The sequence below is a fragment of the Paraburkholderia tropica genome, from assembly GCF_900109265.1.
Lineage (GTDB): Bacteria > Pseudomonadota > Gammaproteobacteria > Burkholderiales > Burkholderiaceae > Paraburkholderia > Paraburkholderia tropica.
Genome location: NZ_FNZM01000006.1, coordinates 1 through 56168 on the forward strand (window position 1 = coordinate 1; position 56168 = coordinate 56168).

The following is a 56168-nucleotide window of genomic DNA, read 5'->3' on the forward strand; positions in this document are numbered from 1 at the left end:
TTGCCGTTAATCATGCCGCCGAGTTGCGACTGCACCATCGTCGGCGAGTTGTTCAGGATCGCGCCGCGCTGCTGTACGTCGAACCGGTTGTAGGTGTTGACCGAGACGCCAGCGCCGGACGGACGGTTGATGTTGACCTGTTCAATACCGTTCGGCGTCTGGATGACGTTGGGTGCGTGTGCGCCGCCGCCCGCAATCTGTGCGCTGGACAGTGCCGGCATGGCCAGCGCGAGCGCCGCGAACGCAAGCTGCCTTAGCGTGAAAAGCACGCGAGACGAAGCGCTATGCGCGCGCGTCTGTCCACTTTTCTTGCCCGCCCCCGTGGCAGTTTCCTCGACGGCAACGAGCATCCCCCGCGTCCGGTTGAATACGAGTCGATAGCGTGTCTTGTTCACTTTTAGTTATTCGCCCAGCTAATTTGTGCGATCCGTAAATTAGCTGCGCACTCGCGCCGGTCGATGTCGCATCGCGCGAGAAACAACGGTTTTCGGCAAATCGAACTTTTCTGATTGCCCACCGTTTTGAGATCGGCTTAGCTCTCAGTCAGCGTCATTACGCGTCGCCGGATTGATGTCGCGAGCAGGCAAAAGACTGCGCGCGGCCTCCTCTCATCGAATCCCATCCGATTCCCCCGCATCACCCCATCCAACAAAGTAACCGCCTAAAAATAATTTGACAGGTTACACATCCTCGCCCACAATGAAACCGCCAATTCGACGTTTTACCGGTTTCACAACCTGACACCCACCGGAGCCCCGACATGTCCGCCACTGCATCGACCGCCGCATTGCCCACATATCCCGCCGTCGCACTGAAAACCGTCGAAGCCGACGGCGTACAGGTTTTCTATCGCGAAGCCGGTCCTGCCGAGGCGCCCGTGATCGTGCTGCTGCACGGCTATCCGTCGTCGTCGCATATGTTCCGGCACCTGATCCCGCGCCTCGCCGCGCGCTATCGCGTGATCGCGCCCGACCTGCCGGGTTTCGGCTTCACGCAGGTGCCAGAGGCCCGCGACTATCGCTATTCGTTCGACGCGCTCGCGGCCACCACGGCGGCTTTCGTCGATACGCTCGGCCTCGAACGCTACGCGCTCTACGTGTTCGATTACGGCGCGCCGGTCGGCCTGCGCCTTGCGCTGAAATATCCGGAGCGCGTGAGTGCGCTGGTTTCGCAAAACGGCAACGCCTACGAGGAAGGTCTCGGGGACGCCTGGGATCCGATCCGCCGCTACTGGGCCGATCCGAGCGCCGCGAACCGCCAGGTCGTCGCCGACGCCGTGCTGAATCTCGAAGGCACGCGCTGGCAATACGTGCACGGCGTGGCCGATCCGTCGACCGTCGAGCCGGAGGCGTATTACCTCGACGCCCTGCTGCTGGAGCGTCCGGGCAACAAGGTCATCCAGCTCGATCTGCTCCTCGATTACGCGTCGAACCTGAAGCTTTATCCGCGCTTTCAGGCGTTTTTCCGCGAATACACGCCGCCCACGCTCGCGATCTGGGGCAAGCACGATCCGTTCTTCATTCCGCCGGGCGCGCAGGCGTATCGCCGCGATAATCCGAACGCGGTCGTGACGATGCTCGACACCGGCCACTTCGCGCTCGAAACCCATGTGGACGAAATCGCGGCGGGCATCGGCGAGTTGATGGAGCGGGCGCGGGTGTAACCCGATAATTTAACTAAAAACGGTTACAATCCACACGAAGCGCACGAAGGAGGAAGCGGATATGGACGCAGCATCAGCGCACGGCAGCGACGCGCACGACCACGGCGAAGTCGATTTTCTCGGCGGCCATCCGGCGCTCGACGCGCTCAATACGGTGCAGCTCGTCGACGGCGAGTTGATCGACAACTGGCAAAGCGACGCCGACGTGGCCGCCTGGCTCGCGCGCCACGATCTCGCCGCCGCCGCGAAAAAACCGCGTCTCAAGGCGCATGCGCTGCTCGAAGCGGCGCGCGATCTGCGCGAAACGGCGCGCGCGCTGATCGACGCGCGGCGCGCGGGCGAGCCGCTCGATCCGCGCGCGCTCAACCGTTTCCTGGCGCACGCGCCGCGCACGCTGGAGCTGGTCGTCGACGAAAGCGGCGAACCGCGCCTTGTCGAGCGCCATGCGCACGGCACGCCCGAGCAGGTGCTCGCGCCTCTGAGCGCGGCGGTGGCGCAACTCGTCTGCGAGGCCGATTTCGCGCTCGTGAAGCAGTGCGAGAACCCCGAATGCGTGCTGCACTTTCTCGATCGCACGAAATCGCACCGGCGGCGCTGGTGCAGCATGGCGATGTGCGGCAACCGCGCGAAGGTTGCCGCGTTCCGCCGCCGCCAGCAATAACGCGGGCAGCGAGGCCGATCCGGCGCAAACGCGAATCGGCCGCGCCCAGCAGAGATCGACGTTTCGGGCTAACCTTGCGCCATTGCCGCGGCGTCGAGCCATCGTCTCATGCGCACGCCGCAGGCTGCCACTCGTTCATCTCGTCCATTTCCCGGAATCGCCATGACACAAGCGCTTCAAATCGACTTCATTTCCGACATCGCCTGCCCGTGGTGCGCGATCGGCCTCAGCTCGCTGCAACGCGCGCTCGCCAATCTCGGCGATTCCGTCGAGGCCCGCATGACCGTCCATCCGTTCGAACTGAACCCCGACATGGGGCCGGACGGCGAATCCATCGTCGAGTATCTCGGCAAGAAGTACGGCCGCACGCCCGAGCAGATCGCCGAGACTCAGGAAGCGATCCGCGAGCGCGGCGAGAGCGTCGGTTTCACGTTCGGTCCGCGCACGCGCATCTACAACACCTTCGACGCGCATCGCCTGCTCTACTGGGCGCGTCTGGAAGGCCGGCAGGTGTCGCTCAAGATGGCGCTGCTGCGCGCCTATCACGGCGAAGGCCAGGACATGAGCGATCACGCGGTGCTGGTGGCCGTCGCGCAATCGGTCGGGCTCGACGCCGGAAAGGCGCGCGAGGTGCTCGAAACCGGCGCGTATGCCGACGAAGTGCGCGGCGAGGAACAGCAGGTGCAGGCGATGGGCATCCAGTCGGTGCCGGCCATCGTGTTCAACGAGCAGTATCTGATCAGCGGCGGTCAGCCGGTGGAAACCTTCGAAAACGCGATCCGGCAGATCCTCGCCGAAGCGGCGAAAGAGGCTTGAGCCATCTGTCGATGCCCGTCTGATGGCCGCCTGAACCCGCTCCAGGCCCGGCGCCGCGAGATCCGCGCGCCGGGCCTGCGTCTTTTCCCGTCCCCGCCCGGTCCGGCGCGATCGCGGACCATTCCAGCCAATGCCAGCCGATTCCGCCCGTTTCAGCACGCCGGAACCGTCCACCCGCGCGCATCCGGTAAAATTGCGCGACGCGCGACTTTCCGTCGCCGCCTGATCCATCCTGCAGCGCGCCCGCCCGCGCCGCGCGCTGCCCACGCCTTAGGGCGCGAGACCCCGTATGACGAAATCACCCACCGCCACGCCCTTCAGCGAGCTTGCGCTCGCGCCCGCCACGCTCGAGAACCTCGCGCGCCTCGGCTACGTCGAGATGACGCCGATCCAGGCCGCCAGCCTGCCGCTCGCGCTCGCCGGCCACGACCTGATCGCCCAGGCGAAAACGGGCAGCGGCAAGACCGCCGCGTTCGCGCTCGCGCTGCTCGCCCGTCTCGACGTGCGCCGCCTCGACGTGCAAACCGCCGTGCTCTGCCCGACGCGCGAACTCGCCGACCAGGTGACGCAGGAAATCCGCCGCCTCGCGCGCGCGGAAGAAAACGTCAAGGTGCTCACGCTGTGCGGCGGCACGCCCATGCGTCCGCAAACCGCGAGCCTCGAACACGGCGCGCACATCGTCGTCGGCACGCCGGGCCGCATCATGGATCACCTCGAACGCGGCAGCCTCGACCTGAGCGCGCTCAACACGCTCGTGCTCGACGAAGCGGACCGCATGCTCGACATGGGTTTCTTCGACGACATCGCCAAGGTCGCGCGTCAGTGCCCGAAGGAGCGCCAGACGCTGCTGTTTTCGGCCACCTATCCGGAAGGCATCGCGAAGCTGAGCCAACAGTTCCTTCGTAATCCGAAGGAAGTCAAGCTCGAAGAACATCACGACGACAGCAAGATCCGCCAGCGCTTCTACGAAGTGACCGAAGACGAGCGTCTGCATGCCGTCGGGATGCTGCTCAACCACTTCCGCCCGGTCAGCACCATCGCGTTCTGCAACACCAAACAGCAATGCCGCGACCTGCTCGACGTGCTGCGCGCGCAGGGCTTTCACGCGCTCGCGCTGCATGGCGAACTCGACCAGCGCGATCGCGATCAGGTGCTGATCCAGTTCGCGAACCGTAGCTGCTCCGTGCTCGTGGCGACCGACGTGGCCGCGCGCGGTCTCGACATTGCCCAGCTCGAAGCGGTCATCAACGTCGACGTGACGCCCGATCCCGAGGTCTACGTGCACCGTATCGGCCGCACGGGCCGCGCCGATCAGGACGGCTGGGCGCTGAGCCTGTCGAGCATGAACGAAATGGGTCGCGTGGGCGGCATCGAGCAGGCGCTCAAGCGCGAAGTCGAATGGCATCCGCTCGCCGAACTCAAGCCCGCCAGCGACGCGCCGCTGCTGCCGCCGATGGAAACCGTGCAGATTCTGGGCGGCCGCAAGGAAAAGATCCGCCCCGGCGACGTGCTGGGCGCACTCACCGGCGAAGCGGGCTTCACGGGCGCGCAGATCGGCAAGATCAACGTGACCGATTTTTCGACCTATGTAGCCGTGGAGCGCAGCGTCGCGCGCGACGCCGTGCGCAAGCTCAACGCCGGCAAGGTGAAGGGCAAGAAGGTCCGCGCGCGTCTGATGGACGAGTGACGTAACAGCCCTGGCGGCGGCCCGCGTGCAACGCGCGGCGCCCCGCCTCGCGCGATCGCCGATGGTACGATGCGCAGCACTGTCTGCGAATCCGGAACTCACATGGCGCGCGAAAATTTCAGCGATCTCCTGGCCTTTCTCGCCGTTGCGCGCGAACGCAGTTTCACGCGTGCGGCCGCGCAACTGGGTGTGTCGCAATCGGCGCTGAGCCACACGATCCGCGCGCTCGAAACGCGGCTCGGCCTGCGCCTGCTCACGCGCACGACGCGCAGCGTCTCCACCACCGAAGCGGGCGAACGCCTGTTTCAATCGCTCTCGCCGCGCTTCGAACAGATCGACGCCGAACTCGCCGCGCTCGCCGACCTGCGCGACAAACCGGCCGGCACGATCCGCCTTACCGCGACCGATCATTGCGTCGATACGGTGATCTGGCCGAAGCTCAAGCAATTCCTGCCGCAGTATCCCGACATCAAACTCGAAATCAACGTGGATTACGGTCTGCGCGATATCGTGGCCGAACGCTACGACATCGGCGTGCGTGGCGGCGACCAGGTCGCGAAGGACATGATCGCCGTGCGTATCGCGCCCGATCTGAAGATGGCGATCGTCGGCTCGCCCGACTACCTCGCGAAACGCAAGGCGCCGAAGTCGCCGCAGGATCTGCTCAAACACGACTGCATCACGCTGCGCCTCACGAGCGCGGGCGGTCTCTATGCGTGGGAACTGGGCCGTGACGGCGAGGCGCTTTCCGTGCGTGTGGACGGCCAGCTCACCTTCAACACCGTGCCGCAGATGCTCAACGCGGCGCTCGCGGGCCTCGGCCTCGCGTTCATTCCGCAAGACGTGACGCTGCCGTACGTGCGCGCGGGCGCGCTCAAAAGCGTCCTCAAAGACTGGTGCCCGGAATTTCCGGGCTACCACGCGTTCTATCCGAGCCGCCGCCAGTCGTCGCGCGCGCTCGGTCTCGTGATCGATGCGCTGCGTTATCGCTGCTAAGCGGCGGGCACGGATGCGCATTCAGACGCGCATTCCGCAACGTATTCAGACGAGCTTGCGGCCTTCGACTGGATAACCCGGATCGGTATAACCCGGCGTCGAGGCGTGACCCGGCGGCACCAGGCTGTCGATGAAGCGTTCGTCGTCGGCGTCCAGTTTGAAATCGAGCGCCGCCCGATAGCTGTCCCAGTGCGCCTCCGTGCGCGGCCCCGCAATCGCCGAACTCACGCAGCGGTTGTTGAGCACCCACGCGAGCGCGAACGCGATGCTGTTCGTGCCGCGCTCGGCCGCATGCTTCGCGATCTGCTGCGCGATATGCAGCGACTCCGGCCGCCACTCGGTCTGCTGGATACGGCGATCGCCCCGGCCCACGCGGCTGTCGGCGGGCGGCGGCGTATCGACGGCATATTTGGCCGTCAGCACGCCGCGCGCGAGCGGGCTGTATGGCACCACGCCCAGGCCGTAATGCGCGGCGGCGGGCAACTGCTCGACCTCGGCCGCGCGATCGACGATGTTGTAAAGCGGCTCGCTCGCCACCGGACGATCGATACCGAGTTGATCGGCGAGACGCACGACTTCGGCAATGCGCCAGCCGCGGAAATTCGACAGCCCGAAATAGCGCACCTTGCCCTGGCGGATCAGATCGGCCACGGCGCGCACGCCTTCTTCGAGCGGCAGATCCGGCAGCGCGCGATGGAAATACAGCACGTCGATATAGTCGGTGCCGAGGCGCTTGAGGCTCGCCTCGACCGTTTGAAAGATCCACTTGCGCGATTGTCCCTGCTGATTCGGTCCCTGTGCCGGACCCGCCGGAAAACCGAACTTGGTGGCGACGACCCAGTCGTCGCGGCGCGCGGCAATGGCGCGACCAACGATCTCTTCCGAGCGGCCCGCGTGATACACGTCCGCCGTATCGATGAAATTGATGCCCTGATCGAAGGCTTTGTCGATGATGCGCACCGACGTCGCCTCGTCGGTTTCGCCACCGAACATCATGGCGCCCAGACACAACGGCGACACCTTCAATCCACTGCGGCCCAGATTTCGATAATCCATTCGCTTTTGCTCCAAGGTTGCTGCGCGTCCCGTCGACGGCGTAATCGCCTATTAGAAAGCGTGGCGGCGATGAAATAAATACCGACTCACGGCATGGCTTTATGAATGCGATTCATCAATAGACTGACGCGGACTTCGCGCGCCGCGAAACCAATCCGCCCGCGATTCATGAATGGTGTTCATAACGGCATGCGCCCGGACGGGCTCAATAAAAACGATCGGATCTGATAGAAATATCGCGTTTGCGCCCTCCCCAGCCCAGGATATCGATCATGCAGAAAACGCCCTCTCTCGCCGACATGCAAGCCGTCGCGCCCGCTTTCGCGCGCTACACGTCGGAGACCGTGCTCAACGGCTTGTGGAAGCGCCCGCAACTCACACCGCGCGAACGCAGCATCGTCACCTACGCGGCGCTCGTCGCGCGCAATCAGGTGATCGAACAGCCGCGCCATTTGCGGCTCGCGCTCGATAACGGCGTGACGCCCGCCGAAATCGCGGAGATCGTCACCCATCTCGCGTTCTATGCGGGCTGGGCGAACGCGAGCGCGGCCGTGGCCGCGGCGCTGCCCGTATTCGAGGAGCGCGGGATCGGCGCCAGCCATCTCGCCGACGCCGCGCGCGAACCGTTGCCGCTCGACGAAGCCGCCGAAGCGCAACGCGCCACGCTCGTCTCGCAACTGTTCGACGACGTCGCGCCCGGCGTCGTGCAATACACCACCGACGCGCTTTTTCGCGACCTCTGGCTGCGCCCCGGCCTCGTGCCGCGCGAGCGCAGCCTCGTCACCGTGACGGCGCTGGTGGCCAACGGTCAGGCCGCGCAGATCACCTACCATCTGAATCGCGCGATGGACAACGGTCTCACGAAAGCGCAAGCCTCGGAAACGCTGACGCAACTCGCGTTCTATTCGGGCTGGCCGAACGTGTTCTCGGCGATGCCTGTATTCAAGGAAGTGTTCGAACGACGCGGCTTGTAATTTATTCCGGCATCCTGATTAATTTTACGCAGCGAGTCATGCGTTCTGATTACGTCATGCGCGGCTCGCCATCGAAAAGCATTTTCGCTTCCTTCACAACGGACTTCCATTCCCTCTTCCCGCTGCCCGTCCAATAGCGCAGAATGGTCTGCAAACGCGTCACGGCGATTTCATGCCTGAAAACAAGGCATGAAATCGCGGCGCGTCCCACATTCTGGGCGAATCGCCTCCCTCGGCCCGCGCCGAACCGCCCAGGGCTCACGCAGACCACACAGGAGGAGACACGATGGACAACAAGGTGCTGACGCCCGCGAGCGCAGCCGCGGCCACCACGCGCGCGAATTTCCGCTGGCGCGTGCTCATCTGGCTGCTGATCGGCGGCATCATCAATTATCTCGACCGCGCCAATCTGGCCATCGCCGCGCCCGGCATGATTCACGATCTGGGCCTCACGCGCACGCAGATCGGTCTGCTCGGCACGGTGTTCGCGTGGACTTACGCGGTCATGCAATTGCCCGCGGGCTGGATCATCGACCGCTTCGGCGCGAAGCGCGCCTACGCGGTCGGCATGATCTGGTGGAGCGTGGCGACGTGGCTCACGGGCGTGGTCGGCTCCATCGCGGGGCTTGTGGTGATGCGCGTGCTGCTCGCCGTGGGCGAAGCGCCGTGCTGGCCCACGTCCGCGAAAATCACCGCCGCCTGGTTTCCCGCCAAGGAACGCGGCTTCGCGACCGGCATCTGGGACTCGTCGTCGAAATGGGGCCCGGCGCTTGCGCCCGCAGTGCTCGTCGCACTGATGATCGCGTTCGGCTGGCGCTCGCTCTTTCACGTGACCGGCGCGATCGGCATCGTGTTCGCCGGGCTGTTCCTGCTGCTCTATCGCAATCCGATGCAGAGCAAGCGGCTCTCGCGCGAAGAGTTCGCCTATATCGAAGCGGGCGGCGGCGGCCACGAGCAATCGCTCGCGAACGCGCCCATCAAATGGCGCTCGCTGTTCGCATCGCAAAGCGTTTGGGGCATGATACTCGGCTACTTCTGCGCGATCTGGCTGTGGAATCTCTTCCTCGTGTTCCTGCCGCTTTATCTGCTCGACCGCTTTCATATCACGCTGGTGCAACTCGGCCTTTACGCGAGCATTCCTTGGTTCGGCGGCGCGGTGGGCGAGATCGTGGCGGGCTTCGTCGCCAGCAGGCTCGTCGATGGCGGCCTCGCCACGCCGATCGTCGCCAAGCGTCTGATGATCGTCGTGACCTCGCTCGGCGCGGCCGTTTGCGCGGTGGCGTTGCCGTTCGTGGACAGCATCGGCGCCACCGTCACGCTGATGACGCTCGGCCTCGCCTGCATCGCGGCGACCATCGGCAACGCGTGGGCGCTCGCGGGCGACATCGCGCCGAATTCGATGATCGCCTCGGTCAGCGCAATCCAGAATTTCGGCGGCTATTTCGGCGGCGCGTTCTCGCCGGTCGTGGCGGGTTTCATCGTCGATCGCACGGGTTCGTATCTGCTGGCCTTCGTGATCGGCGGCGTGATCGCGGGCTGCGCCGCGCTGTTCTACTGGTTCATGGCGCGACGCGCGATCGTGGAGACGCGCGCCGTTTGAGGCCCGGAAACAAGGCACAAAACAGCATTCAAGGCGCGGCCGTCACCGCGCCTTCCTGCTCCAGCGCGGCAATCTGCGCCGCGTCGTAACCCAGCTCGCCGAGCACGTCGCGCGTGTGTTCGCCGTAGAGCGGCGCGGGCCGCGCGTGCGTGGTCGGCGACTGCGAAAAATGGATCGGCAAGCCGATGCCCGACATTTTCCCGGCCAGCGCATGCTCGGTCTCGACGATCATGCCGCGCGCCATCGCCTGCTCGTGCGCGGCGGCTTCCGGCACGCTGAGCACCGGCCCGCACGGCAAACCGATTTCATCGAAGGTCGCGAGCCACTGCGCGGTGCTGCGTTCGCGCAGGCGCGCGCTCAAGATCGCCACCAGATCGGCCCGATGAGCGAGACGGCCCGCGTTGGTGGCGAAGCGCGCGTCGTCGGCGAGACCGGGAATCGCCAGCACGGATACCAGGCGCTCGTAATTGCTCTGATTCGCCGCGCCGATGTTGATCCAGCCGTCGCGCGTTTCGAACGCCTGATACGGCGCGCTGGTCGGATTGGCCGAGCCCGCTTTCTGCAGCACCGTGCCGTCGGCGAAATAATTCGCGAACGCCCAGTACATCTGCTGCAAGCCCGCTTCGAACAGCGACGTGTCCACCATCTGCCCGAGGCCGGTCACCTGCCGCCCCGCATAGGCCGCGCAAATGCCCAGCGCCGCGAGTATGCCCGCGTTGATATCGGTGACGGGCGAGCCCGCCTTGATCGGCGCCTGCCCCGGCTCGCCGGTCATGCTCATGAGCCCGCTCATGCCCTGTGCGATGAGGTCGAAGCCGCCCTTGTCCGCATACGGGCCGCTGCGGCCATAACCCGAAATCGCGCAGTAAATCAGGCCAGGATTGTCGGCCTTGAGCGTGTCGTAGCCCATGCCGAGTTTCTCCATCGTGCCGCGACGATAGTTTTCGGTGACCACGTCGGCGTCCGCGAGCAGACGGCGCAGCACCGCGCGCCCGCCGTCGGTCTTGAGGTTGAGCGCGATACCCCGCTTGCCGCGATTGACCATCATGAACGACGCCGATTCGCCGCTCGCGAGGATCGGCGCGAAACGGCGGCAATCGTCGCCGCCCGGCATCTTCTCGACCTTGATGACTTCCGCACCCATGTCGGCGAGCATCATGCCGCACACCGGCCCCGACATGATGTGCGCGAGTTCGATCACCTTCATGCCCGCGAGCGGTCCTGCGCCCTGCTTCATCGGCGCTGCGTGCTCCTCAACGTTCATCTCAGCGTCCCTTGAATTGCGGCGTCGACTTTGCGAGAAACGCCTGGTAGCCAATGCGGAAGTCCTCGGTGCCGAAGCACGCAAAGCCTTCGTCGCGTTCCGCTTCGCTGAGCGGCGCCGGGTTGCGCGCGCGGCGCACGAACTGCTTGTGCCAGCGCGCGACCAATGGCGCGCCGCCCGCGATGCGCCGCGCGGTGTCGAGCGCGTGCGCGCTCACCTCGGCGTCGGGCACGACGCGCGTGACGAGGCCTTTGGCGAGCGCTTCGCGCGCGTCGAGAATGCGGCCTTCGAGCAGGATCTCCAGCGCGACGGCCTCGCCCGCGAGACGCAGCAGCGCGTTGAGTTCCGCATGCGCCATCACGAGACCGAGGTTCTTGATCGGCGCGCCGAAACGGCTCGATTCTCCGCAGATCCGCAGATCGCAGAGCGCGGCCAGTTCCAGCCCGCCGCCCACGCAGATGCCGTGAATCATCGCGACCACGGGCACGGGACACGCATCGATCAGATTCAGCGTGCGATGCATGAGCGCGCCGTATTCGCGCGCCTGTTCGACGTTCGAGCGGTCGGTGGCGAATTCGCCGATATCGTTGCCCGGCGAAAACGCTTTTTCGCCCGCGCCGCGCAGCACGATGCAGCGCAGCGACGCATCGGCGGACAGCGTCTCGAAGGTATCGCCCAGCGTGCGCCAGAGCGTGCGCGTCAGTGCGTTGAGCTTCGCGGGCCGGTCGATCGTGACGATGGCGATGGCGTCGTCGCGCTCGTCCCGATCGACGCGGATGCGGCCGTTCACCGCTTCATGAGTGGCTTCATCATTCATCATGACTCCTCCTGATTGCGCAGGCATCGCACCTTACGCCGCGGTATGCGCATGCGCGCCGTCGGCGGAACGCGAGGCGCTGTCGAGCGCGCGATCCGGACGCATCGTGAACGACAGCACGATGCCCGCCGCCATGATCGCCATCGACACCGTGAACGGCAGATTCCAGTTGCCCGTGCGGTCGATCAGCCAGCCGCCCACCACCGGGCTCACGATGGCCGCCGCCGCCGAGCCCGTGTTCATGATGCCGCTCGCGGTGCCCGCATGCTTCGGCGCGATGTCCATCGGCACGGCCCACATCGGCCCGATCGTCATTTCGTTGAAGAAGAAGCCGCCGCTCAGGCACAGCGCGGCGAGCGTGACCGTCACGTTCTGCACGAACAGGATCGGCGCGAGCGACAGCAGCGTGAGGAACATGCATACGCCCACCATCACGTTGCGCGCGAGACGCAGATTCTGGCTTTTCTTGAGGATGCGATCGGTCACCGACCCGCCGATCCAGTCGCCCAGCACGCCCGCGAAGAACACGCCCGAGGCGAACAGCGCCGACTTGCCGAGCTGCATGTGATAGTTGTGCAGGAAGTACTGCGGAATCCAGCCGAGAAACAGCCACAGCACCCAGCCATAGCAGAAGTACACGGCAGTGACCGGCGACATGCGCGCGGCCAGGCGACGCCACGGCACCGGTTCGCGTTCCTTCGCGCCCGTGTAGCGTTCGAGCCCGGCGCATTCGGCTTCGGTGATACGCGGATGCGCGCGCGGATCGTCGCGGAAATACCAGATCCACAGCAGCGCCCACAGGAAACTCACCACGCCCGTGACGATGAACGCGCCGCGCCAGCCCGACATCAGCATGAGCCAGACGATCAGCGGCGGCGCGACGGCGTTGCCGATGCGCGAGGCGGCGTGCGTCGTGCCCTGCGCGAAGCCGCGCCGGTCGGCGGGCATCCAGTTCGACATCGCGCGCGTGGCGGTCGGAAAGGTTGCGCCTTCGCCGAGACCGAGCAGAAGACGCGCGACGATCATCGACGCGAAGCCGCCCGCGAGACCCGTGAGCACGGTCGCGCCCGCCCAGATCAAGGCGCATACCGCGAGCGTGCGGCGCGGGCCGAAACGGTCGCCCACCCAGCCGCCGATGATCTGGAACAGCAGGTACGGATACGCGAACGCGGAGAATACGATGCCGACTTCGGTATGCGAGAGATGCAGTTCGGCCGCGAACTGGCTCGCTGCCGTGCTCACGTTGACGCGGTCGACGTAGGTGATGAGGTACATCGCGCACAGCAAGAGCAGCACGCGTGTGGTGGCTCGGCGGAACATCGTCGTCTCCTGTTTAGTCATGGCGCGTACGCGGGGATGCGGCGCGCGGGCTCACTGCTGTAGCGTGATGCGACTGCTTGTTCGACTACGTGTGGAAACTGCGTGTATCGACTACGTTTGCGCGGCGTACGGATGCAGCGCACGCTCTAGCATCTGCGCAACGTGCAGCGCGCGCGCCGCCGCGCCATCGGCGATCTGATGACGGCAACTCGTGCCATCGGCGACCACGAGCGCGTCGCCGGCCTGCTGGGCCGCGCGCACGGCGGGCAACAGCGAGAGTTCGGCCATCGCCATCGACGTCGCGTAATGCTCGCGTTCGTAGCCGAAGCTGCCCGCCATGCCGCAGCACGACGACTCGACCGCATCCACCTTCAGTTGCGGAATCCACCCGAGCACGGTTTGCACCGGCGTGAACGCGCCAAATGCTTTCTGATGACAATGACCATGCACGAGCGCGCGCGCTTTCGGCAGCGCGTGCAGCGTGAGATCGAGCCGCTGCGCCGCGTGCTCGCGCACGAGAAATTCTTCGAACAGGAACGCGTGGCGCGCAAGCTTCGCGGCGGCCTCGCCGAAACCGTAAGCGGTCCACTCGTCGCGCAAGGTCAGCAGGCACGACGGTTCGAGGCCGACCACTGCCACGCCGCGTTCGACGAACGGCAGCAAGGCGTCGAGCGAGCGGCGCGCTTCGGCTTTGGCTGCATCGACGAGACCGGCAGAGAGCATCGTGCGTCCGCAGCACAGCGGACGCTCGCCCGCGCGCTGATTCAGATGCACCGTATAGCCCGCCGCTTCGAGCACGTGCTGCGCGGCGCGCGCAACAGCGGGCTCGAGATAGTTGTTGAAGGTATCGACGAAGAGCAGGACTTCGCGCGTCGACGTTGTCGAGTCAGACTTGCTTTGATCGCGTTGACCGCTTCGCTCGCGCTGCTGTGCAAGATACGGACGCCCGATCTCGGGCAGCGCGCGCGCCTCGGCCAGACCGATGCGCCGCTTGAGCCACGCCGCCACGCGCGGCAGGCGTTCGAGCGCGGCCGGGCCGCCCGGCACGCGGCTCGCGAACGGCGCATAGCGCGGCAGATAGGCCACGAGCCGGTCGCGCCAGCGCAAGCCGTGCTCGCGCTGCCACGCCGCGCGCGCCTCGATTTTCAGGCGCGCCATGTCCACGCCGGTCGGGCAATCGCGCTTGCAGCCCTTGCACGACACGCACAGATCGAGCACGTCCTTCACCGCCTGGCTCGCTAGCCCGCCGACACCCGCGCCGCCCTCCGCGCCGTCGAGTTGCCCCGAGAGCGCGAGCCGCAGCGTATTGGCGCGGCCGCGCGTGACGTGCTGCTCGTCGCGCGTGACGCGATAGCTCGGACACATCGTGCCCGCGTCGAACTTGCGGCAATGGCCGTTGTTGTTGCACATCTCCACGGCTTTCGCGAGGCCCGCGCTCGCGTCGTGGCCCGAGCCCGGCGCGCCCTCCTCGCCCGTGAGCGGATCGCGCGTGACATTCCAGGCCGACCAGTCGAGCGCCGGTTCGAGCGCGCGCTCGCGATAACCCGGCGCGAAACGGAAATGTTCGGCGGCATCCATCTTCGGCGGATTGACGATGCGGTCCGGACTCAGGCGATTGGCCGGATCGAACAGCGCCTTGATCTGCGCGAATGCCTCGTTGATGCGCGGGCCGTATTGCCACGCGACCCATTCGCCACGGCACAAACCGTCGCCATGTTCGCCCGAAAACGCGCCTTTGTACTCGCGCACCATCGCGGCGGCCTCTTCGGCAATCGCGCGCATTTTCTGCGCGCCGTCGCGGCGCATATCGAGAATCGGCCGCACATGCAGCGTGCCCACGCTCGCATGGGCATACCACGTGCCTTCCGTGCCGTGTCGATGAAACACCTCGGTCAGGCGGCTCGTGTAGTCGGCGAGATGCTCGAGCGGCACCGCGCAATCTTCGATGAAGGAGACCGGCTTGCCGTCGCCCTTCATGCTCATCATGATGTTCAGGCCCGCCTTGCGCACGTCCCAGAGCGCTTTTTGCGCGGCGACGTCGGCCATTTCGACCACGCTGCCGGGCAGGCCGAGATCGCCCATCAATTCGACCAGCTGCGCGAGCCGCGCGGTCTGCGCCTCGCGGTTGTCGCCCGCGAACTCCACGAGCAGCACCGCTTGCGGCGAGCCGACCAGCGCACGCTCGATCACGGGCTTGAACGCGGGATTGCTCAACGCGAGATCGATCATCGTGCGATCGACCAGTTCGACCGCCGCCGGCCCGAGCTTGACGATGTGCTGCGTGAGATCCATCGCGCCGTAGAAGGTCGGAAAGTTCACCACGCCCAGCATCTTGTGACGCGGCAGCGGCGACAGCCTGAGCGTCAACTGGCGGCTGAACGCGAGCGTGCCTTCGGAACCGACGAGCAGATTCGCGAAATTGGGTTCGCCGTCCGCTTCGAAGGCGAGCGGATTCTGGCAATCGAACAGATCGAGGTTGTAGCCCGCCACGCGACGCAGCACTTTCGGCACGCGCTCGCGCAAGGCGTCGCGCTCGCGTTCGGCGATGCGGCGCACGCCGTCGACGAGCGCCTGCGTGCGCGGATCGCGCGCCATCGTCGAGAGCTTGCCGAAGCGGGTTTCGTGACCGTCGGCGAGCACGGCGTCGATGGCGGCCACGTTGTGCACCATGATGCCGTATTCGATCGAGCGCGAGCCGCACGAATTGTTGCCCGCCATGCCGCCGATCGTGCATTGCGCGCCCGTCGATACATCGACCGGAAACCACAGGCCATGCGGCTTGAGCCACGCATTCAGATGATCGAGCACGATGCCCGGCTCGACCGTCACCGTGCGCGCGTCCTTGTCGAAATCGACGATGCGGTTCAGCCATTTGCTCGTGTCGATCACGAGCGCTTCGCCCACCGTCTGCCCGCACTGGCTTGTGCCGGCGCCGCGCGCCAGCAGCGCCGTGCCCGTTTCGCGCGCGATATCGAGCACGAGGCGCAGATCGTCCTGATCGCGCGGCACCGCGACGCCGATCGGCATGATCTGGTAGATCGACGCGTCGGTGGCGTAGCGCCCGCGCGAGGCGCGGTCGAACAGCACGTCGCCGCGCAGCTCCTGCGCGAGGCGCGCGGCCAACGGCGTGAGCGCGGCGCGCGCGGAAGCGGGCATCAGGCGAATCGGCTGAACGAGCGGTTTGGGCGTGGACGTGAGCATCGCGTATCGATACGTCAGGAATCCGAACGTTATTGACGAGAGAGATCAGGCGCGCGTGCGTGACGTAGCGCGTCAACGCACGCGCCGCGCTGATTACGACATCAGGCGGCGTCTGGGTGCTTCTGGCTGCGTCAAGCGGCCGCTTTCAACGCCGGCCGCGCCGCGTGCTCGGTCAGATACTCCATCGCCGCGCCCACGCCCGTGCCTGCGAGCGGCACGCCCGCGAGCCGCAGGCCCATTTCGCAGCCGGTCAGCGCGGCCATCAGCGTGAGGTCGTTGCAGTCACCCAGATGACCGATGCGGAACATGCGTCCCTTGACCTTGCCGAGCCCGGTGCCCAGCGACAGATCGAAGCGTTCGTAGATGAGCTTGCGCACCGCGTCGGCGTCCACGCCGTCGGGCATCATCACGCCCGTGAGCACCGGCGAATAGACGGCGGGATCGGCGCACTGGATCTCCAGGCCCCACGCCTGCACGGCGGCGCGGCACGCGGCCGCAAGCCGTTGATGGCGTGCGAACACGTTATCGAGCCCTTCGCCGAGAATCATGTCGAGCGCTTCGGCGAGGCCATACAGCAGATTCGTGTTCGGCGTGTACGGCCAGTAGCCCTGCTGATTCATGTCGATGATCTCGGTCCAGCCCCAGAACGCGCGCGGCAGCTTCGCCTCGCGGCTCGCCGCGACGGCCTTCTGCGAGACCGCGTTGAAGCTGATGCCCGGCGGCAGCATCAAGCCTTTCTGCGAGCCGGACACGGTCACGTCCACGCCCCATTCGTCGTGCCGGTAATCGGCGGACGCGAGGCCCGAGATCGTATCGACCATCAAGAGCGCCGGATGCGCTGCCGCATCGATCGCGCGGCGCACGGCGGCGATATCGGACGTCACGCCCGTCGAAGTCTCGTTGTGCACCACGCAGACGGCCTTGATCGTGTGGCCCGCGTCCGCGCGAAGGCGCGCCTCGATCTGGTCGGCCTGCACGCCGCGCCGCCAGCCTTCGATGCCCGGCAAGCCGAGAAATTCAGGCTTGAGGCCGAGACTTTCGGCCATCTTCTTCCACAGGGTCGCGAAGTGGCCGGTCTCGTACATCAGCACCGTGTCGCCCGGCGAGAGCGTATTGGTGAGCGCCGCTTCCCAGGCGCCCGTGCCCGAGGCCGGATAGATCACCACGGGCTGCGCGGTCTTGAAGATCTTCTTGATGCCGTCGAGCACGGAGAGCCCGAGCGCGCCGAATTCAGGCCCGCGATGGTCGATGGTCGGGTAGCTCATGGCCCGCAGGATGCGGTCCGGCACAGGGCTCGGACCGGGAATCTGCAGGAAATGGCGGCCGGCGGGATGGAAGTCGAGTTTCAGCATGAAGGCGTCCCACGTTCAGGAAAGGTCGGAAGTCACACGCACTGCGTTCGAAGCCACCCGGCAGCTGCTCTTACGCCGAAATGGCATTTTGCATGCAAAATACTCTAGTCCACCCAGCCGCAGATGCAAGGCTCAATTGGCATGAAATGCCCCAGGGGAAACCCGCCGATGCAGTGCAGCGTGGGTTCTCGGGCGATCACGCTAGAATGGGGGCACGTCGGACGATCGGGGTTTCGTATGCAAAATGCAGACATTCCGGACGCGCAACTCGCGTCCGCGCAGCCTGAGGCGCACGAACTGGCGCTGCCCAAGCTCGCGCGCCAGCGCCTGCACGACACGGTGGTCGATCATCTGCGCGAGTTCATCGTCGAGGGGCAGCTCGCGCCGGGCGTGAAGCTCAACGAACGCAAGCTCTGCGAGGTGCTCGGCATTTCGCGCACGCCGTTGCGCGAGGCGCTCAAGGTGCTCGCCGCCGAAGGGCTGATCGAGATCTCGCCGAATCGCGGTGCGACCGTCGCGCAACTGAGCGAAGCCGAGATCCGCGACATGTTCGAGCTGATGAGCGGGCTCGAATCGTTCGCGGGCGAACTCGCGTGCGCGCGCATCAGCGAAGGCGAGCTTGCGCAGATCAAGGCGCTGCACGCGGCCATGCTCGTCTGCCGCGCGCAGAACGACCTGTCCGGCTATTACGCGCGCAATCACGCGATTCACGATCTCATCAACGCGGCGGCGCGCAACGTGGCGCTGCGCCAGACCTATGTGACGCTCAACCGCCGCTTGCAGGCGCTGCGTTTCCGCTCGAATTTCCAGACTGCGAAGTGGGACAGCGCGATTCGCGATCACGAAGCGATGATCGCCGCGCTCGAAGCGCGCAACGGCGCGGCGCTCTCCGCGATCCTGCGCTCGCACCTGCTGGCCAAGCGCGACGCCGTGCTCGCCGAGCACACGCTCTCCGTGGCGGGCATGCGCGCGCCGCGATAACGGCGCTATCGGCGTTCGAACGCTTTCTCTTTGGCAAGCCGTGATCTGTGCGCATGCACAGATTGCGCTCGTGCGCATGCGCACGCAGGCACCGGCGCGTGCATCCGCCGTCTGCCTTTATACTGCTGGCCCCGGAAACAACGACAGACAAGGACGGCGGCGCCGCGCGCGCCATCGTCGACAAGGAAGACCAGATGGGACCGTATGTAGACGCCGTGCCCTCGGCGGAAGTGCTGCCCGCGCGCGCCGACGTGGTGATCGTGGGCGGCGGCGTGATCGGCGTATCGGCGGCGTGGCACCTCGTTTCGCAGGGCTTGAGCGTGGTGCTCTGCGAGAAAGGCCATATCGCCGGCGAACAGTCGAGCCGCAACTGGGGCTGGTGCCGCCAGGCGGGCCGCGACATGCGCGAGATGCCGCTCATCACCGAAAGCATGCGCCACTGGCGCGGCATGGCCGAGGCCGTCGGCGCCGACGTGGGCTACCACGAATGCGGCGTGCTCTATATCGGCGCGAACGAGGAAGACGAAGCGGGCTTCCAGCAATGGTTCGACGACGCATCGGGCTACGACACGGGCGCACGCATGGTGCGCGGCGCGGAACTCGCGAAGCTGATGCCCGGTGCGTCGCGCGCGTATCGCGCCGGCCTTTTCGTGCCGACCGACGGCCGCGCGGAACCGCAGCGCGCCGTGCCCGCAATGGCCCGCGCTGCGCAGGCGCGCGGCGCGACGCTCATCGCGCACTGCTCGGTGCGCGCGCTCGAACGCTCGGCGGGCCGCGTCTCGGGCGTGGTCACGAGCCGCGGCCGCATCGCCTGCGACGCCGTGATTCTCGCGGGCGGCGCGTGGTCGAGCCTGTTCTGCGCGAACGAAGGCGTGCGTCTGCCGCAACTGAAAGTGCTCGGCACCGTGCTGCGCACCTCGCCCGTCGAGAACGGCCCGCCGACGTGCGGCTGGCTCGGCGACATCGGTTATCGCAAGCGCGCGGACGGCGGCTACACCATCGGCTATAGCGGACATCGCTACACGCCCGTGAGTCCCGAAGGCTTCAAATATCTGCGCGAATACACGCCGCTGCTCAAGCAGAACTGGCGCACGATCCGGCCGCGTTTCGATTCGGCGGCATGGCGCGAGTTTCGCGATCGTCCGGGCTGGAACGCCGAACAGACGAGCCCGTTCGAACGCACGCGCACGATGGACCCGCAGCCTTCGCAACGCGGCGTGCAAGCCGCGATGGACAGCATGCGTCGCCTCTATCCCGCGTTCAACGACGCACGCATCGTGCAGGAATGGGCCTGTTATATGGACGTGACGCCCGACATCATTCCGTATATCGGCCCCGCGGCGAGCGTGCCGGGACTCACGGTCGCGACGGGCTTCTCGGGTCACGGATTCGGCATTGGTCCCGCAGCGGGACGCGCTGCCGCCGACGTCGCAACAGGCCGCAATGCGGGCATCGACCTCGCACCGTTCTCGCTCGATCGCTTCGCGCCGGGCATGCCGATCGTGCCGGGCGGAGAGATCTGAAGTTACCCGCGCTTCACGGTGTTCGATCGACGGCGTCGCGATATGCGGCGCCGTTTTTTTGCATGCGACAAATTGCGCCACTTCGCGCCACCTTGCGCACGCAAGCGCCTTTCAACGAAACACGCCTGAAAACAGGATCAAAACGTAATTCGGAAAATCATCCCGACCATTTTATTTCGGCATCCCTATTAATTTACCGATGTGACACGTTGTGTCACTTTCATAGCCGTTTTGCAATCGAGCCTTTCACGTTATGTGCGGCCACTATGGTGGACGCATTTAATTTATTCCTCTATACTCGATTCGTCTTAATTACAAAACGCAACATCTCTTGCGATTCTCGCTGCAACGTCGTGCAAGTTTCACGCTCGCAGCCGGCTCGCACCATCAAGGGAACCTCCGGTTCCAGCGGCACGCAAATTGCTACCGCACTCTTGCCGTTGCAGGTTCGAACGGCGCCCATGTCTGGCACGCACAACGCGCAGCCGGACTGAACATGACAACCAGACGAACGCCATAGCGTTCATTCGACGGCCGGCCGCCCATTGATCGCGCGCCGGTACAGACTGTTTCCGTCAGTTCAATCGCGGCCATGCCGGGATCACGAACTTCCTTCGCGGCGCCATTGCCTGGCGCTCCCGCGGCGTGCCTGCGCGCGCCGTTTCGTCTACAAGGAGGCGTATCTTCATGACTCGACGCACTGTCCAACTCGTGGGCAGCCTGATAGCGATAGCCGTCATAGCGTGGGCGCTAGCCCGCGGTATCGGCGCCGACACGTTCCGCAGCCATGCGGGCGATCTCGCGTATTACACGGGTCAGCACATGCTGCTCGTGGGCTATTCGATGGCGCTTGCCATCCTCGTGGGCGTGCCTGCCGGCGTGATGCTCAGCCGCCCGCGCTTTCAGCGCCAGGCCGAACGCTTCATGCAGATCTTCAACATCGGCAACACGATTCCCTCGCTCGCCGTGCTGGCGATCGCGCTGGGCATCTTCGGTATCGGCGACATCCCCGCCATCGTCGCGCTGTTTCTGGCCTCGCTGCTGCCCATCACGCGCAACACCTATGAAGGCGTGAAGAACGTGCCCGCTTCGCTGCGCGAAGCCGCGAAAGGCATCGGCATGACGGGCTGGCAATCGCTCGTGCGCGTCGAACTGCCGAACGCGGTGCCCATCATGGTGGGCGGCGTGCGCACGGCGCTCGCCATCAACGTGGGCACGGCACCGCTCGCCTATCTGATCGGCGCGGACAGCCTCGGCTCGCTGATCTTCCCCGGCATCTATCTCGACAATCAGCCCTTGCTGCTGCTGGGCGCCGCCATCACGGCGATTCTGGCGCTCGTGCTCGACGGCATTGTCGCGACCGGCAGTCGTCAATGGATGCTCCGTCACGGAGGTCTCGCATGATGTTTCGCAGTACGATACGACGCCTCGCGAGCGCCTGCGTGATCGGTACGCTGTGTTTCGCGGCCAGCACCTCGGCGTTCGCCGCCAAAATCGTGCTCGGCGCGAAGAACTTCACCGAGCAATACGTGCTGGCCGAAGTCACGGCGCAATATCTGCGCTCGCGCGGCTACGACGTCGAAGTGCGCTCGGGCCTCGGCAGCACGCTCATGCGCAGCGCGCTGGAGAACGGCCAGTTCGACATGGTGTGGGATTACACGGGCACGGCGGCGCTGGTCTACGACAAGCTCACCGACAAGCTCGGCCCCGAAGCCATGTACCAGCGCGTGAAGGCGCTCGACGAACCGCGCGGGCTCATCTGGCTCAATGCCTCCACGCTCAACGACACCTACGCGATCGGCCTGCCCAGCGAATTCGCGCAGCAGACCGGCATCAAGACGGTCTCGCAGCTCGCGGATTATCTGAAGTCGAATCCCAAGGCGAAGCGTATGGTGTTCGGCATGGACGCCGAGTTCGCGAATCGTCCCGACGGCCTGAAGCCGCTGCTCGAAACCTACGGCATGCACTTCAAGCGTTCGCAGATGAAGCAGATGGACCCGGGCCTCGTCTACACGGCGCTGCACAACAACCAGTTGAAGATCGGCCTCGTCTACACGACCGATGGCCGCGTGAAGGGCTTCGGCATCGTGCCGCTCGAAGACGACAAGCATTTCTTCCCGCCGTACAACGCCGTGCCGGTCGTGCGCAAAGAGACGCTCGAGCACAATCCGAAGCTCGCGGCGCAGCTCAACGCGCTCTCGGCGGCGCTCAACAACGACGTGATGCAGGACATGAACAAGGCCGTGGACCTCGACGGCAAGTCGCCGCGCGATGTGGCCGATGCGTTCCTGCGCGCCCACACGTTGCCTTGAAGGAGCACGCATGAACGTATTCGACTATCTCGCCTCGAGCTGGCCCGAGCTGCTCCAGCTCACGCTCCAGCACATCTGGCTCGTCGGCATTGCCGTGGGCTGCGCGATCATCGCGGGCGTGCCGCTCGGCGTGCTCGTGAGCCGTCACGAATGGCTCGCTGGTCCGCTGCTCGGCATCGCCACGATCGTGCTCACGCTGCCGTCCATCGCGCTGTTCGGCCTGATGATCCCGTTCTTTTCGCGCTTCGGTCAGGGGATCGGCGCGGTGCCCGCGATCACGGCGGTGTTCCTCTATTCGCTGCTGCCGATCATGCGCAACACCTATCTCGCGCTGCGCAACGTGGATCCCGGCATCAAGGAAGCCGGCACCGGCATCGGCATGACCTCGTGGCAACGTCTGCGCCTCGTCGACCTGCCGCTCGCGGTGCCCGTGATTCTCGCGGGCGTGCGCACCGCCGTCGTGATGAACATTGGCGTGATGACGATCGCCGCCGTGATCGGCGCGGGCGGACTCGGCACGCTGATTCTGCGCGCCATTGGCCAGAGCAGCATGATGAAGCTGCTGGTCGGCGCCGTGCTGGTCAGTATCGTGGCGATCGTCGCCGACCTGCTGTTGCAGGCCCTGCAACGCGCGCTCACACCGAAAGGAGTACAGAAGACATGATCGAACTCGACAAACTGACCAAGACTTTTGCACAGAAAAGCGGCCAGCCCGTGAAGGCCGTGGACTCCGTGAGCCTCTCGGTGCCTGAAGGCGAAATCTGCGTGTTTCTGGGGCCGTCGGGCTGCGGCAAGACCACCACGCTCAAGATGATCAACCGCCTGATCGAGCCGACCTCCGGGCGCGTGCTGATCAACGGCGAGGACACGACCGGCCTCAACGAAGTCGATCTGCGCCGCCATATCGGCTATGTGATCCAGCAGATCGGCCTGTTCCCGAACATGACGATCGAGGAAAACATCACGGTCGTGCCGCGTCTGCTCGGCTGGGACAAGAAGCGTTGCGCCGAGCGCGCGACCGAACTCATGTCGATGGTCGCGCTCGATCCGAAGCTGTATTTGAAGCGTTATCCGCGCGAATTGTCGGGTGGTCAGCAACAGCGTATCGGCGTGATTCGCGCGCTGGCCGCCGATCCGCCCGTACTGCTGATGGACGAGCCGTTCGGTGCGGTCGATCCGATCAATCGCGAGACCATCCAGAACGAGTTCTTCCAGATGCAGCGGCAACTGAAGAAGACCGTCATCATGGTGAGCCACGACATCGACGAAGCGATCAAGCTCGGCGACCGCATTGCCGTGTTCCGTCGCGGCCAGCTCGTGCAATACGATCATCCCGATACGCTGCTCGCCCGCCCGCGCGACGAATTCGTCGCACAGTTCGTCGGCCAGGACAGCACGCTCAAGCGCCTCTTGCTCGTGAAGGCCGGCGACGCCGCCACGCAGCCCGAAACGGCACGCGTGGAAACGCCGCTCACGCACGCGTTCTCGGTGATGGACGAAGCGGATACGCGCTACCTCACCGTGCTCGACGACGCGCGTCATGCGCTCGGCTATGTCACGCGCCGCGCGGCCCGTGGCGCAGACGGTGTATGCGGCGAGCGCGTGACGCCGTTCGCCGCATCGGTGTCGGCCGAAGACAATCTGCGCGTGGTGCTCTCGAAGATGTATCAGTTCAGCGCTTCGTGGATGCCGGTGCTCGACGCCGACGGCGGCTACGTCGGCGAGATCACGCAGGACTCGATCGCCGAATATCTGAGTTCGGGCCGCTCGCGCCAACAGACGGGTCAGGCGCCCGCGAAGGCGGTCGCAACGGCGTGAGGCTTTAGCGCCAGCGCTTTCTTCAGCGCGGCATCATGAAAAAGGGCTCGTTCGTGAGATACGAACGAGCCCTTTCTTTTCGCGGCACTACGAAACCATCGGTTTAACGCGGGCCGCCACCGGGACCACCACCGCCGCCAGGGCCGCCACCACCGCCAGGGCCGCCGCCGGGACCACCGGGGCCGCCACCATAGCCGCCACCCGGTCCGCCGGGACCGCCGCCAGGAGGCGGCCCCCACCAGCAACCGCCGAGCGCGGCGGTCAGGAACAGCGCGGTCAATATCGTCATCAATTTCTTCATGGGCTCTCCTGTGGCGAAGGTCGAGCAGCGCGCGAGCGCACCGCGTCGGCCAGGGACCCTGCGCGCAAGCAACGCGCATGCCCGCCACGCCAGCCTCGAACGCGATCGGCGATACGCAGTCTGCTCATTCGTCTAACCAAAGTTGGAAGCGAGCTTGCCGGCAACGTTCATTGTCTTAAGCGTGTGCTAAGCACGCAGCCCGCATAATCGGCGCTCGTCCACCGCGCCTTGCCGCGCCCGAGCCTCACGCATGAAACGCCTTTATCACCATCGCGGCCACGTGATCGACGTCAGCGTCGAAACCGTCTGCCGCGCGCCGGACGGCGGCGCCACGGCGCTCGACCATATCGCCGTGCTGCTGATTGCCGCCGACGCTTCGCCGGAGCACCCCGACACACAACCGTACGCGCGCCTGCGCATCGACCGCACCACGGGCCGCGCCTTCGAGTCCGAAGCCGATGCGCTGATGGGCGGCTACAGCGTGGGCCGCGGCATCGTCGACAAACTCGTCGACAAAATGATCGACGCGTCCTGAACGCTCAAGCAACGCCTCAAGCAACGCCTCAAGCCACGAGATAGCGCTGCACGAGGCGCACCCACGCGGCCGCGCCGAGCGGCAGCACCTGGTCGTTGAAATCGTAGCCGGGGTTGTGCACCATGCAGCCGCCGAACTCGCCCTCGCCGTTGCCGAGCAGCAGATAGCAGCCCGGCACCGCGTTGAGCATCCACGCGAAATCCTCGCTGCCGTTGAGGCCCTTCGGGGCCTGCACCACCACGTTCTCCGCGCCGACGAGTTCCGTGCAAACCTGTTGCGCCAGCAACGTTTCCTCGGGCGCATTGACCATCGGCGGCGTGAGCTGGCGATAGTCGATCTGCGCTTCCACGCCATGCGCCTGCGCCGTCAACGCGACGATCTCGCGCACGCGCTGCTCCACCAGCGCGCGCGTGTCCGGGCGCGCGGCGCGAATGTTCACGCCGAGCGTGACCGTTTCGGGAATCACGTTATGCGTCGCGCCGCCGCGAATGAAACCGACCGAGACCACGGCCGTGTCGTCGGGCGCGACGTTGCGCGCGACCACCGTCTGCAAGGCCGTGATCAGCGCCGCGGCGGCCACGACCGGATCTTTCACGCGATGCGGCATCGCGCCATGTCCGCCCACGCCCTTGAGCGTGACGTCGGCGACATCGGAAGACAGGCTCACCGGGCCCGCCAGCACGCGAAACGTGCCCGCCGCGATGCCCGGCATGTTGTGCAGCGCGTAGACGGCATCGCAGGGAAAGCGCTCGAACAGGCCGTCATCGATCATCGCCTTCGCGCCGCAGAGGTTTTCTTCGTCGGGCTGGAAAATCAGGTTCAGCGTGCCGTCGAAATCGCGCCGCTGCGCCAGCGTTTTCGCCGCCGCGAGCAGAATCGCCGTGTGGCCGTCGTGACCGCACGCGTGCATCTTGCCCGCGTGCTGGCTCGCATACGGCAGCCCCGTGTTTTCGACGATCGGCAACGCGTCCATGTCCGCGCGAATGCCGAGCCGCTTCGTGCCCGCGCCGAGCTTCAGTTGCCCGACCACGCCGCTGCGGCCAATGCCCGTATGCACGTCGTAGCCCCATTGTTCCAGCAGCATCGCCACGAGTTTCGCGGTCGCGCCGACTTCGAAACCCAGTTCGGGCTGCGAATGAATCTGCCGTCGAATCCCGATGAAGGTCTCCGCGTCGATTTCGATCTCGGGCAGCAGCGTCGGCAACAGCTGAAATGGCGTGAGGGTGGATTCGCGCTTCATGTCGATGGACTCCTCTCAGGTTCCTGGGCCTTGTCGGCGTGGATATTCGTATTCGATGCAGCGTGTTGGATCCGCCATCAAGCGACGCGGCGCTCGCGGATCCGCCACACGGCAAACAGCGTCACGCATCCGCACGCCACCATGTAAAGCGCGGGCGAAAGCGGATTGCCGGTCTTCGCGATCAGCCAGGTGACGATGAACTGCGAGCTGCCGCCGAACACCGTCACGCCCACGCTGTAGATCACCGACAGTCCGCTCGCGCGCACCGAGGCGGGCAGCATCTCCATGAGCACGAGCAGCATCGGCGTCGAGCCGAGGTTGGCGCAGGCCGTCATGACGACCGAGAGCAGCAGCACGAGCGGCACGCTGGGAAAGCGCGTCATCAGCCAGAACGCGGGTATCACCGTGACGATGTTGAAGAGAACCGAGGCCATCACGAGCGGTTTGCGGCGCGTGAGCCGGTCGGCGAGACGGCCCGACACGAGCGAGGCGATCAGCATCGTGACGCCGGTCGCGCAGCCCGAAAGCAGCGAGAGCGACGGCGGCATCTTGAGCACGCGGATCATGTACGTCGGCATGAAGAACACGACGAGGTACATGCCCACCGTGCCCGCCGTCACGGCGAGAATGCCGAGCCCGACCTTCGCGCCGTGCTCGCGCATGAGCGTGCCGAGCGGGCTGGCCGCATCGGGTTCGGCGTGGTGCGTTTCGTCGAGTTTCGAGCGGATATAGAGGCCCACGGGCGCGATCGCGAGGCCGCCGAGAAACGGCAGACGCCAGCCCCAGCTTTCGAGCGACGTCGGCGTGAGCGTCGCGTACAGCGCGGCGCCCGTGAGCGCGCCCAGCAGCGCCGAGATGCCCTGGCTGCCCAGTTGCCAGCTCACGCGAAAGCCGCGCCGGTTGACCGCGCCCGCTTCCATCAGCATCGAGGTGGACGCGCCGATCTCGCCGCCGAGCGAAAAGCCCTGCAACAGGCGGCCCGCGAGCAGCACCAGCGAGCCCCAGACGCCCGCTTGCGCATACGTGGGCGCGAACGCGATGCAGAGCGTGCCGCCGACCATCAGCGCGATGGTGAGCGTCATGGCCGCCTTGCGGCCGCGCCGGTCGGCATAGCTGCCGATCACGAGGCCGCCGAGCGGGCGCATCACGAAGCCGATGCCGAACGTCGCGACCGCCAGCAGCAGCGAACCGTAGGGGCTATCGGAGGGGAAAAACAGGTGGCCGATCAGCAGCGCGAAGAAGCTGTAGACCGTGAAGTCGTACATTTCGAGCGCGTTGCCGATCGAGCATGCGGCGATCAGGCGGACCTGGCTGGCGCGCGTTTGTGGGTGCGACTGGCGGTCGGGCGCGTCGTCGGCGCTGCTGAGCGTTACGTCATTCATGGCGAATCTCCGCGGGCTGGGTCGAACGGCGCGTTCGGGACGGTTCACGCTGTGCGCATCGCAGTCCGCGCATCAGGCGATTCGATATTCAGGCCAAGCGCCTTTTTGAAAGAAGTGAGAAATTTTCATCGTGATAACCAGATAGAATCGCTTTCATAACCGATGTGCACGGGCCATCGGGATAACTACCGAGCGTCGCGACATCGCTTTCGCGCCGCGCGCCGAAGGAATCCATCCGATGAAACTGCATCAGTTGCGCGTCCTGCTCGCGCTCGCGCAGCACGGCAGCATGCACGAGGCCTCGCGCAGCCTGCACGTCTCGCAGCCCGCGCTCTCGAAGGCCATGGCCGAACTCGAACGCGAACTCGGCGTGACGCTGATCTCGCGCTCCGTGCGCGGCGTGAGTCTCACGCAATACGGCCGCGCGCTCGTCAAACGCGCGAGCGTGGTCGAGCATGAATTGCGGCACGCGCTCGAAGACATCGAATCGATGCGCGGCCATGCCGAGGCGCAATTGAATATCGGCTTTTCCGCCGTGGCGTCGAGCGGCCCGTTGCCCGAGGCCATCGCCGCGTTCCGCGCGCGCTATCCGGGCGTGGCGATTCACGCCTATGAAATGCGCCCGCAGCAGATTCTTGAAGGCCTGCGCGAGGGCCATCTCGACATCGCGCTGATCTCCACCAACAGCGGCGCGGGGACGAGCGCCTTCCAGTGGGAACCGCTTTTTTCCGTGGGCATGCTGGTCGCCGCACGGCCCGGCCATCCGCTCGGACGCAGCACGCGCATCCGCTCGCTGGTGGACGCCGAATGGCTCACGCTCGATCCGCTCGACGATCCCGGCAGCCCGCTCGCGAGCCTGATGCGGCTGCACCGGCTGGAGATGCCGCGCAACGTCGTGCAAAGCAGTTCGAATCTGCTCGGATTGCAACTCGCGACCTGCACCGACCTCATCAGCGTCTGGTCCGATTTCGTGTTTTACGGCCGCAATGGTCCGCTCGTCCTGAATCCCGAAGCGCTCAAACCCTTGCCGATTCGCGACGAATTACCGGATTACCACGTCTATATGGTCTATCGCTCCACCGATCTGATGACACAAACCTGCCTCGAATTCAGTAAGGAAATCCGCCATCGCGGTAAGAAAATGGTGTCGCCGCGTCTTGCCGCCGCGGGCAGCGCCAGCGCGGGCGCCGCGCCGCGCGCACGCAAAACCGCGGCCACGCAAAAATAATCACGTAATTAGAACCCTGATTCGATTGCCATTTCGCGCACGATAAAACCCGAGCAAAGCCTTTTCATGTGCGGCTTTCCTTCGCGACGCACCCTTTCGCGGCTTTCAAATAGTGAACGGATTAACACTTACGAAATATTTCCGTAATTCCAGAGTAATGGGGCATGACCATAATCCGCCGCCGTTAACCACGACGACGGAGTTATCAGATGTCCGCTTCATGCCGCCGCGCCTCGCGCCGCCTTCTTCCCCTGCGCCTCGCGGTGCTGTCGAGCTTCGCCGCGCTGGCCGCGTGCGGCGGCAGCCACGACGCAGCCACGACCACGAGCGCGATTCCCGCCGCGCCCGCCGATCCCGGTTTCGTCGATAACGCGCCGATTCCCGACGTGCCCGCGTTCGTCGACAACATCGCGACCAACCAGCGAGGCGACGCGCGCTACGCCACGCTCGCGACGAATGCGGGCGTGCGCGTGGGCGCGCGCTTTCTCGACATCTGGCAACCGCTCACGCTGCTCGTCGACGCGGGCGTGAGCGCCGCCGCGAACGGCTCGTTCCCGGCCGTCGTGCAATCGACGTGGACCGGCCTGCCCAACGACGGTACGCCCGGCGGCGCGGTGCTCAACAACACCGTGCACACGGCGAACGTGCAGTACGTCGTCAACGCCACCACGCAGCGCACCCAGGCGCAGGCCGACGCGGCCTACTACGACGACCGTCGCGGCAAGGGCTACAGCGTGACCGACGGCATGGGCCCGCTCACGAGCGCGTGGCGCACGGCGGCGCAGCAGACCACGAGCATCACGTCGATTTCGGGCGACGCCACCACGGTCCTCTACAACGACTCGGGCAACAACATCGGCGTGGGCAGCACGACCAACGCCACTTTCGGCAAGGTCGTCGATCTGCTCAACACGATGGGCAACAACGCGTCGACGGAACCGGCCAAGCGCTTCTACAAGTACGCGCGGCCGTTCCGCTGGAGCACCGCCGTGGTGGTCGATCCGACGCTCGTCCCCGCGATCAGCACGACGCCTTCGACGGACGGCGGCTTCATCAGCGGTCACGAAGCCGAAGCCATGCGCGACGCGATGACGATGGCCTACGTCGTCCCCGAGCGCTTCCAGGAAATGGCGAGCCGCGGCCTCGAACTCGGCGAAAACCGTATTCTCGCGGGCATGCATTCGCCGCTCGACGTGATCGGCGGCCGCATGTTCGCGCTCGCCGCCACGGCCGCGAATCTCTACGATCCGGCCAACGCGACGCTCAAGAGCGCGGCATACACGCAGGCGCACAGCGCGCTGATGCAGGCCACGAGCACCGACGCGACGAGCTTCGCCGCCTACGCGCATTCGGGCACCACGACGACCGACCGCTTCGCCGACTACGCGACCAACAAAACGGAGTTCGCGCGCCGCATGACCTTCGGCTTTGCGCCGATCGAATCGACCGACGCGCCGCCCGTCGTGCCCAAGGGCGCCGAAGTGCTGCTGGAAACGCGCTTCCCGTATCTGAGCGCCGACCAGCGCCGCGTCGTGCTCAAGACGACGGAACTCGCCTCGGGCTATCCGGTGATGGACGACGCCGAAGGCTGGGGCCGCCTGAACATGTTCGCGGCCGGCGACGGCTACGGCCAGTTCAACGGCAACGTGATCGTGTCGATGGACGCCACCCAGGGCGGCTTCAATGCCGCCGACACGTGGCGCAACGACATCGGCGGCACGGGCAAGCTCACGTTGCAAGGCAGCGGCACGCTCACGCTCGCGGGCAACAACAGCTATAGCGGCGGCACGCAGATCAGCGGCGGCGTGCTCGCGGCCGGATCGGCGAACGCGTTCGGCAGCGGCGACGTCTACGTGGGCGCCGGCGGCGTGGCCGTGAGCGCCAGTGCGCCGGTGGCGGTGACGGGCAAGTACACGCAGCTCGCCAACACAACGCTCGAACTCGATATCGACGGCAACGGCGGCGGACGTCTGCGCGTCGGCGGCCAGCTCACGATCGCGGGCGGCGCGCTGCACGTGAAGTTCGTCAACGGCTACACGCCGAAGGCCGGCGACACGCTCGACCTGATCGACGGCGCTGGCGCGACGAAGTCCTTCACGAGCGTGACCGTCGACGGCTTCAAGGCCACGCCGGTTTATACGTCGACGGGGGTGTCGGTGAAGCTGTCGTCGTGATGTGGCGCTGATTGACACATCGATTCACGCGCGATGAAGAAAAGCCCCGGCTCGCCGGGGCTTTTTGCATGGTGTCCGGCACACTGCCGCGCGATCCATTAAGATCGCAGGAACCCTCTGCTTACCTGCCGGCCGCGTGCCGGCTTTGTGTTTTCCGAATTGCGCCGATGAATGAGCCGCTGAATCCGCCAGATCTGCCGAATCCGACCTCGCAAGAGGACGCGCCGCGCTGGACGCCGTTATGCGCCAGCAGCGACGTGGCGGAAAATCGCGCGCGCGCCGCCACGCTCGACGGCAAGCAACTCGTGGTCTGGCGCGACGGCGAAGGCGGCATCCACGTCTGGGACGACCGCTGCCCGCATCGCGGCGAGACCTTGTCGGACGGCGTGGTGGCGGGCGGCCTGATCGCCTGCGCCTCGCACGGCTGGCGCTTCGACGTGAACGGTCAGCAGATCCGGCTCATCAGCAGCACGCAGTCGGCGCGCTGCGACGCAAAGATCCACGCCACCGTGCACGACGCGTACGAACGCAACGGCTACGTCTGGGTGCGCGCGCCGCTCGCCCGCGCGGCCGTTGTCAAAGACGCCCGCGCGTCCGCCGCCAGCCATCACGAGTGCGCGTAGATCGGGCCGAGACCGACCACGTCCTGCCCGGCCGACGGCGACACCGATGCGCCCTTGTCCACGCTGCCAGCCGAGCTATTCGCCGCACCGCCATAAGCCGACGCATCCGCCCCGTTCTTTGCGCTCTCACGCGCCAGCGCAGCCTGAATATTCTGCGGATACTGCGTGTAATCGGCGGCCGGGTTGTAGCCCGACTTTTCCAGTTGCACCAGTTCCGCGCGCACCTGCGCCCGCGTGAGCGGCGCATTCGACTGCGCGAACGCAGCGGCCGGCAGGGCGACGGGAACAGCGACAACAGCGGCGACGAGCAGGGATTGGATCAGCTTCATGGTATGCACCTCCGGGTTCGGTTGATGTGAACCGCGCGTCGGGCGCGGTGTCCAGTCCGCTTCGTTGCGCCGTTTGCGGCGTTGCTGACTGGCATGGAGGTATTTGAATCCCCGCACGTATCTGGCGTGTTTGCGCAGTGCGGTACTTTTGCAAGGCCGTGTGTCCACCCGCAGCGTAGACACATAGCGATACACACCCGCACGAAAATCGCGTCGCAAACGCGCCGGCACGCTGCAGCGCGGCAAGCGCCCAAATTGCGCGAACGGAACGCGTGGCGCATGATCGTTCTCGATGCGGCCGCCGGGGCCGCCCGGAGGACGCGCCCCATGAAATGCCTACGCATCTATGCCGACGCTGAGGGCGAGTCCCATTTCGAGGACATCGACATTGCGCTCACGCCGCTCGAACTCTTTCCCGGCATCCCGCCGATCTTTCTCTCGACGTGGGAGCCCGCGAAAGCCGTGCGCTTCGGCTGGGTGCCCGCCGGGCTCAAGGAAGCCGACTGGCACACGACGCCCGTGCGCCAGTTCGTGATCTGGATGACGGGCTGGGTGGAATTCGAAACCAGCGACGGCGACACGCGTCGCTGCGACCCCGGCACGGTCGTCCTCTGCGAGGACACGACGGGCAAGGGCCATCGCTCGCGCCATCCCGACGAAGGCCAGTTCAACGTGTTCATTCCGCTGGCGTGCTGAGACGCATCGGAACGCATGCGCCGCTTCGCACTCAGTCGCGCTTTCTGCGGGCGCGTGCGATCGACAGCAGCTTGCGTCCCACGCGCTTCGCGAAGCGCGCCAGCAAGGGCAATTCGATCAGCCGCCCGCGCGCGCCGAGCACCACGAGCCGCGATTCGTGCAGCGTGTGCCGATCGGCCCAGCGCACCTTGTAGTCGCCGTAGAGCGGCCGAAAATCGAAATCGCGCTCGTGCGCATGCGCCCATTGCGCGATGAATTCGACCAGCAGATTGCCGACCGAATAGGTCCCGAACGCCTCGTCGTAGGTCGTGATGAAATACTCGACCGACTGCGCGCCGACGAGATTCACCGACGCCGCCACCGGCCGCCCTTCCACCTTCACGCAGGCGACCAGCGGCGTGCGCGACAGATCCATGCGCTGCGCAAGCTCGATGAAGAAGTCGCGCACGCCGTCATCCATCAGATACGGCGAATCGATGCCGCGCGCGAGCGCCCAGCGGCGCTTGTTCGCGAACAGCCACGTGAGCACGGTGCGCGCTTCGTCGGCGTTCGCACACCAGTCGAAACTCACGTGACCGAGCTTGCGCAGCCGCTTGAGGCTAGCGCGCAGCGCCGTGCGCAACGAGCCATGGCGCGTCGCGAGATAGTCGTCCCAGTTCGCACAGGCGCGCAGACCGATCGCATAACCCGGCATCACGCGCCAGCGCGCGGGCAAGCGGCGGCGCACCCACGATTGCGGCGCGGCGGCGAGCGCGCGCTGCAACGCGCTGCCTTCCTCGAGCATCGGCACGGTCAGCAGATCGGCATGCAGACGCCGCACCGCGCGCACGGCCGCTTCGTAGAGTTCGGCCCGCCGCGTATCGGCAATCAGCGGGCCGCCGTACTCCTCGCCGCAACCGCTGCCGAGCGGTTGCGCGCAACGCAGCACGCCGCGGCGCTCGATCGCGACCGGCCACAGCACGCACACGTCGAGCTCCTCGTAGACGGCCGCGACCTCGACGATCGCGCCGCTCGCGAGCGCGCGCTCGGCGGCCAGTTCCGCGTAGGCGAAATCGACGATCGGCGACGCCGCCTCGCTTTTCCCCAGCAACGCACGCCATTGCGGCTGCAAGGCGCGAAACGCCTCGATCGTCGCGCAGGTCAGCACTTCGAAGCGAAATGGCGCCGCCGCGGATGAGGCGGCGGGCAGCGGGATCGTGGTGGTCGTCACGGAACTCCTCGTTGAGCGGTAGCGGGCACAGGACCCCGCGTGCTAATCGAGCGACGCGCTCATGCGGTCGCGGGTCGTGATACGGCGATGGCGGTCGGCGAACGCGTCGGGCCGCGCGCCGCGCACGCTTTGCCAGATCACCACGCCCTCGCGTTCCTCCGGCCCGAAGCCGAGTTCGCCGCTGTCGTAAGCGAACATGCGTGCGAACCAGCGCTGCAGATGCGGCGAGGCATCGAACACATCGCCGCATACGGGGTTGTCGTAGACCACGAACAAATGACCGCTCGCGCCGCTCGCGAGCGCCGCCTCCAGCTTGGCGAGCAGCGCGGCCATCAACTCGGGGCCGAACGGATTGAACAGGAACACGACGGCGTTGCCCGGCGGCAGCGCGAGATCGGCGACGTTGGCCGCAATCGCGCGAATCGGCGGACGATGCGCGAAGCGCCCCGCGATCGCGATGGCGTTCTCGTTGGCGGTCTTGACGAGTTCGGCACTGATGTCGCAACCGAGGATGCGCGCGAACGGATACTCGGACGCGACCACCAGCGGACGCCCCTTGCCGCAGCCGATGTCGATGAAGGTGTAGCCCGCGATGTCGCCGAGCGTGTCGATCGCGCGCCGGATGATGGTGGGCTGCGAGCCCATGTACGGATTCAGTTGGGCGACGAGGCCGGGATCGCGCTGGAGCGCCTGCGCGTCGACGAGACCGCTCGTATCGATGCCGTATTGCAGGTCGAACGGATGGCGGCGCAGGCAGCCCGAATAGACCGCGCGCAGCAGCGGCACGCGGATGCAGATGCGGCGCATGCGCGGCGCGAACATGGCGCGCTGCACGCCGTCCGGCAGCCGCGCGACGACGTTGAGCAACGGTTGCTTGAGCGCGCGGCGCAGCGTGTGGCGCGGTCCGCCGTGGGTCGTCGTGTGCATGAGGTCGTGGCCGGTTGCGTTCGATGCGAGGCGGGCAATGCTCACATCAATACCTCACGCGCACGCGCGCGAGCCGCCATAGTTCAGGTGGATTACGACAACGCCCGCACCCGCGTTCACGGCTGGCGATGCGGCGAGTGGACCTCAAAAGCCAACGGCGCCGGGACACGGCGCCGTTGGCGATTCGCGGCTGCAACGCGCGATGCGCAGACGGCTCATCGCCCCGCTTGCGCCACCCCATTCTTTCTCAACACGAGCCGCGCCTCCAGGCCGCCGCCCGCGCGGTTATGCAGCGTGAGTTGCGCGCCCATCGCCGAGGCCAGTTGACGCGCGATCGCAAGTCCGAGACCGGTGCCGCCCGTGCCGCGATTGCGCGACGTTTCCAGCCGGTAAAACGGCTCGAACACCTTCTCCAGGGACTCTTCCGGAATGCCCGGCCCGCGATCGAGCACGGCGATGGTCACGTCGTCGCCGCCCGGTCCGGCGCTCAGCGCGATCTCCGCCGCGCCCGCGAACTTCAGCGCGTTATCGACGAAATTGCCGACGATGCGCTTGAGCGCCTTCGCACGCGTCACCACCGCCACGGCCGTGCGCGTGTCGTAGACCACGTCGCTGCCCGCATCGACGTAATCGCACACGAGGCTGTCGAGCAGCGCGTCCAGATCGAGACGCACCGGCACTTCCGACGCACCATGCAAGGTCCGCGCATACGCCACGCCCTCCTTCACGAGCTGTTCCATCTCCTGCAGATCCTGGCGCAGCCTGGTGCCCTGCTCGTCGTCGTCCATCGTGTCGACGCGCAGACGCATGCGCGTAATCGGCGTTTGCAGGTCGTGCGAAATCGACGCGAGTATCTGCATGCGTTCGGCCATATAGCCCGCGATGCGCGCCTGCATCGCATTGAACGCCCGCGCCGCGCGCGCCACTTCCGACGGGCCGCTCTCGTCGAGATGCTCGGCCTTGAGGTCGGGCCCGAGGCCGTCGGCGGCGCGCGCCAGCGCCGCGAGCGGACGCGTCGCCACGCGCACCGCCAGCCAGCAGCAGAACGCCAGCAGCACGAGCTGCACGATCAGCACGAGCGGCAGCCAGCGCGACAGCGGCAGCGCGGTCTGCGGCCGCACGTCGATCGTCAGCGGCGAGCCGTCCGAGAGACGCAGATGCACCTGCAGATGCTCGTCGTCGCCGGGAATCGCGTTGACCGTGAGCGCGTAATGCTTGCCGATACCGCGCTCGATGGCCGACTCGTAGCGCCGCGACAGCGTCGCATCGGGCGCGACGCCGGGCACGCCCGGATCGAGCATGAACGTATAGCTGCGGCGCGCGAGACGCGGCAGCCAGGCCGCACGCTCGGACGGCGGCAGATTGTCGAGCAGCGCGACCGAACTGGCCACTTCGCGCTCGACGTAATCCATCATCATGTTCGCGGTGGTCTCGTCGCGTTCGGTGAGCGTGAGCCAGACCGAGAGCGTCTGCGCGAGCACAAGGCCCACGCAGAGAATCAGCGCGAGACGCGCGAACAGCGAGCGCGGCCAGTGCAGCGGACCGCCGCCGCGCGCAGCGGGCGGCGCCGCGCCTGCCGCATCGTGGGTGGCCGTGCTCATGCCGAACCTTCGATCACGTCGACCGACGACGAGAACACATAGCCCTCGTTGCGCAGCGTCTTGATGTAGCGCGGCTCGCGCGCGCCGTCGCGCAGACGCTGACGCAGACGGCTCACGAGCAGGTCGATCGAGCGATCGAACGCATCGGCCTGACGACCCTGGGTCAGATTGAGCAGTTGATCGCGCGTGAGCACGCGCTGCGGATGATCGAGAAACACGCGCAGCAGCCGGTATTCCGCGCCGCTCAGCGCGACCAGCGTGCCTTCCTCGTCGAGCAGATGGCGCGCCGTGGTGTCGAGCCGCCATTCGCCGAAGCCGAGCATCGGCGCGGTTTCGGTCACCTGCATGCCGGGCGGCAGCATGCGCGTGCGGCGCAGCACCGAGCGGATGCGCGCGAGCAGTTCGCGCACGGCGAAGGGCTTCGGCACATAGTCGTCGGCGCCCATTTCGAGGCCGACGATGCGATCGGTTTCCTCGCTGCGCGCCGTGAGCATGACGACCGGCACCGTGCGAAAACGGCTCGCGCGCAGATCGCGGCAGAGCACGAGACCGTCCTCGCCCGGCATCATGAGATCGAGCACGATCAGATCGGGCGCGCCGTTGTCGAGCGCGGCGCGCATCTCGCGTCCGTTGGCGGCGACGCTCACGCGCATGCCGTTCTTTTCGAGGTAGCCCGCGATCAGTTCGCGGATGCCGCGATCGTCGTCGACGATCAGAATGTGGTCGATTTTTTCCATGCGCCGATCATACTCCGGGCTGCGTTTGCCGACGCACGCTGCGCCGGATGGCGGCGGCATTGCTGCCTTCGCGTTTTTCGCGCCGCGTGGACGACATCAGCGTGCACGACAGCGGATGCGCCACTTCCGTCGCGAGACCGCCCGCGAGCAAGGCGAACAGGGCAAGCAGGCGTTTCATGCGTCCTCCACCACGGAGAGGCTCGCGCCGTCGTTCACACCGGCTTCGAGCGCGTAGACATCGACGCCGTCGAGACAGCCGAGATTGACGCGCCACAGCTTCGGGTCCTTGCGCGTCTGATGAAACGGATAAATACCGCAGTGCTTGCAGAAATAGTGCTTCGCGACCTGCGTATTGAACTGATAGAGCGTGAGCGCGTCCTCGCCCGCGCCGACCGTGAGATCGGCGGCCTCGAACGGCGGCGACATCAGCGCGCCCTTGCGGCGGCACAGGCTGCAATTGCAGCGGGCGGCAGGCGTGAGCGCGGTGCGGACCTCGAAGCGCACGGCGCCGCAGTGACACGAGCCGTGCAGGCGGCTGGCTTCCATGATGCGGGCTCCTCGTTGCGTGTAATGGCGATGGATGCTTTATAGCGCAGCGGGAGACGGCGTTTGTATCGCAATGTATCTGCGTTTGTGGGCGACACAAAACATTGCACGCCGGGGCGAATTTCGGGACGTGGCGTGGCCTGGCAGGCCGCCAGGGCATACTGCCGGTCGTTCTGAAACCTGCGGAGCCCCGTTTGTTCGACAACGCATTCGTGTCCCCCTGGCCCGGCGCGCTGGGCGCGATCAGCGAGCGCCTCGTCGGCTGCCCGACGCTGCTGCGCGCGCGCCGCGCCCTGTTCTCGCGCCTGCCGTTCATGCAACTGGCCAGCGATGTGCGCGACATCGTCTATTGCACCTGGGCCGTCGATGCGGCGCGCATCGCGGCGCTCGTCCCGCCCGGCGTCGAACTCGTGCAACGCGACGGCAAGACGCTGTTCACGATCCTCACCTACGCGCACCGGCACTTCGGCCCCACGCTCGCCGGGCCGCTGCGGCGGCTTTTTCCGTCACCGCTGCAAAGCAACTGGCGCTTTTATGTGGAGGCGTTTGGCGGGGTCGAAACGACGGCGCCGACGGTGCTGTTCGTCAAGAATATTCTCGATGATCCGCTCTACGCGATCGGCAGCCGGCTGTTCAGCGACGCGCTGCCGTCGCATCTCGCACGGCGTTTCGCGCATCGCGCGGACGACGGGCGCTACGTGACGTCGATCGAAAGCGGACGCGGCAGCGCGCCCGAATTCCGCTGCGAAGCACAACGCACGCCAACACGCGCGCTGACGCCCGCGCTCGCGCCGTTCTTCGAAACGTGGGAGAGCGCGGTGGAATGGCTTTGTCTGCAGGACGGCGCGCTTTCGCGGGTGGAAGACTGCGAGCGGCTTGCGCATGCATTGATCGATCTGCCGATCGATATCGCCACCGCGCAACCGCTGGAAACAGCCGCCGGGGCCGTGCAAGGCGCGTTTCTCGAACGCATCGGCGCGACCGGCGAGCCTTTTTGTTTTGTCGTGCCCAGAGCGGCGTTTCGGGTGGTGTCGGAGCGGGTGGTTTAGGAAAACTGTGCGCGTCAGGCGGCGCGGATCTCGCCGAGCAGATCAGGATGACGATCGAGCAGCCTGAGCAGTTGCACCAGCGCCAGCGACGGTTTCGTCTTACCGTTCTCGTAACGGGAAAACGCATTGACGCCACCGCCGAAAATTTCGGCGGCTTCGCGCTGATCGAGATTGAGCTTGCGGCGCACGGACGCGATGAACAGCGGATCGACGTAAGCGGCGTTGACCTGGCGTTGAAACGCGGCGACGCACTCGGCGTAGCGGTCACCGTGCACACGCTCGAATACCGCCTCGCCGCACGCCGGGCAATAGTCGCCCGTCACGGCCGGAATCACGGTCGACTCGCCTTTGTACGCGTAAGTCAGATCGCGGTTCTCGTGGACCAGATTCGCACCGCCGCAGGCCGGACATTTCACGATCACCACTCCTTGAACGAGACGATCAGGACGTCGTCGATGACGGTCAACTTGAGATAGACGCTGCGCCCGTGCTCGACGGTCGCGCGATAGACGTCTTGCCACACGCGATGATCGGCATAGGTCGTCATGCTCTTGTGGAAATCGCCGGGTGCGAGGCACAACACGACCGAGCACATGCCGGAGAGATCGCGGATGCCCAATTCGAGCGCGCCTTCGTAAGCGCTGCGCGTGGCGCGAACGCGCCCGGCCCGTACCAGTTCGTGAACCCGCGCGAGTTTGCAATGCGGCGTACGCTTTTCCATCGGGATTTTAACCTACTCGGTTAATTTGGCAAGTAGGTTAATTTCACCTCCGCTGCCTTCGCGCGCGCGTGGCGAGAGCAACGTCTTTGCCGGATCGGGCAGCATGCCCGCCAGCGTGTCCTGGAATCGATATCGCCCATGCGGGGGCTTGATTTCGATCCTGGCTAGACATTCGGCAGATGGCCTATTCCTCCTCCGGCGCGCCCTCCCGCCGTTTCTCCCGCCACATCACGCGCGCCGCCACCGCCGCGGCCGCGATGCCCGACGCGGCGCCCACCACCAGCGCCCAGCGCGGCCCGAGGTGATCGGCCACCCAGCCGACGATGGGCGCGCCGATCGGCGTGCCGCCCAGCGCCACCGCGAGCCGGATCGCCAGCACGCGGCCGCGCATCGACGGTTCGGTCGAGAGCTGCATCAGGCTGTTGGTCTCGGTCGTGACCGTGAGCGCCGCCACGCCGATCAGCACCAGCGCCGCGCCGAACCAGCCGTAGCTCGGCGCAATCGCCGCGAGCGCGCAACCAACGCCGAACACCGCCGAGGCGATCAGCAACGACTCGAAGCGCGGCCGGCTGCGATGCGCGCCGAACAGCGCGCCCGACACCGTGCCCACCGCCATCAGCGAAGAGAGCAGACCGTAGCCGCCTGCATCGGCGTGAAATACGCGCACCGCCATCGTCGAAATGAAGATCGGAAAGTTCAGGCCGAACGTGCCGATCAGGAACAGCATCACGACGATCGCCTTCAGGTCCGGGCGCGACCACACGTAGCGAAACCCCGCCACCAGGCTGCCCTTCGCCGGTTTCGCCCGCGCGCGCAGGCGCAGATCGCGGGTGCGCAGCCGCGTGAGCGACACCAGCACGGCGATGAACGACAGTCCGTTGAGCACGAACGCCCAGCCCACGCCGACCGAGGCGATCACGACGCCCGCCACGGCCGGCCCGATCATCCGCGCGGCGTTGAACGAGGTGGAGTTGAGCGCGACGGCGTTGGCGAGATCGGCGTCGCCGACCAGTTCGGAGACGAAGGTCTGGCGCACCGGCGAATCGAACGCCGTGGTGCTGCCGAACAGAAACGCGAACACGTAGACGTGCCAGAGCTGCACCGTGCCCGTGATCGTGAGCAGGCCGAGCAGCAGCGCGAGCGTGCCGAGCGTAGCCTGCGTGAACATCAGCAGACGACGCTGATCGAAGTGATCGGCGGCATAGCCGGACCACGGCAGAAACAGCAGTTGCGGCCCGAATTGCAGGCCCATGACGATGCCCACGGCCGCCGCGCTGTGATGCGTCAGGCCGGTGAGCACGAGCCAGTCCTGCGCGGTGCGCTGCATCCACGTGCCGACGTTCGACACCAGCGCGCCTGCCGACCACACGCGGTAATTGAAGCTGCGCAGCGAGCGGAACATGCCGGTCGCCGGTTCGGCGCGCGCGGTCGCGCCCTGGGAATCTTGCGGCTGGCTCATGCGTGCGGCCTCACTCGTCCACGAGGCGCTTGAGCAGCAGCACCGCGCGCGCGAGCTGCGTCTGCTCGGTGCCGGACAGCCGCGCGTCGATCACGTGGCCGAGCCAGTCCTCGCGCGCCGCGCGACTCGCGCGCACCGAGCGCCGGAAGGTCTCGGTGAGCGACCAGAGCGTCTGGCGGCCGTCGGCGGGGTCCGGCGCGCCCTCGATCTGCCCGAGCGCCTCCAGCGCGGCCACGATCGTGCCCATCGACTGCGGGCGCATGCCTTCGGCGCGCGCGAGGCTGGACACGGTGGCGGCGCCGTCGCGTTCGAGCCGCAGCAGCACGGCGATCTGCGACGGCGTGAAATCGCCCGCGCTGCCCTGCTCGCGCATGCGCCGCCGCAGCTTGCCGACCAACGCGCGCAGGTCGCCGGCCAGCGCGCCGGCCAGTTCGGAAACCGGTTCGTCATGTGAGGAAGTCATGCACGCATTCTAGAAGATATGAAGCCAAACTACAAAGTTAAACTTCATATCTAGTCGATGCCCGACGACCTCCGGTTTGTGCGTAAGAAAATCGTAAAGTGAACGCGCAGCCTCGGCTCCCAAACGAAAAATGGCCTTCCTCACCCACGGAAAGCCATTTATCCGGCGAATGCCGATGCACTCACATCACGTATCGGATTTCAGTTTTCCGCCGACCGCCCACGCGTCCTTTTCGATTTCGTTAAAGACGATTTCGACGACCTCCGGCGGACACGCCAAGGTTTCGACGAACACACGCGTAATGCCGCTTGCGAGTTCGCGCTTTTGTTCGAGCGTCTTGCCCGGATGCATTTCAATTCGAAGGATAGGCATAATGACTCCGTTTTTTACCGCGTTCCATCGACGCGGACGCAGTCATTATCGGGAAGCGCGAGGCATGGATAAACGGGCTAGGGGTTGGGATACTCCAAACCACGCAGTTTGGAATGCGGCATTGAATACGGCAGCAAGTGCAATATCAATTGCACGATCAAACGGGGATGCGCATGGCGGATAAATTAGCGGGAATGCAAATGTTCGTCCGCGTCGTCGAATCCGGAAGTTTTGCCGCGGCGGCCGCACTGAGCAACGTCACCGCGACCATGGCCGCGAGACACGTGCGAGAGATCGAGGAGCGGCTCGGCGCGCGGCTGCTGCATCGGACCACGCGTCAACACAAGCTCACGGAAATCGGCACGCTCTATTACGAGCGATGCAAACGCGCGCTGCACGAATTCGAACAGGCCGAAGCCAGCGCCGCCGAATTGCGCAGCAGTCCGCGCGGCCGACTGAAAATCGTCGCGCCGGTCAGCTTCGGCAGCGAAAAACTTGCGCCGGTGCTCGCCGATTATCTCGAACGGCATCCCGAAGTCAGCGTCGATCTCACGCTCGACAATGCACCGGTCGATCTGATGCGCGAGGGCTATCACCTCGCGATTCATATCGGCGAACTCGACAGCGCGGATCTCGTCGCGCATCCGCTGCATGCGTATCGACGCGTGCTCGCCGCCGCGCCGTCCTATCTCGAACGCCACGGCCAGCCGGAATCGCCTGCGCAATTGCGCGATCACGCCTGCCTCGGCCTCGCCTACTGGAAAAAGAAGGAGTTTTTCTGGGCGCTCGTCGGTCCCGATCAGCAGATCTGCCATGTGCCGGTGGAAGGTCGCTTCACTGCGAACGACGGTCGAGCGTTGCGCGCCGCGGCCCTGCGCGGCACGGGCATCGTGCTGCAACCGGATCTGCTGCTGGAAAACGATCTGGCCGAAGGCCGCCTCGTGCCGGTACTGCCCGAATGGAGCCACGTGCATACGCCGATGCATCTCGTCCATTCGCGCGAGTTGCGGCCCACGGCCATGCTACGGAGTGCCATCGATTTCTTAGTCAAGCGTTTGTCGGCGTCATAACCGAACGCACGCATAGCGTTCGCGATTACGCTTCGCGAACGCTACGCGCAGCAGCAAATGGCTTAGCGCTGCGGAACGCCGTCGCGCCATTCGCCCCAATGCTTGACGATATCCTGCACCAGCGGATTGCCGGTGAGATACAGATTATCGATGGCGATTGTAAAGCCGCCCTGCGCCGCGTAATTCAGCAGATTATCGGCGCTTGTTTGCCCCGCATAGGGCCGATCGAAATCCGAACCGGCGCGCAGCACCGCCACGCGATTGAGATCGACACGATGCGTCGCCGCCGCGCGTTTGAGCGCCTCGTAGGTGGCGTTATCTTCCTGCTGCGTCGTGCAATAAGTGCCCTTGCCGTCGGTGAGAATCTTTGTCCACTGCCGCGCGCGCTCGCCGATGTCGGTGCCCGACCACCACGTATCGCCCGCCAGCGTATCGCACTGGATCACGGTCGGCGGACGATTCGCCGGCGCATAGCTGTATTTGGCGCGCGCCGCCTGCGCCTGCGCGTTATCGCTAAGCGTGACGTTGCGCGACAGTGCGAAAGCCGCATTCGTGAGCGCCGGATTGAGCTGAAACACTTCGGTGCGGTAATCGAGCGGCGGCTTCTGCGTGGGGTCGGTCGTGTTGATGCCGAGATAACCCGTATTCCAGCCCGCCGGAATTTCGCGTCCGTCGATTTCCCACTGAATGCCGAAGTCGACGAGCCAGTTCGCCCACGCGGCGGAACCCACCGTGCCCTGTTGCGGATCGATGCCCGCGATGCCCGCCACCATGAAATAGGTGTGGCGCAAATCGAAACGCGGCGAGAACGTCAGCGCCATGATCGACGCGGCGGCATTCGTGTGACCCATGCCCGTCGTCATCACGCAGACATCCTGGCGATTGCAATGCACCGCCGGATAATCGGGCGACAAGCCCGCCACGGTGATGTCCTGCCACGGACCGAGATGATCGAGCCACACCTGGCCTTCGGGGCCGAACATGGAGATGATCATCACCTTGACCGGACGGCCGTGCGAACCGCCGTCGTCCTGCGCGAAACTGTCGTCGGCCTGGGCGATATCCGGTGCAGCGACTGCGCCCGCCACCAGCCACGATGAAAGCACTGCATAAAAAGCACGATTAAGCATAGGAGGCCCCACCTGTGAGGTAAGAACTGCGGTTGCGAAACGTGAATCGCGTGCCGTTTTGTCGATTAAGGTCTTGTTTTACTGGCGTGCAGCGTGGGACCTGAAATGAAATCCGCGAAAGCCATTCAGGCGACGTCCAGTATAAGCCGATAAATAATTCTGTTGGCAAGTGGTCAGGAATTTGAAGGTGAAGCATGACAATGGCCGCAATCGTTACGCATAGCGTGCCACTCGACCCCGGTGCGTAAATCGCCGACAATCGATCAATCAAAGTGGGCCATTTCATCACGGCTGATTCGTTTAAAACCCACGCTCCCATTTTCGTGAGTCTTCATGCAAATCGAATCGCCTCCCGTGTCCGGTTATCCCGGCATTTCGCTACGGCAACTCGAACGCGCCGACATCGACGCCTGGTACGCGTATCTGTCGTTACCGCATGTGGTCGAGCACACGAGCTGGAATCTGCGCTCGCAAGCCGATCTCCTGCCGATGTTCGACGCTTTCGAATCGACCGCGACGCAATCGGTGCGACGCCTCGCGATGGTCAGCGACGACGACGCAAAGCTGATCGGCACGATCGGCTTCCACACGATTTCCGACGTGAACCACACTGCCGAAATTGCCTACGACCTTGCGCCCTCGCACTGGGGCAAGGGTATCGCGAGCGCGGTCTGCAATGCGGTCGCGGCCTGGTCGTTCAATGCGTACGGCTTTATCCGCGTCCAGGGCACGGTATTGAGCAGCAATGCGCGCTCGGCGCGTGTGCTGCAACGCGCCCGTTTCCGCCACGAAGGCCTGCTGCGCAGCTATCGCATGGTGCGCGGCACGCCCGGCGACTTCATGCTCTACGCGCGACTCGCCACCGACTAGCCCGCATTATTCCGGCCACGCCAACAATGGCGCGGACCAGACACGATTCGCACACCAATCGGCCCGGCTCAACGGCGCACGCGCCCGCGCGTTCGCCGGCCGCCATGCTCCGGCGCCGATTCTGGTAATGTCACGCACATGCAAACGATCCTCTCCATCGAGAATCTCTCGAAAGTCTATGCAACGGGATTCCGCGCGCTCTCGAACATCAATCTGGATATCGGTCGCGGCGAAATCTTCGCGCTGCTCGGGCCAAACGGCGCGGGCAAAACGACACTCATCAGCATCGTCTGCGGCATCGTCAATCCGAGCGAAGGCCGCGTGCGCGTCGCCGGTCACGATATCGTCACGGACTATCGCGCCGCGCGTTCGCTGATCGGCCTCGTGCCGCAAGAACTCACGACCGACGCCTTCGAAACCGTCTGGGCCACCGTGTCATTCAGCCGCGGTCTGTTCGGCAAGCCGCCCAACCCCGCTTATGTCGAGCGCGTGCTGCGCGATCTTTCGCTCTGGGAAAAGCGCAACAACAAGATCCTCACGCTGTCGGGCGGCATGAAACGCCGCGTGCTGATCGCGAAGGCGCTGGCGCACGAGCCGCAAATCCTGTTTCTCGACGAACCGACCGCCGGCGTGGACGTCGAACTGCGCCGCGATATGTGGGAACTCGTGCGCGGCCTCAAGGCCAACGGCGTGACCATTATCCTCACGACGCACTACATCGAGGAAGCCGAGGAAATGGCCGACCGCATCGGCGTGATCAATGCGGGCGAAATCATGCTGGTCGAGCGCAAGGACGTACTCATGCGCAAGCTCGGCCGCAAGCAGTTGACGCTGCAACTCGATACGCCGCTCGCCGCCATTCCGCCCACGCTCGCCGCGTGGCGTCTGGAACTGGGCAACGACGGAGCCGAACTCACCTATACCTACGACGCCGAAAACGAGCGCAACGACATCATCGCGCTGCTCAAGAGCCTGGGCGATGCCGGCATCGGCTTTACCGATCTGAAAACAAGCCAGAGTTCGCTGGAGGATATCTTCGTGAGTCTCGTCGGCAAGGACGCGGCGGCTGCCGCGCGCGGCACGGCCACTACATCCGCTACGTCTGCCGAAAGCGGCCAGGACCAGGAGACCTCACGATGAACCTCTACGCCATCCGCGCGATCTACCGTTTCGAAATGGCGCGCACGCGGCGCACGCTGATGCAGAGCATCGTCGCACCGGTCATTTCGACGTCGCTCTATTTCATCGTGTTCGGTTCCGCGATCGGTTCGCGCATCAAGGAAGTGAATGGCGTGAGCTACGGCGCGTTCATCGTGCCGGGTCTGATCATGCTTTCGCTGCTGTCGCAAAGTATTTCGAATGCGTCGTTCGGGATTTATTTTCCGCGCTTCACCGGCACGATTTACGAGTTGCTCTCGGCGCCCGTATCGTATTTCGAAATCGTCATCGCTTATGTGGGCGCAGCGGCCACCAAATCGATTCTGCTCGGACTGATCATTCTCGCCACCGCCGCGCTGTTCGTGCCGCTGCAGATCCAGCATCCGTTCTGGATGATGCTGTTTTTGCTGCTCACCGCGGTCACGTTCAGTCTGCTCGGTTTTATCATCGGCATCTGGGCGGACAATTTCGAAAAGCTGCAGATCGTGCCGCTGCTGATCATCACGCCGTTGACGTTTCTCGGCGGCAGTTTCTATTCGGTCGATATGCTGCCGCAGGCGTGGCGCGTGATCACGCTGTTCAATCCGATCGTCTATCTGATCAGTGGTTTTCGCTGGAGTTTTTACGGGCTCGCCGATGTGGCGGTCGGCGTCAGTCTCGGCATGACCGCCGCCTTTCTCGCGCTGTTCCTCGCGATTACCGCGTGGATCTTCAAGACCGGTTATCGCCTGAAAAACTAGGCATCGCGCGCGAAGTCGCCGGATCAGAAACGCCAGCCGCTCACGCGCGCTGGCGTTTTTTTATGCCTGCGTTCTGAACGTCTCGACTGCATCGCACAACTTGCGCGCTTCATCGCGCAGACAAGCGGCGGCCGCGGCCGCCTGTTCGACCAGCGCGGCATTCTGCTGCGTGCCCTGATCCATTTGCGTCACGGCCTGATTGATCTGATCGATGCCGCGGCTTTGTTCGTGCGAAGCCGACGCGATCTCGCCAATCAGCGTCGCCACGCGTTCGATCGAAGCATGCGCGCGCTGCATTGCGTCGCCCGCAACCGCCACCGACGCGTTGCCTTGCTTCACATTCGACGCGGACAATTCGATTACGCCACGCACGTCCTTCGCCGCCGACGACGAACGCTGCGCGAGCGAACGCACCTCGGACGCGACGACGGCGAATCCGCGTCCCTGTTCGCCCGCGCGCGCCGCCTCGACCGCCGCGTTGAGCGCGAGAATATTGGTTTGAAACGCGATGGCTTCGATCATGCCGATGATTTCGCCAATCCGCAGTCCGCTATCGTCGATACGCGACATCGCGTCGACCACGCTCGACACCGCCGCGCTGCATTCGCGCGCGATCTGCTGCGCCTGCGACGCGAATTCGCTGGCCGTTTCCGCGTTGCCCGAGTTCTGGCGCACGGCCGAAGTCAGTTCCTCCATGCTCGCCGCCGTCTGTTCGAGCGCGGCGGCCTGCGCTTCGGTGCGCGCGGAAAGATCGGCGTTGCCGGTGGCGATTTCGTTGGTGGCCCCGGCAATCGAACCCGCCGACAGCTTCACGGCGTCGATGGCGAGACGCAGGCGTTGCTGCATCGCGTGAACGGACGCCATCAGGCTATGCGCCTGATCGGGCCGCACGTCGAGCCGCATCGTGAGGTCGCCTTGTGCAATGCGCTCGCACACGCCCGCCACGAATTGCGGATCGCCGCCAAGCTGGCCATTCACGCGGCGAATGATCAGACCAAACACCAGCGTGACCGCGAGACCCACGGCGCAGACAATGGCCACGCCATACGCAAGATGCAGATAAAACTCGCGGTCGATATCGTCGACATACGCGCCGGTATAGACGTGCCAATCCCACGCTTCGACATATTGGCCATAGGCGATTTTGGGCTGCGTACGCGTTTCGCCCGGCTTCGGAAAACGATAGGTCGTCGTGTGCGTGCCGTCGCGATCGTGCTGAATGATTTCAGCGGTGAAATGCTTGCCCGTTTCGTCGACGAGATCGTTGATCTTGTTTTCGAATTCCGGCTTGACCGGATTCAGCAATTGCAGCATCGACGAATCCACCACGAGCAAGTAACCGCTCGTGCCGTATCGGATAAAGCGCAATTGCGCGAGCGCGCGGTTTTGCGCCTCGGCGACGGGCATCTTGCCCTCGCGCGCCGCCTTTTCATAACCCTGAACGATGCTGACTGCCGATTGCACCTGCTCGCGCAGCGAGGCCACGCGGTCGTCCATCATCAGATTTCGGGTCGCGATCGAATTGATGACGGAAAGCGTGAGCAGACTGAACCACACCACGGCAACGGTGCTCCATAACGTCGCCTTGAAGCTGAGATTGCGCATGTTCCTCGATGTCTCCCATTATTTATCGTGTGGAGCCATTCAGATTTCGACTCCATGCCGGGGATATCGACCGATGCATTCAGCACTGAAGGGAACGCGGCTCGCGTCGCGCCCGCCATCACGGCGACTCCGCAACACGTCACACCGCGAATGCCTTGATGGGCCGAAGCGCCAGCCCGACCGCGCCGTCACCGCCCGATAAACAACTCGCAACGCAACGCGCGCCAATCAGATGGGCCGCTTCTCCGCCGCCTCTCCACCACTTTTCGCTGCCGTTATAGACATAAGTTTTCACTTATTAAAATTGACGGTCCATGTATATCGATCTTTCGTATCGCAAACTGCATACTTTTCTCCACGGAAGGACGCAGCCGTCCACGTGTCCAGCACAACCCGCCATTCTGGAGAAACGAACATGAGCGAACCGACTCTCACCGCCGCCAACGTGACCGACCTGCGCTCGGCCATCGAACTGCTCAAGCAACACGAAGGCGAATACGTCGAAACGAACGAACCTGTCGACCCCGAAGCCGAACTGTCCGGCGTCTATCGCTACGTCGGCGCGGGCGGCACGACCGCGCGTCCGACCAAACGCGGCGGCCCCGCGATGATGTTCAACAACGTCAAAGGCTTTCCGGCATTTCGCGTCGCCATCGGCATGCTGGGTTCGCGCAAGCGGGTTGCGCGTCTGCTCGGCGCGGAACCGGAAAAGCTCGGCTTTCTGCTGAAGGATTCCGTACAGCATCCGATCGAACCGGTGCTCGCCGAACCGGGCCGCGCGTTCTGCCAGGAAATCGTGCATCGCGCCGACGAACCCGGTTTCGATCTGCGTACGCTGCTCCCCGCGCCGACCAACACGCCCGAAGACGCCGGTCCCTATCTGACGATGGGCCTGTGCTACGCGGCCGATCCGGAAACCGGCGAGCACGACGTGACGATTCACCGTCTGTGCGTGCAGAGCAAGGACGAGCTGACGATGTGGCTCACACCGGGCCGCCATATCGACGCCTTCCGCATGAAGGCCGAAGCCGCCGGCAAGCCGCTGCCGATTTCGGTGAGCATCGGCGTCGATCCGGCGATTTACGTGGCCGCGTGTTTCGAGCCGCCGACCACGCCGCTCGGCTACGACGAACTGAAGATTGCGGGCGCGCTGCGCGGCCGTCCGGTCGAACTTTCGCAGTGTCTGACGATCAATGCGCGCGCCATTGCGCACGCCGAGATCGTTATCGAAGGCGAACTGCTGCCGAACGTGCGCCAACGCGAAGACCAGAACACCGACACCGGCAAGGCCATGCCCGAATTCCCCGGCTACACCGGTGAAGCGAAGGACGAGCTGCCGGTCATCAAGGTCAAGGCCGTCACGCACCGCCTCAACCCGATTCTGCAGACCACGATGGGCCCCGGCGAAGAGCACGTGAACATGGCGGGCATTCCGACCGAGGCGAGCATTCTGCAGATGGTCGAGCGCGCGATGCCGGGCAAGCTGCTCAACGTCTACGCGCACAATTCGGGCGGCGGCAAGCTGCTCGCGGTGATGCAGTTCAAGAAGTCGGCGGCGGTCGACGAGGGCCGCCAGCGCCAGGCCGCGATTCTCGCGTTCGCGGCGTTCCCCGAACTGAAGCACGTGATGCTCGTCGATGAAGACGTCGATATCTTCGACACCGACGACGTGCTGTGGGCCATGCAGACGCGCTTTCAGGGCGATGTCGACACCATCAACATTCCCGGCGTGCGTTGCCATCCGCTCGACCCGTCGCAGACGCCCGCGTTCAGCCCGAGCATTCCGGAAGTGGGCACGAGCTGCAAGACGATCTTCGACTGCACGGTGCCGTTCAAGCTCAAGCACGAATTCGAGCGCTCGAAGTTCCTCGAAGTCGATGTGAACCGCTTCCTGCCGGGCTTCAACGGCAACTGAAACGCGCGCTCAAACGCACGTTGAACCCCTCCTGTCGTATCCTGACCGGGCATCGTCCGGTCGGGAGCGGCTGTCCCTCGATCAATCGATCGCATCGAACCGCGGCCGCGTACGCGCAGCCGCCCTCATCGTGACCGGCGCACGACTGAACAAGGTCGATCTCATGCAGACTCCCTCAACCTCAGGCATCGCCGCCCTGCTACGCCGGCCGTTCGTCGCGCTGCGCGCGTTGCTTTCCCTGCTCGCTTCGCCTGCCGCGAAGCGGCGCTTCCCGTTCGCCGTGCGCGCCGGACTGTGCTGCGGCATCCCCGTGATGGCCGGCTGGTTCGCCGGCGACATTCATGCCGGGCTGCTCGCCACGATCGGCTCCTTCACCGCGCTGTACGGCAGCGATCGTCCTTATCGAAACCGGGCCGTGCATCTGGCCGCGATCGCCTTCGCGCTCGCGGCGGTGGTCTCGCTCGGCATCTGCGTCGCCCCGCATGCCGTGCTGGCCGTCGTGGTGGTCGCGCTGATCGCGGCGCTCGCCACCTTCGTCTGTAATTCGCTGCATATCGGGCCACCGGGCGCGTACATGTTCGCGCTGGCCTGCGCGAGCGGCACCGGCATGGCGGCCGGCGGCGCCGATCCGATCCACAGCGGGTTGTACGTGCTGTGCGGCGGCATCGTCTCGTGGCTCGCGCACATGGCCGGTGCGCTGCTTGATCGGCGCGGGCCGGAGCGAGCGGCCATCGCCAGCGCGGCCGAAGCCGTGGCCGCTTTCGCCGAGAGCCAGGATGCCGCGAAACGCGTCGTGGCCCGCCACCGCGCCGCGCGCGCACTCGACGACGCGTGGACCACGCTCGTCACCTGGCAATCTTCATCGTCCTCGCAGCGTTCATCGGGCACGCCAGGCGACCCCGTGCTCGACGCCTTGCGCCGTCAAGGCCGCCGCCTGCACCGGATCTTCTCCGAGTTGCTGACGGAAACCGGCGCTCAGGACGCCCGTCGCGCCGAATGCCTGCAACTTGCGCGCGAGGCGCGCCATCTCGGCGACGAGGCGAGCCACGCGCCGCTGCCCGACGCGCCTTCCGCTGCCGCCCGATTTCCGCTCAGCCGCCGCACGGCGTTCGCGTCGCTGCGCGAGAGCGTCGTACCCTGGTCCAATCCGCTGCTGCTCGCGGCGCGCGTGGGCGTGGCCACGTTGATCGCGGGCGGGATCGGCGTGGCGCTCGGGCTCGATCGCTCGTACTGGGGCATGGCGGCCGTCGTCGTCGTGCTCAATCAGGCCTATGGCTGGCCGGGCACGTTCCGGCGCGCCTGTTATCGCGTGCTCGGCACGCTCGCCGGTCTGATCCTCGCGTGGGCCGTGCTCGCCGCCCATCCGCAAGGTCTCTGGATCGCGGCGGCCGTGGGCCTGCTGCAATTCGCCATCGAGATCTGGGTCGTGCTGCAGTACGCCGTCGCCGCGATCTTCATCACCGCGAATGCGCTGACAATCGCGGCGGGCGGCCAGGGCTTTCCGGCCATCACGCATCTGTTCAGCGCGCGGGCGCTCGATACGGCCATCGGCTGCGCCGTCGCGCTCGCGGTGTTCCACTTCACGGTGCGCCGTTCCGCGCATCGGCAGTTGCGCAGCGAAATGGCCCGCACGCTCGCCGCCGCCCAGCGCGTGCTGCGCTGTCTGTCGCACGGCGCCGTCACCGCGCCCGAAGCGCTCGAAGCACGACGCGATCTGCAACATCAGACCATTACGCTGCAACAGGTCTTCGAAGCCGATGCGCCCGCGCTGAAGCGCAACGCCCCGCTCTCGCGCACGCTCGGCAGCGCGGCGGCGGCCACGCAACGGCTCGCTTACCGGCTGCTGAACGCCTGCTGGGAGCAGGAAGCGGCGGGCGAACGCGACGCCCCGCCCGTCGTCGACGCGGCCACGCTGTTCGAGGATTACGTGCTCGCGCAGGAGTGGCTCGAAGTGCTCCGGCTCCATCTGGACGGCGATGCGTCGCCGCGCTGGCCGCAACGTCATGCCGTATTCCTGCACGACGAAATCGACGCGCTGACCCGCACGCTTCGCGAACCGCAGTGATCGCCCGCGGCGCGACATGGCATGGCACAGACGCCGATGCCGTGCCGCCGCCGCACATTCCAGAGCGATCCGGCACACCCTATCCATACGTTATAACTTATTAAATTCGCCCGTTCGAGTGTATCGATCTTCTGATTGAGAACTCGCATACTTCACTTATCGACGGAAGCCGTCCAGCCGCCACGCAGCGGGACCCGCTCCGCTCCTCAACACGCACACTGGAGAGTCACATCATGCAAAAGCCACGAGTCGTAGTCGGAATCAGCGGCGCCACCGGATTCATGTATGGCGTCAAGGTGCTGGAGATTCTGCGCGAACTGGGCGCGGAATCGCACCTCGTCATGTCGAAGGCCGCCGGTCTCACGCGCGAACACGAAACCACGCTCTCGCGCCAGGACGTGATCGACATGGCCGACGTGTTCTATCCGACCGGCGCGGTCGGCGCGGCGATTTCGAGCGGCTCGTTCCGCACGGCCGGCATGATCGTCGCGCCCTGCTCGATGAACACGCTGGCCTGCATCGCGAACGGCGTGACCGAAAACCTCGTCACGCGCGCCGCCGACGTCACGCTCAAGGAGCGCCGCCGTCTCGTGCTGATGGTGCGCGAAACGCCGCTGCATCTGGGCCAGATCCGCAACATGGCGGCGGTGACGGAATACGGCGCGATCGTGTTTCCGCCCGTGCCCGCGCTCTATGCCGGCCCGCAGACGGTGGACGCGATCATCACGCACAGCGCCGCGCGCGCGGTCGGTCTGCTCGGCTTCGAATCGAAGGCGCAGCCGCGCTGGGGCGAAACCGTCGCGGCGCTCGACGCCGAACAGGAACTCGCGTGGTAAGCCACGCCGCGCCAACGCCGACCTCGCACGATTTGCCGAATTTGCCGAATTTGCCTGATTTGCCCTCGATCCCGCCGGAGCCCGCACGCATGAACGCCTTGCCGTCCGCCATCGTCGATGTCCTGCGCGCGCATCACGTGCTGTCGCTGTCCGTGTGCAGCCAGGACGTGCCGTGGGCCGCCAACGCCTTTTTCGCCTTCGACGAAGACACCGCGAGCTTCGCCCTGCTCGGCCATCTGGACACCCAGCACGCGCGCATGCTGCTCGCCAATTGCCATGTCGCGGGCACGGTCGCGGGCCAGCCCGCGGCGGTGAACGAGATCGTCGGCGTGCAGTTCTACGGACTCGCGCGTGTGGTCGAGGATGAAACCGAGCGGCGCGCGGGTCTCGCGCTCTATCACGCGCGTTTTCCGTTTGCGCAGGGCATGCCGGCGCCGCTCTGGCGCATTCATCTGCTGCGGCTCAAGCTCACCGACAACCGCACGACGTTCGGCAGCAAGACGACGTGGGAACGCCATGCGGGCGACGCTGGCGCAGCCTTCAACTCATCAGCCCAACCCTCAGGCCCGCACTCACGCTGACGCGCCCGAAATGCGCCGCGCCAGCGAGCGCGCGCTTTCGAGCAGCGCCTCGGCGATGGCGTCGCGCTCGGCCGCGAAACGCCCGGTCGGCAGCGTGACGGTGATCGAGTACGGCTTGCCGCCCATTTCGAGCGCGATGGCGAGCGCGGAAATGCCCTCGAACGGCAAGTCTTCTTCGATCGCGTAGCCGTCGCGGCGCGCCTGCGCCAGTTCCTCATCCAGCACGGCGCGATCGACGGCGTTCGGCGCGGCGGCGATCTGCGCCTCGCGCGGGCCGTCCGCGAGGATCGCGAGCATGGCCTTGCCCGGCGCGCTCGTGAACATGTCGACTTCGAGCACCTTGGGCAGCACCACGCGCAGCGGCCGCGGCGAACTGAACGCTTCGAGCACCAGCACGCGGCCGTTGGCGAGCGTGGTCAGCACCACCGATTCGTCGAGTTCGGCGAGCAGGCGGTTCATCTCGCTGCGGAACGCCTCGACCGGATCGGCGTCGAGCCCGCGCGCCAGCACGCTCATTGTCGGGCCGAGGCAGAAGCCGCCGCCCGCCGGCGCGGGCGCGACCATGCCCTCGTCCTCCAGCGCGCCGACGATGCGCTGCACCGTCGAGCGCGGCAACTCCACCCGCGTGGCGATCGCGCCGAGGCTCAGGCCGTTGCGCCCCTGCTCGGCCAGCACGCGCAGCACGCCCACGGCGCGCCGGATCACCTGAATGCCCGAACGCGCGTCGTCGCGCTCCTCCTGGGCCGCTCCTGTCACTTCGTTTTTCTTGACCATGTTCTCACTGAGGTGTCATCGCACCGAATAACCATATTGTGATACATTGCACCGCATTGCGGTTACTCGCATTATCGACGCAAGGCGTGGCAGCGCCCAAGCGTGTTGTTAGAAGGAAATGATTTTGGACAAAAAACCCTTAATTGGGCTCGGCGGCGTCATCGTGGCAGCAATGTCCGCCGAATTCAACGATCAGGTGGGTTCGGCGGCGATGATCGACGTGCGCGGCGCGCTCGGCATCGGCCACGACCCCGGCATCTGGATCGAGAGCCTCTATCTCTCGGGCATGGTGATCGGCATGGCGCTGTCGCCGTGCTGGTCGGCGGCGGTCACGCTCAAGCGCATGGTGCTGTTCGCGATCGCGCTGAACTGCGTGGCGACCGCGCTGCTGCCGCTCGCGCCCAACGAAGCCTGCTTCTACGCGCTGCGCGCCGTCGAAGGCTTCGCGCACGGCCTCACGATCCCTTTGCTGATGACGACGGCGCTCAAGTACCTCACGCCGAACATCCGCCTCTGGGGGCTTGCGTGCTACGCGCTCACCGCGACCTTCTTCCCGAACCTGAGCGCCGCCGTGTCCGCGCTGTGGACCGACGTGGTCGGCTGGCAATTCGTGTTCTTCGAAGCGATCCCGCTCTGCACCATCGCCGCGCTGTGCGTCTGGTACGGCATGCCGCAGGATCCGCCGCATTACGAGCGCCTGCGCCAGTACGACTGGCCCGGCACCCTGCTCGTGATCGTCGGACTCGGCGCGCTGACGACGATGCTCCAGCACGGCAGCCGCCTCGACTGGTTCCAGTCGAAGTTCATCTGCACGCTGGCGCTCATCAGCGCGATCGCGCTGCCGCTGCTGGTCGTCAACGAATGCCGGCAGACCATTCCGCTGTTCCGCCCGCAACTGCTCAAGCGCCGCAACTTCGCGTATGGCGTGTTCACGCTGTTCTGCTTCGTGATCGTGGCGATGTCGAGTTCGACGGTGCCGTCCGAGTATCTCGCCGATGTACAGGGCTTCCGGCCCATGCAGATCTGGACCGTGATGGCCGAAGTGGCCGCGCTGCAACTGATCTTTCTGCCGCTCGTCGTGCATCTGCTCGATATCGAATGGATCGACGCACGCTGGATCAACGGACTCGGCCTGCTGTGCCTGATTACTGCGTGCATCGGTTCGAGCCAGCTCGATTCGACCTGGAGCCGCGAGCAGTTCTATCTGTGGCAGGCGGTTTCCGGTTTCGGTCAGGCCTGCGTGGTGCTCTCGCTGCTGATGATGGCGACCAACGCGCTGGTGCCGCAGGAAGGCCCGTTCGCCTCGTCGCTCGTGAACATGCCGCGCGGCTTGAGCGAAGTGATCGGCGCGTGCCTGCTCACGCTGATGGCGCGTTTTCGCGGCCAGTTGCACGCCACGCGTCTGCTTGAAAGCGCGGGCACGCATCGCTTTTCGACCGTGCAGGCGAACGGCGGACTCGATCCGCAACATCTGCCGCCGCTGCTCGCCGATGGCGCGCAACGCGGCGCGGACAGCCTCGCGGGCTTCGCGCACGCCATCGACGTGCAGCGCGCCGTGATGGTCGTCAGCGACGACTATCTGCTGCTCGCGGGCGTCGCCACGCTCATTTTCGTCGTGCTGCTGGTGCTGCCCGAACGCACGCATCCGCCGCGCATCGCACTCCTGAAGAAATAACGACGCGTCGAACCCACACGTCTAACGCTACCGATTTACCCATGAACGATATGACCCAACCCGCCGCCGCAGCGGCCAAGCCGTCCGCGCCTCAAACGTTGCACAAAGAAATGCA

At 65.5% G+C, this 56168-nt stretch carries 53 protein-coding genes and 1 pseudogene (1 of these 54 running past the window's edge); 30 read left to right on the forward strand and 24 right to left on the reverse strand.

The window, feature by feature from the left end:
- A pseudogene (locus BMY06_RS10765) lies at positions 1-350 on the reverse strand (filamentous hemagglutinin N-terminal domain-containing protein); the annotation flags it as partial.
- A 410-nt stretch (positions 351-760) separates the two neighbouring features.
- Between BMY06_RS10765 and BMY06_RS10770 the strand changes: the two are divergent.
- The 5 genes from BMY06_RS10770 to BMY06_RS10790 all read left to right on the forward strand — a co-directional run bounded on the left by BMY06_RS10770 (position 761) and on the right by BMY06_RS10790 (position 5823).
- The gene (locus BMY06_RS10770; RefSeq protein ID WP_074983037.1) at positions 761-1663 is read left to right on the forward strand and encodes an alpha/beta fold hydrolase; all 903 of its coding nucleotides are present in this window, start codon (positions 761-763) and stop codon (positions 1661-1663) included.
- Positions 1664-1724: 61 nt separating this feature from the next.
- Positions 1725-2324, forward strand: coding sequence for a CGNR zinc finger domain-containing protein (locus BMY06_RS10775; protein WP_074983039.1), 600 nt, complete (start codon positions 1725-1727; stop codon positions 2322-2324).
- Positions 2325-2486: 162 nt separating this feature from the next.
- Entirely contained in the window at positions 2487-3140 is a 654-nt protein-coding gene (locus BMY06_RS10780; protein ID WP_074983040.1) for a DsbA family oxidoreductase, read from the forward strand.
- A 289-nt stretch (positions 3141-3429) separates the two neighbouring features.
- Entirely contained in the window at positions 3430-4827 is a 1398-nt protein-coding gene (gene dbpA / locus BMY06_RS10785) for an ATP-dependent RNA helicase DbpA (protein WP_065064178.1), read from the forward strand.
- Between the two features lie 102 nt (positions 4828-4929).
- Positions 4930-5823 (forward strand): LysR family transcriptional regulator, encoded by an 894-nt coding sequence (locus BMY06_RS10790; RefSeq protein WP_074983042.1) that lies wholly within the window; start codon positions 4930-4932, stop codon positions 5821-5823.
- 45 nt (positions 5824-5868) lie between these two features.
- Here BMY06_RS10790 and BMY06_RS10795 read toward each other — a convergent pair whose 3' ends face one another.
- On the reverse strand, positions 5869-6879 hold the full coding sequence (locus tag BMY06_RS10795; RefSeq protein WP_074983043.1) for an aldo/keto reductase: 1011 nt from the start codon (positions 6877-6879) through the stop codon (positions 5869-5871).
- Positions 6880-7151: 272 nt separating this feature from the next.
- Between BMY06_RS10795 and BMY06_RS10800 the strand changes: the two genes are divergently transcribed.
- Both BMY06_RS10800 and BMY06_RS10805 read left to right on the forward strand, forming a co-directional pair.
- Complete coding sequence (locus tag BMY06_RS10800; RefSeq protein ID WP_074983045.1) at positions 7152-7853, forward strand: carboxymuconolactone decarboxylase family protein; 702 nt, start codon at positions 7152-7154, stop codon at positions 7851-7853.
- Positions 7854-8139: 286 nt separating this feature from the next.
- Entirely contained in the window at positions 8140-9453 is a 1314-nt protein-coding gene (locus tag BMY06_RS10805; RefSeq protein ID WP_074983047.1) for an MFS transporter, read from the forward strand.
- A 28-nt stretch (positions 9454-9481) separates the two neighbouring features.
- On the opposite strand, the gene BMY06_RS10810 is transcribed toward BMY06_RS10805, so the two are convergent.
- The 5 genes from BMY06_RS10810 to BMY06_RS10830 form a co-directional block, all read right to left on the reverse strand.
- Positions 9482-10690: a CaiB/BaiF CoA transferase family protein gene (locus BMY06_RS10810; RefSeq protein WP_074983353.1), complete on the reverse strand. Its 1209-nt coding sequence runs from the start codon at positions 10688-10690 to the stop codon at positions 9482-9484.
- A gap of 28 nt (positions 10691-10718) precedes the next feature.
- On the reverse strand, positions 10719-11534 hold the full coding sequence (locus tag BMY06_RS10815) for an enoyl-CoA hydratase/isomerase family protein (protein ID WP_074983355.1): 816 nt from the start codon (positions 11532-11534) through the stop codon (positions 10719-10721).
- Positions 11535-11567: 33 nt separating this feature from the next.
- On the reverse strand, positions 11568-12854 hold the full coding sequence (locus tag BMY06_RS10820) for an MFS transporter (RefSeq protein WP_074983048.1): 1287 nt from the start codon (positions 12852-12854) through the stop codon (positions 11568-11570).
- Positions 12855-12965: 111 nt separating this feature from the next.
- Entirely contained in the window at positions 12966-16055 is a 3090-nt protein-coding gene (locus tag BMY06_RS10825; protein WP_074983050.1) for an FAD-binding and (Fe-S)-binding domain-containing protein, read from the reverse strand.
- Positions 16056-16186: 131 nt separating this feature from the next.
- Complete coding sequence (locus BMY06_RS10830; protein WP_074983052.1) at positions 16187-17407, reverse strand: pyridoxal-phosphate-dependent aminotransferase family protein; 1221 nt, start codon at positions 17405-17407, stop codon at positions 16187-16189.
- 237 nt (positions 17408-17644) lie between these two features.
- Between BMY06_RS10830 and BMY06_RS10835 the strand changes: the two genes are divergently transcribed.
- The 8 genes from BMY06_RS10835 (at position 17645) to BMY06_RS10870 (ending at position 24877) form a co-directional block, all read left to right on the forward strand.
- Positions 17645-18388 carry a GntR family transcriptional regulator gene (locus tag BMY06_RS10835; protein WP_065064161.1) on the forward strand — a complete coding sequence of 248 codons (744 nt, stop codon included), beginning with the start codon at positions 17645-17647 and terminating at the stop codon, positions 18386-18388.
- Between the two features lie 194 nt (positions 18389-18582).
- On the forward strand, positions 18583-19911 hold the full coding sequence (locus BMY06_RS10840; RefSeq protein WP_065064256.1) for an NAD(P)/FAD-dependent oxidoreductase: 1329 nt from the start codon (positions 18583-18585) through the stop codon (positions 19909-19911).
- Positions 19912-19973: 62 nt separating this feature from the next.
- A complete protein-coding gene (locus BMY06_RS39565) occupies positions 19974-20405 on the forward strand; it encodes a hypothetical protein (protein ID WP_156773876.1) in 432 nt (143 codons plus the stop codon).
- 193 nt (positions 20406-20598) lie between these two features.
- Complete coding sequence (locus tag BMY06_RS10845) at positions 20599-21315, forward strand: ABC transporter permease (protein WP_065064159.1); 717 nt, start codon at positions 20599-20601, stop codon at positions 21313-21315.
- The gene (locus BMY06_RS10850; protein WP_065064157.1) at positions 21312-22223 is read left to right on the forward strand and encodes a glycine betaine ABC transporter substrate-binding protein; all 912 of its coding nucleotides are present in this window, start codon (positions 21312-21314) and stop codon (positions 22221-22223) included. The genes BMY06_RS10845 and BMY06_RS10850 overlap by 4 nt, the downstream gene beginning before the upstream one ends.
- Before the next feature lie 10 nt (positions 22224-22233).
- Entirely contained in the window at positions 22234-22887 is a 654-nt protein-coding gene (locus tag BMY06_RS10855) for an ABC transporter permease (protein WP_065064155.1), read from the forward strand.
- A complete protein-coding gene (locus BMY06_RS10860; protein WP_065064153.1) occupies positions 22884-24041 on the forward strand; it encodes an osmoprotectant ABC transporter ATP-binding protein OsmV in 1158 nt (385 codons plus the stop codon). The genes BMY06_RS10855 and BMY06_RS10860 overlap by 4 nt, the downstream gene beginning before the upstream one ends.
- A gap of 551 nt (positions 24042-24592) precedes the next feature.
- Entirely contained in the window at positions 24593-24877 is a 285-nt protein-coding gene (locus BMY06_RS10870) for a hypothetical protein (RefSeq protein WP_065064151.1), read from the forward strand.
- A 28-nt stretch (positions 24878-24905) separates the two neighbouring features.
- Here the strand turns inward: BMY06_RS10870 and BMY06_RS10875 are convergent, their stop codons facing one another.
- Complete coding sequence (locus BMY06_RS10875; RefSeq protein WP_074983054.1) at positions 24906-26117, reverse strand: M20 aminoacylase family protein; 1212 nt, start codon at positions 26115-26117, stop codon at positions 24906-24908.
- A 77-nt stretch (positions 26118-26194) separates the two neighbouring features.
- Positions 26195-27499 carry an MFS transporter gene (locus BMY06_RS10880; RefSeq protein WP_074983056.1) on the reverse strand — a complete coding sequence of 435 codons (1305 nt, stop codon included), beginning with the start codon at positions 27497-27499 and terminating at the stop codon, positions 26195-26197.
- Between the two features lie 238 nt (positions 27500-27737).
- On the opposite strand from BMY06_RS10880, the gene BMY06_RS10885 reads away from it, so the two are divergent.
- The 3 genes from BMY06_RS10885 (at position 27738) to BMY06_RS10895 (ending at position 31524) form a co-directional block, all read left to right on the forward strand.
- Positions 27738-28727, forward strand: coding sequence for a LysR family transcriptional regulator (locus tag BMY06_RS10885; RefSeq protein ID WP_080180271.1), 990 nt, complete (start codon positions 27738-27740; stop codon positions 28725-28727).
- A gap of 209 nt (positions 28728-28936) precedes the next feature.
- Positions 28937-30901, forward strand: coding sequence for an acid phosphatase (locus tag BMY06_RS10890; RefSeq protein ID WP_074983058.1), 1965 nt, complete (start codon positions 28937-28939; stop codon positions 30899-30901).
- A 167-nt stretch (positions 30902-31068) separates the two neighbouring features.
- Entirely contained in the window at positions 31069-31524 is a 456-nt protein-coding gene (locus BMY06_RS10895) for a Rieske 2Fe-2S domain-containing protein (protein WP_074983059.1), read from the forward strand.
- Here the strand turns inward: BMY06_RS10895 and BMY06_RS10900 are convergent.
- Entirely contained in the window at positions 31509-31853 is a 345-nt protein-coding gene (locus BMY06_RS10900) for a DUF4148 domain-containing protein (protein WP_065064141.1), read from the reverse strand. The genes BMY06_RS10895 and BMY06_RS10900 overlap by 16 nt on opposite strands.
- 327 nt (positions 31854-32180) lie before the next feature.
- Here BMY06_RS10900 and BMY06_RS10905 point away from each other — a divergent pair, with 327 nt between their 5' ends.
- On the forward strand, positions 32181-32549 hold the full coding sequence (locus BMY06_RS10905) for a cupin domain-containing protein (RefSeq protein ID WP_065064139.1): 369 nt from the start codon (positions 32181-32183) through the stop codon (positions 32547-32549).
- Between the two features lie 31 nt (positions 32550-32580).
- Here the strand turns inward: BMY06_RS10905 and BMY06_RS10910 are convergent, their stop codons facing one another.
- The 6 genes from BMY06_RS10910 to BMY06_RS10930 all read right to left on the reverse strand — a co-directional run bounded on the left by BMY06_RS10910 (position 32581) and on the right by BMY06_RS10930 (position 37570).
- Entirely contained in the window at positions 32581-33759 is a 1179-nt protein-coding gene (locus tag BMY06_RS10910; protein ID WP_110327022.1) for a GNAT family N-acetyltransferase, read from the reverse strand.
- 42 nt (positions 33760-33801) lie between these two features.
- The gene (locus tag BMY06_RS10915; protein ID WP_124263200.1) at positions 33802-34731 is read right to left on the reverse strand and encodes a class I SAM-dependent methyltransferase; all 930 of its coding nucleotides are present in this window, start codon (positions 34729-34731) and stop codon (positions 33802-33804) included.
- A gap of 170 nt (positions 34732-34901) precedes the next feature.
- Positions 34902-36287: a sensor histidine kinase gene (locus BMY06_RS10920; protein ID WP_080180269.1), complete on the reverse strand. Its 1386-nt coding sequence runs from the start codon at positions 36285-36287 to the stop codon at positions 34902-34904.
- Positions 36284-37024 (reverse strand): response regulator, encoded by a 741-nt coding sequence (locus BMY06_RS10925; protein WP_065064135.1) that lies wholly within the window; start codon positions 37022-37024, stop codon positions 36284-36286. Before BMY06_RS10925 ends, BMY06_RS10920 begins: the two co-directional genes overlap by 4 nt.
- Before the next feature lie 7 nt (positions 37025-37031).
- Positions 37032-37202 carry a hypothetical protein gene (locus tag BMY06_RS39570; RefSeq protein ID WP_167371406.1) on the reverse strand — a complete coding sequence of 57 codons (171 nt, stop codon included), beginning with the start codon at positions 37200-37202 and terminating at the stop codon, positions 37032-37034.
- The gene (locus tag BMY06_RS10930; protein WP_065064133.1) at positions 37199-37570 is read right to left on the reverse strand and encodes a GFA family protein; all 372 of its coding nucleotides are present in this window, start codon (positions 37568-37570) and stop codon (positions 37199-37201) included. The genes BMY06_RS39570 and BMY06_RS10930 overlap by 4 nt, the downstream gene beginning before the upstream one ends.
- Before the next feature lie 194 nt (positions 37571-37764).
- Between BMY06_RS10930 and BMY06_RS10935 the strand changes: the two genes are divergently transcribed.
- The gene (locus BMY06_RS10935) at positions 37765-38619 is read left to right on the forward strand and encodes a DUF2071 domain-containing protein (protein WP_124263201.1); all 855 of its coding nucleotides are present in this window, start codon (positions 37765-37767) and stop codon (positions 38617-38619) included.
- Positions 38620-38633: 14 nt separating this feature from the next.
- Here BMY06_RS10935 and BMY06_RS10940 read toward each other — a convergent pair whose 3' ends face one another.
- The 5 genes from BMY06_RS10940 to BMY06_RS10960 form a co-directional block, all read right to left on the reverse strand.
- The gene (locus tag BMY06_RS10940) at positions 38634-39035 is read right to left on the reverse strand and encodes a type II toxin-antitoxin system MqsA family antitoxin (RefSeq protein ID WP_065064248.1); all 402 of its coding nucleotides are present in this window, start codon (positions 39033-39035) and stop codon (positions 38634-38636) included.
- Positions 39036-39037: 2 nt separating this feature from the next.
- A complete protein-coding gene (locus BMY06_RS10945; RefSeq protein ID WP_074983063.1) occupies positions 39038-39340 on the reverse strand; it encodes a type II toxin-antitoxin system MqsR family toxin in 303 nt (100 codons plus the stop codon).
- A gap of 184 nt (positions 39341-39524) precedes the next feature.
- The gene (locus tag BMY06_RS10950) at positions 39525-40799 is read right to left on the reverse strand and encodes an MFS transporter (protein ID WP_074983065.1); all 1275 of its coding nucleotides are present in this window, start codon (positions 40797-40799) and stop codon (positions 39525-39527) included.
- 10 nt (positions 40800-40809) lie between these two features.
- A complete protein-coding gene (locus BMY06_RS10955; RefSeq protein ID WP_074983067.1) occupies positions 40810-41262 on the reverse strand; it encodes a MarR family winged helix-turn-helix transcriptional regulator in 453 nt (150 codons plus the stop codon).
- A gap of 186 nt (positions 41263-41448) precedes the next feature.
- The gene (locus BMY06_RS10960; RefSeq protein ID WP_065064125.1) at positions 41449-41634 is read right to left on the reverse strand and encodes a 4-oxalocrotonate tautomerase; all 186 of its coding nucleotides are present in this window, start codon (positions 41632-41634) and stop codon (positions 41449-41451) included.
- A 200-nt stretch (positions 41635-41834) separates the two neighbouring features.
- Here BMY06_RS10960 and BMY06_RS10965 point away from each other — a divergent pair, with 200 nt between their 5' ends.
- Positions 41835-42704 (forward strand): LysR family transcriptional regulator, encoded by an 870-nt coding sequence (locus BMY06_RS10965; protein ID WP_231957720.1) that lies wholly within the window; start codon positions 41835-41837, stop codon positions 42702-42704.
- A gap of 62 nt (positions 42705-42766) precedes the next feature.
- Here the strand turns inward: BMY06_RS10965 and BMY06_RS10970 are convergent, their stop codons facing one another.
- The gene (locus BMY06_RS10970; protein ID WP_074983069.1) at positions 42767-43834 is read right to left on the reverse strand and encodes a purine-nucleoside phosphorylase; all 1068 of its coding nucleotides are present in this window, start codon (positions 43832-43834) and stop codon (positions 42767-42769) included.
- A 333-nt stretch (positions 43835-44167) separates the two neighbouring features.
- On the opposite strand from BMY06_RS10970, the gene BMY06_RS10975 reads away from it, so the two are divergent.
- The 3 genes from BMY06_RS10975 to BMY06_RS10985 all read left to right on the forward strand — a co-directional run bounded on the left by BMY06_RS10975 (position 44168) and on the right by BMY06_RS10985 (position 46602).
- Positions 44168-44704, forward strand: a complete 537-nt coding sequence (locus BMY06_RS10975) for a GNAT family N-acetyltransferase (protein WP_074983071.1) — start codon at positions 44168-44170, stop codon at positions 44702-44704.
- A 138-nt stretch (positions 44705-44842) separates the two neighbouring features.
- Positions 44843-45844, forward strand: coding sequence for an ABC transporter ATP-binding protein (locus BMY06_RS10980; RefSeq protein WP_080180267.1), 1002 nt, complete (start codon positions 44843-44845; stop codon positions 45842-45844).
- Positions 45841-46602 carry an ABC transporter permease gene (locus BMY06_RS10985; protein ID WP_065064119.1) on the forward strand — a complete coding sequence of 254 codons (762 nt, stop codon included), beginning with the start codon at positions 45841-45843 and terminating at the stop codon, positions 46600-46602. Before BMY06_RS10980 ends, BMY06_RS10985 begins: the two co-directional genes overlap by 4 nt.
- A gap of 60 nt (positions 46603-46662) precedes the next feature.
- On the opposite strand, the gene BMY06_RS10990 is transcribed toward BMY06_RS10985, so the two are convergent.
- The gene (locus BMY06_RS10990; protein ID WP_074983073.1) at positions 46663-48207 is read right to left on the reverse strand and encodes a methyl-accepting chemotaxis protein; all 1545 of its coding nucleotides are present in this window, start codon (positions 48205-48207) and stop codon (positions 46663-46665) included.
- A 415-nt stretch (positions 48208-48622) separates the two neighbouring features.
- Between BMY06_RS10990 and BMY06_RS10995 the strand changes: the two genes are divergently transcribed.
- The 4 genes from BMY06_RS10995 to BMY06_RS11010 all read left to right on the forward strand — a co-directional run bounded on the left by BMY06_RS10995 (position 48623) and on the right by BMY06_RS11010 (position 53604).
- Positions 48623-50122 (forward strand): UbiD family decarboxylase, encoded by a 1500-nt coding sequence (locus tag BMY06_RS10995; RefSeq protein ID WP_065064115.1) that lies wholly within the window; start codon positions 48623-48625, stop codon positions 50120-50122.
- A 163-nt stretch (positions 50123-50285) separates the two neighbouring features.
- Positions 50286-52187, forward strand: a complete 1902-nt coding sequence (locus BMY06_RS11000; protein ID WP_208490366.1) for an FUSC family protein — start codon at positions 50286-50288, stop codon at positions 52185-52187.
- A 233-nt stretch (positions 52188-52420) separates the two neighbouring features.
- Entirely contained in the window at positions 52421-53023 is a 603-nt protein-coding gene (locus BMY06_RS11005; RefSeq protein ID WP_065064112.1) for a UbiX family flavin prenyltransferase, read from the forward strand.
- A gap of 89 nt (positions 53024-53112) precedes the next feature.
- On the forward strand, positions 53113-53604 hold the full coding sequence (locus tag BMY06_RS11010) for a pyridoxamine 5'-phosphate oxidase family protein (RefSeq protein WP_074983076.1): 492 nt from the start codon (positions 53113-53115) through the stop codon (positions 53602-53604).
- Here BMY06_RS11010 and BMY06_RS11015 read toward each other — a convergent pair.
- Positions 53596-54378: an IclR family transcriptional regulator gene (locus BMY06_RS11015; protein WP_074983078.1), complete on the reverse strand. Its 783-nt coding sequence runs from the start codon at positions 54376-54378 to the stop codon at positions 53596-53598. The genes BMY06_RS11010 and BMY06_RS11015 overlap by 9 nt on opposite strands.
- Before the next feature lie 172 nt (positions 54379-54550).
- Here BMY06_RS11015 and BMY06_RS11020 point away from each other — a divergent pair, with 172 nt between their 5' ends.
- Positions 54551-56053, forward strand: a complete 1503-nt coding sequence (locus BMY06_RS11020; RefSeq protein WP_208490365.1) for an MFS transporter — start codon at positions 54551-54553, stop codon at positions 56051-56053.
- A 41-nt stretch (positions 56054-56094) separates the two neighbouring features.
- A protein-coding gene (locus BMY06_RS11025) for an HlyD family secretion protein (RefSeq protein ID WP_074983079.1) crosses the window boundary here: on the forward strand, positions 56095-56168 show its 5' end (the start). The gene runs 1162 nt beyond the window's last position; 74 of the gene's 1236 nt are visible here — the first part of the coding sequence; it begins with the start codon at positions 56095-56097; its stop codon lies off the right edge, out of view.

Bases quoted from the DNA above. Each gene is read 5' to 3' on its own strand.
- BMY06_RS10850 (WP_065064157.1), top strand. From the start codon at position 21,312: ATGATGTTTCGCAGTACGATACGACGCCTCGCGAGCGCCTGCGTGATC.
- dbpA (WP_065064178.1), top strand. From the start codon at position 3,430: ATGACGAAATCACCCACCGCCACGCCCTTCAGCGAGCTTGCGCTCGCG.
- BMY06_RS10900 (WP_065064141.1), bottom strand. From the start codon at position 31,853: ATGAAGCTGATCCAATCCCTGCTCGTCGCCGCTGTTGTCGCTGTTCCC.
- BMY06_RS10810 (WP_074983353.1), bottom strand. From the start codon at position 10,690: ATGAAGCAGGGCGCAGGACCGCTCGCGGGCATGAAGGTGATCGAACTC.
- BMY06_RS11015 (WP_074983078.1), bottom strand. From the start codon at position 54,378: ATGGTCAAGAAAAACGAAGTGACAGGAGCGGCCCAGGAGGAGCGCGAC.
- BMY06_RS10790 (WP_074983042.1), top strand. From the start codon at position 4,930: ATGGCGCGCGAAAATTTCAGCGATCTCCTGGCCTTTCTCGCCGTTGCG.
- BMY06_RS10985 (WP_065064119.1), top strand. From the start codon at position 45,841: ATGAACCTCTACGCCATCCGCGCGATCTACCGTTTCGAAATGGCGCGC.
- BMY06_RS10840 (WP_065064256.1), top strand. From the start codon at position 18,583: ATGGGACCGTATGTAGACGCCGTGCCCTCGGCGGAAGTGCTGCCCGCG.
- BMY06_RS10945 (WP_074983063.1), bottom strand. From the start codon at position 39,340: ATGGAAAAGCGTACGCCGCATTGCAAACTCGCGCGGGTTCACGAACTG.
- BMY06_RS10980 (WP_080180267.1), top strand. From the start codon at position 44,843: ATGCAAACGATCCTCTCCATCGAGAATCTCTCGAAAGTCTATGCAACG.
- BMY06_RS10955 (WP_074983067.1), bottom strand. From the start codon at position 41,262: ATGACTTCCTCACATGACGAACCGGTTTCCGAACTGGCCGGCGCGCTG.
- BMY06_RS10895 (WP_074983059.1), top strand. From the start codon at position 31,069: ATGAATGAGCCGCTGAATCCGCCAGATCTGCCGAATCCGACCTCGCAA.
- BMY06_RS10890 (WP_074983058.1), top strand. From the start codon at position 28,937: ATGTCCGCTTCATGCCGCCGCGCCTCGCGCCGCCTTCTTCCCCTGCGC.
- BMY06_RS10905 (WP_065064139.1), top strand. From the start codon at position 32,181: ATGAAATGCCTACGCATCTATGCCGACGCTGAGGGCGAGTCCCATTTC.
- BMY06_RS10845 (WP_065064159.1), top strand. From the start codon at position 20,599: ATGACTCGACGCACTGTCCAACTCGTGGGCAGCCTGATAGCGATAGCC.
- BMY06_RS10885 (WP_080180271.1), top strand. From the start codon at position 27,738: ATGAAACTGCATCAGTTGCGCGTCCTGCTCGCGCTCGCGCAGCACGGC.
- BMY06_RS10855 (WP_065064155.1), top strand. From the start codon at position 22,234: ATGAACGTATTCGACTATCTCGCCTCGAGCTGGCCCGAGCTGCTCCAG.
- BMY06_RS10805 (WP_074983047.1), top strand. From the start codon at position 8,140: ATGGACAACAAGGTGCTGACGCCCGCGAGCGCAGCCGCGGCCACCACG.
- BMY06_RS10800 (WP_074983045.1), top strand. From the start codon at position 7,152: ATGCAGAAAACGCCCTCTCTCGCCGACATGCAAGCCGTCGCGCCCGCT.
- BMY06_RS10870 (WP_065064151.1), top strand. From the start codon at position 24,593: ATGAAACGCCTTTATCACCATCGCGGCCACGTGATCGACGTCAGCGTC.
- BMY06_RS10995 (WP_065064115.1), top strand. From the start codon at position 48,623: ATGAGCGAACCGACTCTCACCGCCGCCAACGTGACCGACCTGCGCTCG.
- BMY06_RS11020 (WP_208490365.1), top strand. From the start codon at position 54,551: ATGTCCGCCGAATTCAACGATCAGGTGGGTTCGGCGGCGATGATCGAC.
- BMY06_RS11010 (WP_074983076.1), top strand. From the start codon at position 53,113: ATGAACGCCTTGCCGTCCGCCATCGTCGATGTCCTGCGCGCGCATCAC.
- BMY06_RS11000 (WP_208490366.1), top strand. From the start codon at position 50,286: ATGCAGACTCCCTCAACCTCAGGCATCGCCGCCCTGCTACGCCGGCCG.
- BMY06_RS10780 (WP_074983040.1), top strand. From the start codon at position 2,487: ATGACACAAGCGCTTCAAATCGACTTCATTTCCGACATCGCCTGCCCG.
- BMY06_RS39565 (WP_156773876.1), top strand. From the start codon at position 19,974: ATGCGACAAATTGCGCCACTTCGCGCCACCTTGCGCACGCAAGCGCCT.
- BMY06_RS10830 (WP_074983052.1), bottom strand. From the start codon at position 17,407: ATGCTGAAACTCGACTTCCATCCCGCCGGCCGCCATTTCCTGCAGATT.
- BMY06_RS10970 (WP_074983069.1), bottom strand. From the start codon at position 43,834: ATGCTTAATCGTGCTTTTTATGCAGTGCTTTCATCGTGGCTGGTGGCG.
- BMY06_RS10925 (WP_065064135.1), bottom strand. From the start codon at position 37,024: ATGGAAAAAATCGACCACATTCTGATCGTCGACGACGATCGCGGCATC.
- BMY06_RS10820 (WP_074983048.1), bottom strand. From the start codon at position 12,854: ATGTTCCGCCGAGCCACCACACGCGTGCTGCTCTTGCTGTGCGCGATG.
- BMY06_RS10815 (WP_074983355.1), bottom strand. From the start codon at position 11,534: ATGAATGATGAAGCCACTCATGAAGCGGTGAACGGCCGCATCCGCGTC.
- BMY06_RS10875 (WP_074983054.1), bottom strand. From the start codon at position 26,117: ATGAAGCGCGAATCCACCCTCACGCCATTTCAGCTGTTGCCGACGCTG.
- BMY06_RS10795 (WP_074983043.1), bottom strand. From the start codon at position 6,879: ATGGATTATCGAAATCTGGGCCGCAGTGGATTGAAGGTGTCGCCGTTG.
- BMY06_RS10950 (WP_074983065.1), bottom strand. From the start codon at position 40,799: ATGAGCCAGCCGCAAGATTCCCAGGGCGCGACCGCGCGCGCCGAACCG.
- BMY06_RS10880 (WP_074983056.1), bottom strand. From the start codon at position 27,499: ATGAATGACGTAACGCTCAGCAGCGCCGACGACGCGCCCGACCGCCAG.
- BMY06_RS10965 (WP_231957720.1), top strand. From the start codon at position 41,835: ATGTTCGTCCGCGTCGTCGAATCCGGAAGTTTTGCCGCGGCGGCCGCA.
- BMY06_RS10825 (WP_074983050.1), bottom strand. From the start codon at position 16,055: ATGCTCACGTCCACGCCCAAACCGCTCGTTCAGCCGATTCGCCTGATG.
- BMY06_RS10860 (WP_065064153.1), top strand. From the start codon at position 22,884: ATGATCGAACTCGACAAACTGACCAAGACTTTTGCACAGAAAAGCGGC.
- BMY06_RS10920 (WP_080180269.1), bottom strand. From the start codon at position 36,287: ATGAGCACGGCCACCCACGATGCGGCAGGCGCGGCGCCGCCCGCTGCG.
- BMY06_RS10775 (WP_074983039.1), top strand. From the start codon at position 1,725: ATGGACGCAGCATCAGCGCACGGCAGCGACGCGCACGACCACGGCGAA.
- BMY06_RS10990 (WP_074983073.1), bottom strand. From the start codon at position 48,207: ATGCGCAATCTCAGCTTCAAGGCGACGTTATGGAGCACCGTTGCCGTG.
- BMY06_RS39570 (WP_167371406.1), bottom strand. From the start codon at position 37,202: ATGAAACGCCTGCTTGCCCTGTTCGCCTTGCTCGCGGGCGGTCTCGCG.
- BMY06_RS10930 (WP_065064133.1), bottom strand. From the start codon at position 37,570: ATGGAAGCCAGCCGCCTGCACGGCTCGTGTCACTGCGGCGCCGTGCGC.
- BMY06_RS10835 (WP_065064161.1), top strand. From the start codon at position 17,645: ATGCAAAATGCAGACATTCCGGACGCGCAACTCGCGTCCGCGCAGCCT.
- BMY06_RS10770 (WP_074983037.1), top strand. From the start codon at position 761: ATGTCCGCCACTGCATCGACCGCCGCATTGCCCACATATCCCGCCGTC.
- BMY06_RS10975 (WP_074983071.1), top strand. From the start codon at position 44,168: ATGCAAATCGAATCGCCTCCCGTGTCCGGTTATCCCGGCATTTCGCTA.
- BMY06_RS11005 (WP_065064112.1), top strand. From the start codon at position 52,421: ATGCAAAAGCCACGAGTCGTAGTCGGAATCAGCGGCGCCACCGGATTC.
- BMY06_RS10960 (WP_065064125.1), bottom strand. From the start codon at position 41,634: ATGCCTATCCTTCGAATTGAAATGCATCCGGGCAAGACGCTCGAACAA.